Annotated in this window: 51 protein-coding genes (1 of these 51 only partly in view); 33 read left to right on the plus strand and 18 right to left on the minus strand. The window is 72.5% G+C overall.

The annotated features are described in order from the left end of the window. Window positions 1-76: the end of an NADH-quinone oxidoreductase subunit D gene (locus JK361_RS21175; protein ID WP_201820658.1), read on the plus strand. Its footprint begins 1,076 nt before the window's first position; 76 of the gene's 1,152 nt are visible here — the last part of the coding sequence; its start codon lies off the left edge, out of view; its stop codon occupies window positions 74-76. 54 nt (window positions 77-130) lie between these two features. On the opposite strand, the gene JK361_RS21180 is transcribed toward JK361_RS21175, so the two are convergent. Then, entirely contained in the window at window positions 131-1,339 is a 1,209-nt protein-coding gene (locus JK361_RS21180) for an SAM-dependent methyltransferase (RefSeq protein WP_307787292.1), read from the minus strand. A gap of 118 nt (window positions 1,340-1,457) precedes the next feature. On the opposite strand from JK361_RS21180, the gene JK361_RS21185 reads away from it, so the two are divergent. Together JK361_RS21185 and JK361_RS21190 are read left to right on the plus strand one after the other, a co-directional pair. Next, on the plus strand, window positions 1,458-2,663 hold the full coding sequence (locus JK361_RS21185) for a sensor histidine kinase (protein ID WP_201820660.1): 1,206 nt from the start codon (window positions 1,458-1,460) through the stop codon (window positions 2,661-2,663). A gap of 103 nt (window positions 2,664-2,766) precedes the next feature. After that, entirely contained in the window at window positions 2,767-3,438 is a 672-nt protein-coding gene (locus JK361_RS21190; protein ID WP_201820662.1) for a response regulator, read from the plus strand. 122 nt (window positions 3,439-3,560) lie between these two features. Here JK361_RS21190 and JK361_RS21195 read toward each other — a convergent pair whose 3' ends face one another. Next, window positions 3,561-4,667, minus strand: coding sequence for a DUF5937 family protein (locus JK361_RS21195; protein WP_201820664.1), 1,107 nt, complete (start codon window positions 4,665-4,667; stop codon window positions 3,561-3,563). Between the two features lie 194 nt (window positions 4,668-4,861). On the opposite strand from JK361_RS21195, the gene JK361_RS21200 reads away from it, so the two are divergent. Next, the gene (locus JK361_RS21200; RefSeq protein WP_201820666.1) at window positions 4,862-5,071 is read left to right on the plus strand and encodes a hypothetical protein; all 210 of its coding nucleotides are present in this window, start codon (window positions 4,862-4,864) and stop codon (window positions 5,069-5,071) included. A gap of 141 nt (window positions 5,072-5,212) precedes the next feature. Here the strand turns inward: JK361_RS21200 and JK361_RS21205 are convergent, their stop codons facing one another. Beyond that, complete coding sequence (locus JK361_RS21205) at window positions 5,213-6,421, minus strand: threonine aldolase family protein (RefSeq protein ID WP_236053288.1); 1,209 nt, start codon at window positions 6,419-6,421, stop codon at window positions 5,213-5,215. Between the two features lie 195 nt (window positions 6,422-6,616). On the opposite strand from JK361_RS21205, the gene JK361_RS21210 reads away from it, so the two are divergent. The 10 genes from JK361_RS21210 (at window position 6,617) to JK361_RS21255 (ending at window position 15,242) form a co-directional block, all read left to right on the plus strand. Next, window positions 6,617-7,651: a Rossmann-like and DUF2520 domain-containing protein gene (locus JK361_RS21210; RefSeq protein ID WP_201820668.1), complete on the plus strand. Its 1,035-nt coding sequence runs from the start codon at window positions 6,617-6,619 to the stop codon at window positions 7,649-7,651. Further along, window positions 7,648-8,640, plus strand: coding sequence for a pantoate--beta-alanine ligase (gene panC / locus JK361_RS21215; protein WP_201820670.1), 993 nt, complete (start codon window positions 7,648-7,650; stop codon window positions 8,638-8,640). The genes JK361_RS21210 and panC overlap by 4 nt, the downstream gene beginning before the upstream one ends. Next, the gene (locus JK361_RS21220; protein WP_201820672.1) at window positions 8,637-10,334 is read left to right on the plus strand and encodes an L-aspartate oxidase; all 1,698 of its coding nucleotides are present in this window, start codon (window positions 8,637-8,639) and stop codon (window positions 10,332-10,334) included. Before panC ends, JK361_RS21220 begins: the two co-directional genes overlap by 4 nt. A gap of 28 nt (window positions 10,335-10,362) precedes the next feature. Next, window positions 10,363-11,340, plus strand: coding sequence for a carboxylating nicotinate-nucleotide diphosphorylase (gene nadC, locus JK361_RS21225; protein WP_201820674.1), 978 nt, complete (start codon window positions 10,363-10,365; stop codon window positions 11,338-11,340). A gap of 5 nt (window positions 11,341-11,345) precedes the next feature. After that, entirely contained in the window at window positions 11,346-12,143 is a 798-nt protein-coding gene (locus tag JK361_RS21230; protein ID WP_201820676.1) for a type III pantothenate kinase, read from the plus strand. 158 nt (window positions 12,144-12,301) lie between these two features. Continuing rightward, window positions 12,302-12,967 (plus strand): hypothetical protein, encoded by a 666-nt coding sequence (locus tag JK361_RS21235; protein WP_201820787.1) that lies wholly within the window; start codon window positions 12,302-12,304, stop codon window positions 12,965-12,967. A 125-nt stretch (window positions 12,968-13,092) separates the two neighbouring features. Then, complete coding sequence (locus JK361_RS21240; protein ID WP_201820678.1) at window positions 13,093-13,269, plus strand: hypothetical protein; 177 nt, start codon at window positions 13,093-13,095, stop codon at window positions 13,267-13,269. A 444-nt stretch (window positions 13,270-13,713) separates the two neighbouring features. After that, window positions 13,714-14,160: a BlaI/MecI/CopY family transcriptional regulator gene (locus JK361_RS21245; protein WP_236053289.1), complete on the plus strand. Its 447-nt coding sequence runs from the start codon at window positions 13,714-13,716 to the stop codon at window positions 14,158-14,160. Between the two features lie 9 nt (window positions 14,161-14,169). Beyond that, complete coding sequence (locus tag JK361_RS21250; protein WP_201820680.1) at window positions 14,170-14,703, plus strand: amino-acid N-acetyltransferase; 534 nt, start codon at window positions 14,170-14,172, stop codon at window positions 14,701-14,703. 203 nt (window positions 14,704-14,906) lie between these two features. Next, window positions 14,907-15,242, plus strand: a complete 336-nt coding sequence (locus JK361_RS21255; protein ID WP_201820681.1) for a histone-like nucleoid-structuring protein Lsr2 — start codon at window positions 14,907-14,909, stop codon at window positions 15,240-15,242. Here the strand turns inward: JK361_RS21255 and JK361_RS21260 are convergent. Next, window positions 15,221-16,045, minus strand: a complete 825-nt coding sequence (locus tag JK361_RS21260) for an SCO3374 family protein (RefSeq protein WP_236053291.1) — start codon at window positions 16,043-16,045, stop codon at window positions 15,221-15,223. The genes JK361_RS21255 and JK361_RS21260 overlap by 22 nt on opposite strands. A 449-nt stretch (window positions 16,046-16,494) precedes the next feature. Between JK361_RS21260 and JK361_RS21265 the strand changes: the two genes are divergently transcribed. Beyond that, on the plus strand, window positions 16,495-19,020 hold the full coding sequence (locus JK361_RS21265) for an ATP-dependent Clp protease ATP-binding subunit (RefSeq protein ID WP_201820683.1): 2,526 nt from the start codon (window positions 16,495-16,497) through the stop codon (window positions 19,018-19,020). A gap of 75 nt (window positions 19,021-19,095) precedes the next feature. Here the strand turns inward: JK361_RS21265 and JK361_RS21270 are convergent, their stop codons facing one another. Together JK361_RS21270 and JK361_RS21275 are read right to left on the minus strand one after the other, a co-directional pair. After that, complete coding sequence (locus tag JK361_RS21270; RefSeq protein ID WP_201820684.1) at window positions 19,096-22,188, minus strand: NACHT domain-containing protein; 3,093 nt, start codon at window positions 22,186-22,188, stop codon at window positions 19,096-19,098. Window positions 22,189-22,256: 68 nt separating this feature from the next. Beyond that, window positions 22,257-22,895, minus strand: a complete 639-nt coding sequence (locus JK361_RS21275) for an HAD family acid phosphatase (RefSeq protein ID WP_201820686.1) — start codon at window positions 22,893-22,895, stop codon at window positions 22,257-22,259. Window positions 22,896-23,361: 466 nt separating this feature from the next. Here JK361_RS21275 and JK361_RS21280 point away from each other — a divergent pair, with 466 nt between their 5' ends. After that, the gene (locus tag JK361_RS21280; protein ID WP_201820688.1) at window positions 23,362-23,913 is read left to right on the plus strand and encodes a M23 family metallopeptidase; all 552 of its coding nucleotides are present in this window, start codon (window positions 23,362-23,364) and stop codon (window positions 23,911-23,913) included. 60 nt (window positions 23,914-23,973) lie between these two features. Here the strand turns inward: JK361_RS21280 and JK361_RS21285 are convergent, their stop codons facing one another. Continuing rightward, on the minus strand, window positions 23,974-24,573 hold the full coding sequence (locus JK361_RS21285) for a TetR/AcrR family transcriptional regulator (protein ID WP_201820690.1): 600 nt from the start codon (window positions 24,571-24,573) through the stop codon (window positions 23,974-23,976). A 125-nt stretch (window positions 24,574-24,698) separates the two neighbouring features. Here JK361_RS21285 and JK361_RS21290 point away from each other — a divergent pair, with 125 nt between their 5' ends. The 4 genes from JK361_RS21290 to JK361_RS21305 all read left to right on the plus strand — a co-directional run bounded on the left by JK361_RS21290 (window position 24,699) and on the right by JK361_RS21305 (window position 28,253). After that, window positions 24,699-26,270: an MDR family MFS transporter gene (locus tag JK361_RS21290; RefSeq protein WP_201820691.1), complete on the plus strand. Its 1,572-nt coding sequence runs from the start codon at window positions 24,699-24,701 to the stop codon at window positions 26,268-26,270. A 227-nt stretch (window positions 26,271-26,497) separates the two neighbouring features. Beyond that, window positions 26,498-26,974, plus strand: a complete 477-nt coding sequence (locus tag JK361_RS21295) for a helix-turn-helix transcriptional regulator (RefSeq protein WP_201820692.1) — start codon at window positions 26,498-26,500, stop codon at window positions 26,972-26,974. After that, on the plus strand, window positions 26,971-27,405 hold the full coding sequence (locus JK361_RS21300; RefSeq protein WP_201820693.1) for a VOC family protein: 435 nt from the start codon (window positions 26,971-26,973) through the stop codon (window positions 27,403-27,405). The genes JK361_RS21295 and JK361_RS21300 overlap by 4 nt, the downstream gene beginning before the upstream one ends. After that, on the plus strand, window positions 27,402-28,253 hold the full coding sequence (locus tag JK361_RS21305) for a class I SAM-dependent methyltransferase (RefSeq protein WP_201820694.1): 852 nt from the start codon (window positions 27,402-27,404) through the stop codon (window positions 28,251-28,253). Before JK361_RS21300 ends, JK361_RS21305 begins: the two co-directional genes overlap by 4 nt. 217 nt (window positions 28,254-28,470) lie before the next feature. On the opposite strand, the gene JK361_RS21310 is transcribed toward JK361_RS21305, so the two are convergent. Beyond that, the gene (locus JK361_RS21310) at window positions 28,471-29,223 is read right to left on the minus strand and encodes an SDR family oxidoreductase (RefSeq protein WP_201820695.1); all 753 of its coding nucleotides are present in this window, start codon (window positions 29,221-29,223) and stop codon (window positions 28,471-28,473) included. Window positions 29,224-29,420: 197 nt separating this feature from the next. Here JK361_RS21310 and JK361_RS21315 point away from each other — a divergent pair, with 197 nt between their 5' ends. Then, a complete protein-coding gene (locus JK361_RS21315; RefSeq protein WP_307787293.1) occupies window positions 29,421-30,020 on the plus strand; it encodes a TetR/AcrR family transcriptional regulator in 600 nt (199 codons plus the stop codon). Window positions 30,021-30,282: 262 nt separating this feature from the next. On the opposite strand, the gene cseC is transcribed toward JK361_RS21315, so the two are convergent. The 5 genes from cseC to JK361_RS21340 all read right to left on the minus strand — a co-directional run bounded on the left by cseC (window position 30,283) and on the right by JK361_RS21340 (window position 34,722). After that, window positions 30,283-31,635: a two-component system sensor histidine kinase CseC gene (gene cseC / locus JK361_RS21320; RefSeq protein WP_201820696.1), complete on the minus strand. Its 1,353-nt coding sequence runs from the start codon at window positions 31,633-31,635 to the stop codon at window positions 30,283-30,285. 13 nt (window positions 31,636-31,648) lie between these two features. Then, on the minus strand, window positions 31,649-32,353 hold the full coding sequence (cseB, locus tag JK361_RS21325) for a two-component system response regulator CseB (RefSeq protein WP_201820698.1): 705 nt from the start codon (window positions 32,351-32,353) through the stop codon (window positions 31,649-31,651). A gap of 33 nt (window positions 32,354-32,386) precedes the next feature. Then, on the minus strand, window positions 32,387-33,046 hold the full coding sequence (locus tag JK361_RS21330; RefSeq protein WP_236053292.1) for a hypothetical protein: 660 nt from the start codon (window positions 33,044-33,046) through the stop codon (window positions 32,387-32,389). Beyond that, window positions 33,034-33,573: a SigE family RNA polymerase sigma factor gene (locus JK361_RS21335; RefSeq protein WP_055703482.1), complete on the minus strand. Its 540-nt coding sequence runs from the start codon at window positions 33,571-33,573 to the stop codon at window positions 33,034-33,036. The genes JK361_RS21330 and JK361_RS21335 overlap by 13 nt, the downstream gene beginning before the upstream one ends. Before the next feature lie 273 nt (window positions 33,574-33,846). Continuing rightward, window positions 33,847-34,722, minus strand: coding sequence for an HhH-GPD family protein (locus JK361_RS21340; RefSeq protein WP_201820700.1), 876 nt, complete (start codon window positions 34,720-34,722; stop codon window positions 33,847-33,849). Window positions 34,723-34,902: 180 nt separating this feature from the next. Between JK361_RS21340 and JK361_RS21345 the strand changes: the two genes are divergently transcribed. Then, on the plus strand, window positions 34,903-35,727 hold the full coding sequence (locus tag JK361_RS21345; protein ID WP_201820702.1) for a hypothetical protein: 825 nt from the start codon (window positions 34,903-34,905) through the stop codon (window positions 35,725-35,727). A 113-nt stretch (window positions 35,728-35,840) separates the two neighbouring features. On the opposite strand, the gene disA is transcribed toward JK361_RS21345, so the two are convergent. Together disA and radA are read right to left on the minus strand one after the other, a co-directional pair. Then, the gene (disA, locus tag JK361_RS21350; protein WP_201820704.1) at window positions 35,841-36,965 is read right to left on the minus strand and encodes a DNA integrity scanning diadenylate cyclase DisA; all 1,125 of its coding nucleotides are present in this window, start codon (window positions 36,963-36,965) and stop codon (window positions 35,841-35,843) included. Between the two features lie 80 nt (window positions 36,966-37,045). Then, complete coding sequence (radA, locus tag JK361_RS21355; RefSeq protein ID WP_201820706.1) at window positions 37,046-38,455, minus strand: DNA repair protein RadA; 1,410 nt, start codon at window positions 38,453-38,455, stop codon at window positions 37,046-37,048. Between the two features lie 240 nt (window positions 38,456-38,695). Between radA and JK361_RS21360 the strand changes: the two genes are divergently transcribed. Next, window positions 38,696-40,555, plus strand: a complete 1,860-nt coding sequence (locus JK361_RS21360; RefSeq protein WP_307787294.1) for a BACON domain-containing protein — start codon at window positions 38,696-38,698, stop codon at window positions 40,553-40,555. Between the two features lie 118 nt (window positions 40,556-40,673). Here JK361_RS21360 and JK361_RS21365 read toward each other — a convergent pair whose 3' ends face one another. Further along, a complete protein-coding gene (locus JK361_RS21365; protein WP_201820710.1) occupies window positions 40,674-41,516 on the minus strand; it encodes a DUF3109 family protein in 843 nt (280 codons plus the stop codon). Between the two features lie 71 nt (window positions 41,517-41,587). Between JK361_RS21365 and JK361_RS21370 the strand changes: the two genes are divergently transcribed. The 4 genes from JK361_RS21370 to ilvD all read left to right on the plus strand — a co-directional run bounded on the left by JK361_RS21370 (window position 41,588) and on the right by ilvD (window position 46,113). Then, a complete protein-coding gene (locus JK361_RS21370) occupies window positions 41,588-42,520 on the plus strand; it encodes a Ppx/GppA family phosphatase (protein ID WP_201820712.1) in 933 nt (310 codons plus the stop codon). A gap of 145 nt (window positions 42,521-42,665) precedes the next feature. Continuing rightward, entirely contained in the window at window positions 42,666-43,487 is an 822-nt protein-coding gene (locus JK361_RS21375; protein WP_372448726.1) for a sugar phosphate isomerase/epimerase family protein, read from the plus strand. Beyond that, complete coding sequence (locus tag JK361_RS21380) at window positions 43,484-44,089, plus strand: TetR/AcrR family transcriptional regulator (protein WP_201820716.1); 606 nt, start codon at window positions 43,484-43,486, stop codon at window positions 44,087-44,089. The genes JK361_RS21375 and JK361_RS21380 overlap by 4 nt, the downstream gene beginning before the upstream one ends. 170 nt (window positions 44,090-44,259) lie before the next feature. Next, window positions 44,260-46,113 carry a dihydroxy-acid dehydratase gene (ilvD, locus tag JK361_RS21385; RefSeq protein WP_201820717.1) on the plus strand — a complete coding sequence of 618 codons (1,854 nt, stop codon included), beginning with the start codon at window positions 44,260-44,262 and terminating at the stop codon, window positions 46,111-46,113. A gap of 61 nt (window positions 46,114-46,174) precedes the next feature. Here the strand turns inward: ilvD and JK361_RS21390 are convergent, their stop codons facing one another. Then, window positions 46,175-48,325: a serine/threonine-protein kinase gene (locus JK361_RS21390; RefSeq protein WP_201820719.1), complete on the minus strand. Its 2,151-nt coding sequence runs from the start codon at window positions 48,323-48,325 to the stop codon at window positions 46,175-46,177. 160 nt (window positions 48,326-48,485) lie between these two features. On the opposite strand from JK361_RS21390, the gene JK361_RS21395 reads away from it, so the two are divergent. The 6 genes from JK361_RS21395 to proC all read left to right on the plus strand — a co-directional run bounded on the left by JK361_RS21395 (window position 48,486) and on the right by proC (window position 53,350). Continuing rightward, window positions 48,486-48,824, plus strand: coding sequence for an SH3 domain-containing protein (locus JK361_RS21395; protein ID WP_201820721.1), 339 nt, complete (start codon window positions 48,486-48,488; stop codon window positions 48,822-48,824). A gap of 275 nt (window positions 48,825-49,099) precedes the next feature. Next, window positions 49,100-49,642: an EamA/RhaT family transporter gene (locus JK361_RS21400; RefSeq protein WP_201820722.1), complete on the plus strand. Its 543-nt coding sequence runs from the start codon at window positions 49,100-49,102 to the stop codon at window positions 49,640-49,642. 253 nt (window positions 49,643-49,895) lie between these two features. Next, the gene (locus tag JK361_RS21405) at window positions 49,896-50,693 is read left to right on the plus strand and encodes a class I SAM-dependent methyltransferase (protein ID WP_201820723.1); all 798 of its coding nucleotides are present in this window, start codon (window positions 49,896-49,898) and stop codon (window positions 50,691-50,693) included. A 115-nt stretch (window positions 50,694-50,808) separates the two neighbouring features. After that, a complete protein-coding gene (locus JK361_RS21410) occupies window positions 50,809-51,606 on the plus strand; it encodes an ABC transporter ATP-binding protein (RefSeq protein ID WP_201820724.1) in 798 nt (265 codons plus the stop codon). After that, window positions 51,603-52,394 carry an ABC transporter permease gene (locus tag JK361_RS21415; RefSeq protein WP_201820725.1) on the plus strand — a complete coding sequence of 264 codons (792 nt, stop codon included), beginning with the start codon at window positions 51,603-51,605 and terminating at the stop codon, window positions 52,392-52,394. Before JK361_RS21410 ends, JK361_RS21415 begins: the two co-directional genes overlap by 4 nt. Window positions 52,395-52,537: 143 nt before the next feature. Next, window positions 52,538-53,350 carry a pyrroline-5-carboxylate reductase gene (gene proC / locus JK361_RS21420; RefSeq protein WP_201820727.1) on the plus strand — a complete coding sequence of 271 codons (813 nt, stop codon included), beginning with the start codon at window positions 52,538-52,540 and terminating at the stop codon, window positions 53,348-53,350. Window positions 53,351-53,425: 75 nt separating this feature from the next. Here proC and trpS read toward each other — a convergent pair whose 3' ends face one another. Then, complete coding sequence (gene trpS, locus JK361_RS21425; protein ID WP_201820729.1) at window positions 53,426-54,451, minus strand: tryptophan--tRNA ligase; 1,026 nt, start codon at window positions 54,449-54,451, stop codon at window positions 53,426-53,428. Window positions 54,452-54,930: the final 479 nt, after the last annotated feature.

The raw sequence follows: 54,930 nt of genomic DNA on the forward strand, positions 1-54,930 counted from the left end.
GCCGGGGACGCTGGTGGCGGACATGGTGGCGATCCTGGGGTCGATGTTCTTCGTCGTCGGCGACATCGACAAGTAGCGACAAGCGGCCACCCGGGGCGGACCGCCGGCGTGCGGACCGGCCGGGAGTGGTTCACCGGCCGGGCGGCTCCGGGAGGTCCGTCTCCGGGCGGCCCGTCCCCGGGTGGCCCGCATCCGGGCGGCCCGTATCCGGGAGTTCCGTATCCAGGGGGTCCTCCAGCGGGTCCGGGATGCCGACCGGCTGGAGCAGCCAGCCGAAGTCGCCGAGACCGCCCGTTGCCCTGAGTTCGGTGGCCTCCCCGGCGCTCGCCAGGGCGCGTACGTAGGCGGAGGGATCCGTGGAGGCCAGCGCCAGCGGGGGGCGTGCGCCGGTGAGGTCGAGGGCGCGCAATGCGGCGCGTTGCGTGAGCAGCCGCGCACCGGAAAGCTCGCGCGCCGATGCGCCGGCACCCTGCGCCGTGTCCGACGGCGCGCTGGAGGAAGCGCGCGCCGGAGCGGAGGGCGTACGCGACATGCCGGGGGCTGCCGCGCACGCGTCCAGTGCCACGTGTGCCGTGATGTCGCACGAGCCGTCCGGCACGGGCGCCGTCTCGCGGCCCTCCCGGAAGCCGGTGAGCGTCCCGAACGGCGGGCGCGTCTCGACGGTGTGCGCGTAGTCCACGGCCACCGCGAGCCCCCGCACCACCCGGTCCACGGCCGCCGCCCAGGCCCGGTCCCGGGGCAGCCCGATCTCCGCCCGCAGTCCCTCCTCGGCGGGCAGCGGCCACCAGTGGGCGAGCCAGCCGGCCTCCGCGCCCGTCACGGGCTCCCCGAGCCGCTCGGAGCCGTCCTCCGTGACGAGCACCAGCCGGGGCACGCCCGCGGAGTCCACCTCGACGACGTCCACGGGGACGTTGTCGAGCCACTCGTTGGCGAACAGCAGGCCGGTGACCGTGTCCGGGAGTTCGCTCAGCCAGGTGATCCGCTCGTCCAGGCCGGCCGGGCGGCCGGCGATCTCGACGGCGTACGCACGCGCGCGTGCGGCCACGTCGGACGGCAGGGCGGCGAGCACCCCGGCGACCAGCTCGCCCCGCCCGGCGCCCATGTCGACGAAGTCCAGCACCGCGGGCCGTCCGAGAGCCGCGTCGACCCGGCACAGCAGCCGGGCCACGGCCCGCGCGAACAGCGGGGAGGCGTGCACGGACGTGCGGAAGTGACCGGCCGGGCCCTCCGGGCGGCGGTAGAAGCCGCCGGGCCCGTACAGCGCCGCCTCGGCCGCCGCGCGCCAGCCCCGGGGGCCGGAATTCCCGCGGAAGTCCTCCACTGTCGTCTCACCCGTCACCGGGACAGACTAGGCGCACAGATGATCACTGCCTCCACCTTGGGGAGTACGCGCGCCGGGCGCGGATCGGCCCTTCGGTTGACCCCCGCACGCATCCCGTTTCCATACTCTGGGTTACGTGCAGCGCCTCTACGACTTCCTCCGCCGCCACCCGATGTGGGTCGACGCCTTCTGGGCCGTCGCCCTGTTCGGGGTGTCCGGGCTGAGCGTGGTCTCTCTCGACGGGGTGCGAGGTCACCATGGGACGGTCGCCGAGGGGATCGTCGTGTCCGTCGCCCTGTGCGTCGTCGTGGCGCTGCGCCGCCGTTTCCCCGAGCCGATGCTGCTGCTCGCCCTCGCGACCGGACTGGCCCAGCTGGTCCTGGACGTCGAGACGACCGCCGCCGACTTCGCCATGCTGGTGATCACCTACACGGTGGCGGCGATAGGCGCGCGCTGGTCCTCCCGGCTCGCCCTCGCCGTCAGTCTCTGCGCGGCCGCCGTGGCCCAGATCCGCTGGCCGGCCGAGCACAGCAGCTTCGCCGGGCAGATCGCGATAGCGGTCTTCCAGACGGTGCCCTTCGCCCTCGCCTGGGTGCTCGGTGACTCCATGCGCACCCGGCGCGCCTACTTCGCCCAGCTGGAGGAGCGCGCGGCCCGCCTGGAGAAGGAGCGCGAGGCGCAGTCGAAGGTCGCGGTGGCCGCCGAACGCGCCCGGATCGCTCGTGAGCTGCACGACGTCGTCGCGCACAACGTGTCGGTGATGGTGGTGCAGGCCGACGGCGCCGCCTACGTCATGGACGCCGCCCCCGACCAGGCGAAGAAGGCCCTGGAGACGATCTCCTCCACCGGCCGTCAGGCCCTCGCCGAGATGCGCCGCCTGCTGGGCGTGCTGCGCACCGGCGAGCACCAGGAGGGCGGGGAGTACGTCCCGCAGCCCGACGTCGAGCAGATCGACGATCTCGTGGAGCAGTGCCGCACCTCCGGTCTCCCGGTCGACTTCAAGGTGGAGGGCACCCCGCGTCCGCTGCCCAGCGGAGTGGAGCTGACCGCGTACCGGATCGTGCAGGAGGCGCTCACCAACACCCGCAAGCACGGGGGGCCCAACGCGGGCGCGAGCGTCCGGCTGGTCTACTTCGACGACGGTCTCGGCCTGCTGGTCGAGGACGACGGCAAGGGCGCGCCGCACGAGCTGTACGAGGAGGGCGGCGCCGACGGGCAGGGACACGGGCTGATCGGCATGCGTGAGCGGGTCGGCATGGTCGGCGGCACCCTGGACGCCGGCCCGCGCCCGGGCGGAGGATTCCGCATCAGCGCCCTGCTCCCGCTCAAGGCGGCGCACTGACCCGCGACACGCCCCCTGTTGACCCCGCACCACCCTCGCCGACGGCGGCCGGAGACGGCGCACGGCGGCGGGGACGGCAACCGAAGACACGGAAGAGGACCCGATGACGATCCGCGTGATGCTCGTCGACGACCAGGTGCTGCTGCGCACCGGATTCCGGATGGTGCTCGCCGCCCAGCCGGACATGGAGGTCGTCGCGGAGGCGGGCGACGGCGTGGAGGCCCTCCAGGTACTGCGGTCCACCGCCGTCGACGTCATCCTGATGGACGTCCGTATGCCGAAGCTGGACGGCGTGGAGACCACCCGGCGGATCTGCGCGGAGCCGGACGCGCCGAAGGTGCTCATCCTCACCACGTTCGACCTGGACGAGTACGCCTTCTCCGGGCTGAAGGCGGGCGCCTCCGGCTTCATGCTCAAGGACGTGCCGCCCGGCGAGCTGCTGACGGCGATCCGCGCCGTGCACAGCGGTGACGCGGTCGTCGCGCCCTCCACCACCCGGCGCCTGCTGGACCGTTTCGCGCCGATGCTGCCCTCCGCCGGCAAGGAGCCCCAGCACAAGGAGCTGGAGCGGCTCACCGAGCGGGAGCGCGAGGTGATGGTGCTGGTGGCGCAGGGCCTGTCCAACGGCGAGATCGCGGCCCGGCTGGTGCTGAGCGAGGCGACGGTGAAGACCCACGTGGGCCGCATCCTGACCAAGCTGGGCCTGCGCGACCGGGTGCAGGTGGTCGTGCTGGCGTACGAGACGGGACTGGTACGCGCGGGCGGCCACGGCTGAACGGTGGCGCACCACGGGCCGGCCGCGCGTCGTGGCGGGCCACGGGCCGGCCGCCGGCGTCGGCGCGCCACGGCTGACCGCGGGTGGCGGCGGATCACGGCCTGCCGCGGGCGGTGGCGCCGCTAGCGGAGGATCCCCTCCAGGAAGTCGCTGCCCAGCCGTGCGACGACGGTGACGTCCAGCTGGTGCAGCACGTACCGGCCGCGGCGGCGGGTGGAGACCAGGCCCGCCTTCTTCAGGACGCCCAGGTGCCGGGATATCTCGGGGGCCGTCATCGCGTGGAACTGCGCCAGTTCGCTGGTGGTGTAGGCGCTGCGGGCCAGGTGGCGGCAGAGCCGCATCCGCACGGGGTGGGACAGGGCGCTCATCCGCAGCGCGAGCTGTTCCACGGAGGGCGGGGCCGCCATTTCGGGTGAGCCGACCGGGTAGTGCAGCACCGGCTGCCAGCCGTACCGGTGCAGGACGCTCAGGTGCGGCCAGCCCAGGCTCGTCGGGACGAGGAGAAGGCCGCCGTCCGCCGTGGCGGAGTGGCAGCTGCCCAGCTTGTCGACCGTGATCGTGGCGGCGTCCTCGTCGAGCGTCACGGTGGGCGACACCGCCGCCAGCGCCTCGGCAAGGCCCCGGCGCAGCAGGAGGTCCGTCTTGTGGCGGGCGTCCGCCGCGAGCTGGTGCCGCAGCCACGCCCAGGCCTCCGCGAAGAACGCCTCGTCGCAGTCCTGCACGAACTGCCGCACCCAGGCCCGGATCCGTGGTGGGTCGGCCAGCAGCCGCTCGGCGAACCGCACCTGCCGGGGCCCGCGCGAGGCGGCCAGCTCCAGCGCCCGGCGGCGCACGTCGGCGTCGGAGAGCGCGGAGGGGCCCTGCGCGCCGTACGGCAGCGCGCAGGTGAACTCCATCGCGGCGTCCACGAACTGCTCGTCCGTCAGCTTGTCCAGCAGGTCCAGGTCCTCGGCGAGGGTGGCGCCGGGCAGCGTGCTGCGGCCCGCGACGCCCGCGAACGGCAGGAACAGGTCGGAGAAGGTCGAGCGCCAGAGGAAGTCCGCCTCGCACATCCGGTCGGCCAGATGCGTGTCCAGCCGGGCCGTCACGCCGGTCACCCAGCCCTGGAGGCCGGGATGATGCCCCGGCTCCGACAGCGCGTGCAGCGCCATGCCCAGCTCGGCCAGGGGCGAGGTGACGGCGGCGATCCGCTCCGGACGCAGCCCCGCGATGTCGATGCGCACGCTCATGCCCCCATGGTGCCCGCCGCCACCGACAGCCAGGTCGTCGATTGACGGCGGACGTCAATCGACGCGACGTCCGCAGGCCGGGCGGCGCACCCTGGAGCACCGGGGCAGCCGCGGAGCACGATCACTCACCGACCGGTCGCCGACAGTCGACGACCAGTCAGCGACCATTCGACGTACCGAGAAGGCGGTCCGCCATGAGCATCACCCAGCAGTACCTCCTCGACAGCCACCGCGCCCGTCTGCACGGCGAGCCGGAGCCGCCCGCGCCGGGCCGCCACGACGTGGACCTGGTCCGGGAGCTGCGCGACTACCGGCGCTTTCGTGCGGTCGTCGCGGAGCGCCCGGCGCACGGACGCCTCCGGCACGCCCTCGCACGCTGGCTGCGCCCCCGCGCACTCGGCTGAGCCGCGCCCCCAGGCCACCCGGCCGGGCCGCCCGCCCTGCGCGCGGGGCTGCGCCCGCCCCGAGCGTTCGGCCATGCCCGCCCCTGCGCCCTCGACTGTCCGTCCTGCGCGCCGGGGCTGTGCCCGCCCCGGCGCGCTCGGCTACGGCCGCTCCGGCAGCCGGTCCACGAAGTCCCGCACGGCCGCGCGGACATCGTCCGCCGTCCACTCCAGGCCGGCGGACCGGACGACGACCTCCGTGCACGCCAGGCCGGGGCCCGCGGCGTCCCAGGCGTTCGCGAAGAGCAGCACCGAGGTCTCCTCGCCCTGGCGCACGGCCGCCTCGGCCGCCACCTCGGGCTCGTACGGCAGCCAGACCTGGAACTCGTGGGTGTGCGGCGCCTCGGGATGCACGCGGGCCCAGGGCACCCCGGCCGCCGCGAAGCCCTCGCGCAGCGCCTCGGCCACCACGCGCGCGTGCCGTACGTACTCCGGCAGCCGGGGCAGCTCGCGGTCCAGGCCGACGAGCGCGGACAGCGCGGTCGGGAACTGCTGGAAGACCATGCCGCCGTACCGGTGCCGCCAGGTCTTCGCCTCCTCGATCAGCGTCCCCGGTCCGGCGAGCACGGCGCCGCCGAAGCCGCCGACGGACTTGTAGAGCGACACGTAGACGCTGTCGGCCAGGCCCGCGATCTCCTCGAGGGAGCGCCCGAAATGCTCCGTGCACTCCCACAGGCGCGCGCCGTCGAAGTGCACCACCGCGTCCCGCTCCCGCGCCGCGTCGACGGCCTCGGTCAGCTCCTCCCAGGTGGGCAGCACGAAACCGGCGTCCCGGAGCGGAAGCTCCAGCATCAGCGCCCCGAAGGGCTCCTCGAGGCCGCGTATCTCGGCCGCCGTGGGCAGCCGGTTCCCGCCGCCCACCCTGACCGGACGAAGACCACTGACCTGGCTGAACGCATTCCGCTCGTGCACCTCCGGGTGGGCCAGCGGGTGCAGGGCCACCGTCGGGTCGCCGGTGCGGGCCGCCCAGCAGCGCAGGGCCACCTGCTGGGCCATGGTGCCCGTGGGGAAGAACGCGGCGGCCTCCGTGCCGAGCAGGGCGGCGACCCGCTCCTCCAGGGCGGCCACGATCCGGTTGCCGTACACGTCGGCCGGCTCGTCCAGGTCGTACGCCTCGGGCGCCGCGTCCATCAGGTGCGTGAGCCGGTCGCGGATGGTGCTGCCCCAGTCCGCGCGGGACAGCGTGCGGCGCGCCTGCCGCTGGGCCGCCATGCGCCGGTCCCGCAACCGCTCCCGTGCCGATCGTTCCGCCTCCTGCCCGGTCTCCGGCCCGTTGTCCTGCCCGCTGTCCCGTACGGCTGTCTCAGTCATGCCGTGGATCATGCCGTGCGGGCCGGGCGGGGGCACCGGGAATTTCGGTGCGGCGGCCCGGCCCCGCAGCGGTGGGCGGACGTGGGGTAACCCACAGCCTGTGGACAACCGGTCGGCTCCGGAACGAGATAGCGTTAACATGACGAGAAATCGTCCGGTACCCAAAGCGGACTGGAACGGGAAGGCCGCCGTCGCGTGAGTACAGTCCACCAGCCAGACCTCAAGGACCGCCCCGCGCGGCTCACCGTCGGCGTCGTCGGCGCCGGCCGGGTGGGCCCCGCGCTCGCCGCGTCCCTCCAGCTCGCCGGGCACCGCCCGGTGGCCGTGTCCGGAGTCTCCGACGCCTCCCGCAGACGCGCCGAGGCCATGCTGCCGGGCGTTCCCCTGGTGCCGCCCGCCGAGGTCCTCCAGCGCGCCGACCTGGTGCTGCTCACGGTGCCCGACGACGTCCTGCCCGGCCTGGTCACCGGCCTCGCCGAGACCGGTGCGGTACGACCGGGACAGCTGCTCGTGCACACCTCCGGCCGGTACGGCGCGCGGGTCCTCGACCCGGCCCTGCGCGCGGGCGCGCTGCCGCTGGCCCTGCACCCGGCGATGACCTTCACCGGCACGCCCGTGGACGTCCAGCGCCTCGCGGGCTGCTCGTTCGGCGTCACCGCGCCCGAGGAGCTGCGGCTGGCCGCCGAGGCCCTGGTGATCGAGATGGGCGGCGAGCCGGAGTGGATCAGCGAGCAGAACCGCCCGCTGTACCACGCGGCCCTCGCCCTCGGCGCCAACCACCTGGTGACCCTGGTCGCCCAGTCCATGGAGCTGCTGCGCGCGGCCGGTGTGGGGGCCCCCGACCGGATGCTCGGCCCGCTGCTCGGCGCCGCCCTGGACAACGCGCTGCGCTCCGGCGACGCCGCCCTGACCGGGCCGGTCGCGCGCGGCGACGCCGGCACGGTCGCCGCGCACGTCACGGAGCTGCGCAAGCACGCCCCGCAGACCGTGGCGGGCTATCTGGCGATGGCCCGCGCGACCGCCGACCGCGCGCTCGCCCACGGCCTGCTGAAGCCGGAACTCGCCGAGGACCTCCTCGGGGTACTCGCCGACGGAAGCCGCGGCGGCGGAACCGGCGGCACGAGCGGCACCGGTGGCACTGACGGCACCGACGGCCGGAACGGTTCGACCGGCACCGACGGCACTGACGGCCCGAACGGTACGACCGGCACCGAGGGGAACGACCGATGACCACCGCCCTGCTGAGCACCGCCGAAGAGCTGCACGCGCGCGTGCGCCACGGCCGCCGCGCCGTCGTGATGACCATGGGTGCCCTGCACGAGGGCCACGCCACCCTCATCCGCGCCGCGCGCGAGCTCGCCGGTACGGACGGCGAGGTCGTCGTCACGATCTTCGTCAACCCCCTGCAGTTCGGCGCGGGCGAGGACCTGGACCGCTACCCGCGCACCCTGGACGCCGATCTGAAGCTCGCCGGGCAGGCGGGCGCGGACGCCGTCTTCGCGCCCTCCGTGGACGAGGTGTACCCGGGCGGCGAACCCCAGGTGCGCCTCTCCGCCGGACCCATGGGCGAGCGCCTGGAGGGCGCCTCGCGGCCCGGCCACTTCGACGGCATGCTCACCGTCGTCGCCAAGCTGCTGCACCTCACCAGCCCCGACGCCGCCCTGTTCGGGCAGAAGGACGCCCAGCAGCTGGCCCTGATCCGGCGCATGGTGCGGGACCTGAACTTCGGCGTCGAGATCGTCGCCGTGCCGACCGTGCGCGAGGAGGACGGGCTCGCCCTGTCCAGCCGCAACCGCTACCTCTCGCCCGAGGAGCGCCGGACCGCGCTCACGCTGTCCCGCGCGCTGTTCGCCGGCCGGGACCGGCACGCCGCGCAGGAGGCGCTGCGCGCCCGGGCCCGGGAAGTGCCCTCCACGCACGCGCGTGCCGAGGCGCTGAGTGCCATAGGGGAGTCCCGCGCGGCCGCCGACGCGCACGCGGTGGCCACCGCCGCGCCCGGCGGCCCGGCGGCCGTCCGCGCCGCCGCCCGCCAGGTCCTGGACGAGGCCCTCCGCCTCGACCCGCCGCTGCGGCTGGACTACCTCGCACTGGTCGACCCCGCCGACTTCACCGAGATCGGCGCCGACTTCACCGGCGAGGCCGTCCTCGCCGTCGCCGCCCGGGTCGGCGCGACCCGGCTGATCGACAATCTTCCTCTCACCTTCGGAGCCGCCTCGTGACCAGCACAGGCATACGACTGCACGCACCCGAGCCCGGGTGGAACATCTCGGCGGACGTGGTCGTCGTCGGCTCCGGAGTGGCGGGCCTGACCGCCGCGCTGCGCTGCGAGGCCGCCGGGCTGCGGACCGTCGTCGTCACCAAGGCCCGCCTCGACGACGGCTCCACGCGCTGGGCGCAGGGCGGCATCGCCGCCGCCCTCGGCGAGGGCGACACCCCCGAGCAGCACCTGGACGACACCCTGGTGGCCGGCGCCGGCCTGTGCGACGAGGAGGCCGTACGGCTCCTCGTCACCGAGGGCCCCGACGCCGTACGGCGGTTGATGTCCACCGGCGCCCACTTCGACACCGACGACGAGGGCGGTATCCAGCTCACCCGCGAGGGCGGCCACCACCGGCGCCGGATCGTGCACGCGGGCGGCGACGCGACCGGCGCGGAGGTCTCCCGGGCGCTCGTGGAGGCCGTACGCGCGCGCGGGCTGCGCACCATCGAGAACGCGCTCGTGCTGGACCTGCTCACCGACGCCGACGGCCGTACGGCCGGTGTCTCGCTGCACGTGATGGGTGAGGGCCAGCACGACGGCGTGGGTGCCGTGCACGCCCCCGCGGTGGTGCTCGCGACCGGCGGCATGGGCCAGGTGTTCTCGGCGACCACCAACCCGTCCGTGTCGACCGGCGACGGCGTGGCCCTGGCGCTGCGCGCGGGCGCCGAGGTCAGCGACCTGGAGTTCGTGCAGTTCCACCCGACCGTGCTGTTCCTCGGCGCGGACGCCGAGGGCCAGCAGCCGCTCGTCTCCGAGGCGGTGCGCGGCGAGGGCGCGTACCTGGTCGACGGGGACGGCGTGCGCTTCATGGTGGGCCAGCACGAACTGGCCGAGCTGGCGCCCCGCGACATCGTCGCCAAGGGCATCCTGCGGCGGATGCTGGAGCAGGGCGCCGAGCACATGTACCTCGACGCCCGGCACTTCGGCGCCGACATGTGGGAGCACCGGTTCCCGACCATCCTGGCCGCCTGCCGGGCCAACGGCATCGACCCGGTCACCGAGCCCATCCCGATCGCCCCGGCCGCGCACCATGCCTCCGGCGGCGTCCGCACCGACGCGCAGGGGCGTACGACGGTCCCGGGCCTGTACGCGTGCGGCGAGGTCGCCTGCACAGGTGTGCACGGCGCCAACCGGCTCGCCTCCAACTCCCTCCTCGAAGGCCTCGTCTACGCGGAGCGGATCGCCGCCGCCGTCGTCGCGGCCCGCGCGGAGGACGGCCTCCACGCGCGCGTGCCCGCACCGGTCCCGCACCCCGAGACGCCCGCGCACCCCCTGCTGGCCCCCGAGTCCCGCTTCGCCGTCCAGCGGATCATGACCGAGGGCGCCGGCGTGCTGCGCTCGGAGGAGACCCTCGCCAAGGCCGCCGAGCAGCTCCAGCGGCTGCACACCGAGGCCCGTGACGCCCTGGACGAGAACGGCAAGACCGCCGAGCCCGGCGTCGACACCTGGGAGGCCACCAACCTCCTGTGCGTGGCCCGCGTCCTGGTCGCCGCCGCCCGGCTGCGCGAGGAGACCCGCGGCTGCCACTGGCGGGAGGACCGTGCCGGTCGCGACGACGACACCTGGCGGCGCCACATCGTCGTACGGCTCAATCCGGACCGGTCGCTGGCCGTACGCACCACGGACACCGCAGACTTCCCCCCTACCCGGTAACACCCAGCGCCCAGGAGCAGTGACGAACGTGAGCACCGACGACCTTCCTCTCGCCCCCACCGGCGGCTGCGGCGACGGCTGCGCCTGCGGCGCGGAGGGTGACGAGGAGTACCTCGAGTGCGGGCTCGACCCCGCGCTCGCCGAGCTGCTGGCCGCTGCCGGACTCGACCCCGTCGAGGTCGAGGACGTCGCCAACGTCGCCATCCAGGAGGACCTGGACGGCGGCGTGGACGTGACGACGGTCTCGACCATCCCCGAGGACGCCGTCGCCACCGGTGACTTCACCGCGCGCGAGGGCGGCGTCGTGGCCGGCCTGCGGGTCGCCGAGGCCGTGCTCTCCGTGGTCTGCACGGACGAGTTCGAGGTCGAGCGGCACGTGGAGGACGGCGACCGGATCGAGGCCGGGCAGAAGCTGCTGTCGGTCACCACGCGCACGCGTGACCTGCTCACCGCCGAGCGCAGCGCGCTGAACCTCCTGTGCCGCCTGTCCGGTATCGCGTCCGCCACGCGCGCGTGGGCCGACACCCTGGAGGGCACCAAGACGAAGGTCCGCGACACCCGCAAGACGACCCCGGGTATGCGCTCGCTGGAGAAGTTCGCCGTCCGCTGCGGCGGGGGCGTCAACCACCGCATGTCGCTGTCCGACGCGGCCCTGGTGAAGGACAACCACGTGGTGGCCGCCGGCGGCGTCGCGCAGGCGTTCAAGGCCGTACGCGAGGCCTTCCCGGAGGTGCCGATCGAGGTCGAGGTCGACACCCTGCACCAGCTGCGCGAGGTCGTGGACGCCGGCGCCGACCTGATCCTGCTGGACAACTTCACGCCCGGCGAGTGCGAGGAGGCCGTCGGCATCGTCGGCGGGCGGGCGCTGCTGGAGGCGTCCGGGCGGCTGACGCTCGCCACCGCGCGCGCGTACGCGGACACGGGCGTGGACTTCCTGGCCGTCGGCGCGCTCACCCACTCCTCGCCGATCCTGGACATCGGCCTGGACCTGCGCGAGGCGGAGTAACGAACATGCTCCTCACGATCGACGTCGGCAACACGCACACCGTCCTCGGCCTGTTCGACGGCGAGGACATCGTCGAGCACTGGCGCATCTCCACGGACGCGCGGCGCACGGCCGACGAGCTGGCGGTGCTGCTCCAGGGCCTGATGGGCATGCACCCGCTGCTCGGCGAGGAGCTGGGCGACGGCATCGACGGCATCGCCATCTGCGCGACCGTCCCGTCGGTGCTGCACGAGCTGCGCGAGGTCACCCGGCGCTACTACGGCGACGTACCCGCCGTCCTCGTGGAGCCGGGCGTGAAGACGGGCGTGCCGATCCTCACCGACAACCCCAAGGAGGTCGGCGCGGACCGGATCATCAACGCGGTCGCGGCCGTCGACCTGTACGGCGGTCCGGCGATCGTCGTGGACTTCGGCACGGCGACCACGTTCGACGCGGTCTCCGCGCGCGGGGAGTACGTCGGCGGGGTGATCGCGCCCGGTATCGAGATCTCCGTGGAGGCGCTCGGCGTCAAGGGCGCGCAGCTGCGCAAGATCGAGGTGGCCCGGCCGCGCAGCGTGATCGGCAAGAACACGGTCGAGGCCATGCAGGCGGGCATCGTGTACGGCTTCGCCGGGCAGGTCGACGGGGTGGTGAGCCGGATGGCGCGGGAGCTGGCCGACGATCCGGACGACGTGACGGTGATCGCCACGGGCGGGCTGGCGCCGATGGTGCTGGGCGAGTCCTCGGTGATCGACGAGCACCAGCCGTGGCTGACGCTGGTCGGGCTGCGTCTGGTGTACGAGCGGAACGTGTCACGGCTGTGAGGCGAGGCCGGCGCCCGCGCGGGCGCCGGCCTCGCCGGTGACCCCGGACGAGGGAACCCCCGGAGCGACACGCACCGAAATAACATCCCGATCCGTCACTTTTGTCCGATTAGCGATAGCGTCGCCGCATGCCCACGCCATACGGATCCCGCGGCGGCATGGCGTTCGGCGCGGAGGAGCTGCGTGTGCTCCGCCGCGCCCTCGCCCTCGCCCTCCACCCCGGCCACGTCTCCGCCGAGGACGTGCAGGACTGCTACCGGCTCGCCGAGTCGCTCGACGAGGCGATGCGCGAGGGCGCCAGGCTGCGCGCCTTCCTGGTGGCCGACCTGGCCCGGTACCGGGCCGCCCTGCCGGGCACCGCCGCCGGTTACCTGGCCCTGCTGGAGGAGGCGCTCGGCGCCGGGCACCGGCCCGTGCCGGACGACCTCGCCGCGCTCCGGGCGCTGCGCGGGAACCCCGCGGCGGCGGCACTGCTGGACCGCTGCCGGGAGCTGGCCGAGCAGGACGTACGGGCACGGTTCGCGCAGGGGGCGCGCAAGGTGCCGGCGCCGGCCGTGCCGCCCGCGCGGACGCGCCTGCTGGCCCTTGCGGGCGGCGCGGGGGAGTTCGGGGTCCGGCAGGAGGACGGGCAGGCCGAGGAGCCGCAGAAGCCCCCGCGGAAGCCCGCGCCGAAGCCCGCGCCGGGGCCGTCGGAGCGGCCCGCGCCGGGGCCGGACGAGCCGGAGCCGGCCGAGCCGAAGCGGCCCATCCCGACGCCGGGGGAGGTCTTCCCGCGCCGCAAGCCGGCACCGCCCACGGAATCCCGCCAACTGGCCGCGGGCTGAGAGCCGCCACCCGCCACCCGCCCCCGGCCCCAGCCGCTCCACCCGCCTCGCCCGTGCGATTCGCGGGTGGGGTGGTTCGTGTACCCCGCCCCTTTCGCCCCTTCCCCCGTGGATACTCTGGAGGCATGGACTACGTCTCCGCGCTCGTGCCCCCGGTCGTCATGGCCGTGTTCTTCATCGGTGTGGTCAGGGTGATCGTGAAGACCCAGGGCGGGGCCGCCAAGGCCAGGGAGGACGCGGCCGTCGACGCCGCTCTTGCGCGCGTGGAGGGCCCTCGCAAGGCCCCCGCCGCCGACGCCTGAGCAGCCCTCTTCCGCGGCCCTGGCGAGCCCTCGGCCGCCCCCGGCCACTCCTCGGCCGTCCCGGCCGCCCAGCCCGGTCTCCAGGCCGCCCAGCCCGGACTCCAGGTCGTCCAGCCCGGTTTCCAGGCCGCCCAGCCCGGACTCCCGGGCGGTCGGAGCGGTCTGCCGGCGTCCTGTCGGCCGCCCCGCAGGCCCCCTCGGCGGTCCCGGCCGCTCTCTCGGCAGTGCACCTGAACGGTCGGTCGTCCCCGGCGGGCTCACGGGCGTCTCGGCGGCCCCTGGGGCGTCCCGGTCCCAGGTCCCCACGTACCGCCGCTTTCCGAGCCGTACGCCCTTTTTGTTCGCGTTTGAGGTTCTAGCGCACGTCCGGCACGCCATTGCCGGGATCTCCCACTATTGTTCTGAGCTGTGCCTCGCCCATTGGGAGAACTCGAAGACGCGGTCATGACGCGGGTGTGGAAGTGGAACCGCCCGGTGACCGTTCGAGAAGTCCTGGAAGACCTCCAGCAGGAACGCTCCATCGCGTACACCACCGTGATGACCGTTTTGGACAATCTCCATCAGAAGGGCTGGGTGCGCCGCGAGGCGGAAGGCCGCGCCTATCGATATGAGGCCGTGTCGACACGAGCCGCGTACGCCGCGGCCCTGATGAACGACGCCTGGTCGCAGAGCGACAACCCGGCCGCCGCTCTCGTCGCCTTCTTCGGCATGATGAGCGAGGAACAGCGCCAGGCGCTCAGGGACGCCGTACGCATCGTCCAGGGCCCGGAAGAAACCCGGGAAGCTCCGGTGGCCCGGCAACAGGAAGCCCCGGAAGTGCGCCGGCAGGAAGCTCCGGAAGCCCGGCAAGAGGAGAACCCCGGCGCGGCGCAGGAAGCGGACGGGCGATAGCGTCCGCTCATGTCAGCAGAGCGTCCCGAAGTCCCCGCAAAAGCCCTCACGGTCCGGCGGGCCCGGACCAGCGATGTCCCGGCCGTGCGCCACCTCCTCGACGCCTACGTCCGCGACCGCATCCTGCTCGACAAAGCCATGGTCACGCTTTACGAGGACATCCAGGAGTTCTGGGTCGCGGAACGCGACGACAACGCCGAGGTGGTCGGCTGCGGCGCGCTGCACGTCATGTGGGAGGACCTGGCGGAAGTCCGCACTCTGGCGGTGAAGCCCGGCCTCAAGGGCGCCGGCGTCGGCCATCAGTTGCTGGAGAAGTTGCTCCAGACCGCGCGCTGGCTCGGCGTTCGGCGGGTTTTCTGCCTGACCTTCGAAGTGGACTTCTTCGGGAAGCACGGCTTCGTGGAGATCGGGGAGACGCCGGTCGACACCGATGTGTACGCGGAGCTGTTGCGTTCCTATGACGAGGGCGTCGCGGAGTTCCTCGGTCTCGAACGAGTGAAGCCGAACACCTTGGGCAACAGCCGGATGCTTCTGCATCTGTGATCGTCATTGCCCAGGTTCCCTATGTCCGAAACGCGCATGTTTCCGGGCGCGGGTGGTCCGCTGAGTCACTCCCGAGGGTTTGTGTTTTTCCGGCAAAAGCGGTTTGCTTTCCGACGTACTGCAGTACTGCATATAACAGGGGCGGCGAAACGGCGGACGCCGCACACCCCTGGCCCTCAACGTTATCGATGAAAGGAAATGCGGTGGCACAGAAGGTTCAGGTCCTTCTTGTCGACGACCTCGACGGCGGCGAGGCGGACGAGACCGTGACGTTCGCGCTGGACGGCAAGACGTACGAGATCGATCTCACGACCGGCAATGCGGACAAGCTGCGCAGCCTTCTTGATCCCTATGTGAAGGGCGGACGTCGTACCGGCGGCCGTGCCTCTGGCGGGCGTGGAAAGGCGCGTGCCGCTTCCGGTGGTAACCAGGACACCGCGGCGATCCGCGCCTGGGCGAAGGAGAACGGTTACGAGGTCAACGACCGCGGCCGTGTTCCCGCGTCGATTCGCGAGGCTTACGAGAAGGCCAACGGCTGATTTCGCCGGTCGGTGGGATGCCCGGCGCGTGGGCGCCGCAGCCGGACCCGGTGGCACTGCGTTGCCACCGTGTCCACCACTCGTACGAGATCGGGGGCGCTCCCCTCGCGCCCCGCGCACGACCCGGCAGGCATGGCCGGCATGGCCGGCAACGAGGCCTCGGCCTCACCTCCCGGCCCGGGGGGCCGCAGCCACACAGCGGCCACGGCCCCCTGAACGGATACGGCCTCCCGAACGGACACGGCCCGCGCGGATTCGGCGCGCGGCGAGCCGGCCCGCACCGAGCCGGACGCCACGGACCCGGGCGGTACGTATCCAGGCGGCACGGACCCCGGCCATACGGACCCGGTCGGTACGCGCCCTGGCCGTACGGCGATGACCCCCGCGGGCGGCGGCGGCGCCTCCAGCGTGCCGCCCGTTCCCATGGCCCGCAGGTCCAGGGGCACCGTTCCCCACTCCAGCCAGTCCAGCAGCCCGGGCAGCTCTTCCGCGCTGCCCGGGGCCACCAGCAGCTCCATCCGGTCACCCCGAAGGATGACGGGAGAGCCCGGTGCGAGATGCCGGAGCGCTTGCGCGCCCGCCTCGGCCGGCACGTCCAGCACGTCGAACCGCACCCCTGTGAGCAGCCGCAGCGGCTGTCCGGGCACTGTCGGCCAGCCCAGATCGTTCTCGTACCAGTGCCGGGCGCGGGCGTCCGGGGCGGCGGAGGAAGCGGCGGCGGAGTGGTCACCGGTGCCGGGATCACCGGCGGCCGGTCCGCCCGGGTCGTGCGGCCGGCGAGGAAGGGGGACCGTGGAATTCATGGGGACTGAGCCAACCATGCCAAGTGCAACCGCCGGAGTGGCGTTCGGGTTACGCTGGGTGCCCTATCGGCTGCGCAGTGTGCCGGTAAAAGGGGGCGCGTGGGGGCCTTGGGAGGCGCAAGGTTGTTCGCCCATAGCGGAGTGAGCCGGTGCGCGCCGCATGGAGTGTCAGTCCCTGCGGGTAAGACATGCCTAGTGGGAGGGGGCGACACGCAGGACGGGGCGTCTCACGTTCGCCATCGGCGTACTGGCGAGTGGGGTAACTGCCTGGCCTGCGGGAACATCGTCTCGCACCATCGGGTTGGAGCAGATGTCGGCGTTCGGGGTCAGGAGGCCATCGACGGTGTCGGCAGTTGGAATGAGCGGTCCCCGCTTGCGGGACTAAGCTGCGGAAGGACAGGGAGGGGAAGTTCCCCCCACTGCCTGACCGCTCTGAGGAGCGATTAACGATGTTCGAGAGGTTCACCGACCGCGCGCGGCGGGTTGTCGTCCTGGCTCAGGAAGAAGCCCGGATGCTCAACCACAACTACATCGGCACCGAGCACATCCTCCTGGGTCTCATCCACGAGGGCGAAGGTGTCGCCGCTAAGGCCCTGGAGAGCCTCGGCATTTCGCTTGAGGCGGTCCGCCAGCAGGTGGAGGAGATCATCGGTCAGGGCCAGCAGGCCCCGTCCGGGCACATCCCCTTCACCCCCCGTGCCAAGAAGGTCCTGGAGCTGTCGCTCCGCGAGGCCCTTCAGCTGGGCCACAACTACATCGGCACGGAGCACATCCTGCTCGGCCTGATCCGTGAGGGCGAGGGCGTCGCCGCCCAGGTCCTGGTCAAGCTGGGCGCAGACCTCAACCGGGTGCGGCAGCAGGTCATCCAGCTGCTCTCCGGTTACCAGGGCAAGGAGACCGCCGCCGCCGGCGGCCCGGCCGAGGGCACCCCCTCGACCTCGCTCGTCCTGGACCAGTTCGGCCGGAACCTCACCCAGGCCGCTCGTGAGTCCAAGCTCGACCCGGTCATCGGGCGCGAGAAGGAGATCGAGCGGGTCATGCAGGTGCTCTCCCGCCGTACCAAGAACAACCCGGTGCTGATCGGTGAGCCCGGCGTCGGCAAGACCGCCGTCGTCGAGGGCCTCGCCCAGGCCATCGTCAAGGGCGAGGTGCCCGAGACCCTCAAGGACAAGCACCTCTACACCCTGGACCTCGGCGCGCTGGTCGCCGGCTCCCGCTACCGCGGTGACTTCGAGGAGCGCCTGAAGAAGGTGCTCAAGGAGATCCGCACCCGCGGCGACATCATCCTGTTCATCGACGAGCTGCACACGCTGGTCGGTGCGGGTGCCGCCGAGGGCGCCATCGACGCGGCCTCCATCCTGAAGCCGATGCTGGCCCGCGGTGAGCTGCAGACCATCGGTGCGACCACCCTGGACGAGTACCGCAAGCACCTGGAGAAGGACGCGGCCCTCGAGCGCCGCTTCCAGCCCATCCAGGTCGCCGAGCCGTCCCTGCCGCACACGATCGAGATCCTCAAGGGTCTGCGCGACCGGTACGAGGCGCACCACCGCGTCTCCATCACGGACGAGGCACTGGTCCAGGCCGCCACCCTGGCCGACCGGTACATCTCGGACCGCTTCCTGCCGGACAAGGCGATCGACCTGATCGACGAGGCCGGTTCCCGGATGCGCATCCGCCGGATGACCGCTCCGCCGGACCTGCGCGAGTTCGACGAGAAGATCGCCGCCGTCCGCCGGGACAAGGAGTCCGCGATCGACTCGCAGGACTTCGAGAAGGCCGCCTCCCTGCGCGACAAGGAGAAGCAGCTCCTGGCCGCCAAGGCCAAGCGCGAGAAGGAGTGGAAGGCCGGCGACATGGACGTCGTCGCCGAGGTCGACGGCGAGCTGATCGCCGAGGTCCTCGCCACGGCCACCGGCATCCCGGTCTTCAAGCTGACCGAGGAGGAGTCCAGCCGTCTGCTCCGCATGGAGGACGAGCTGCACAAGCGGGTCATCGGCCAGAACGACGCCGTCAAGGCGCTGTCGAAGGCGATCCGCCGTACGCGTGCCGGTCTGAAGGACCCGAAGCGTCCGGGTGGTTCGTTCATCTTCGCCGGCCCCTCCGGTGTCGGTAAGACCGAGCTGTCCAAGGCGCTCGCCGAGTTCCTCTTCGGTGACGAGGACGCGCTGATCTCCCTCGACATGTCGGAGTTCAGCGAGAAGCACACGGTGTCGCGTCTCTTCGGTTCGCCCCCCGGCTACGTGGGCTACGAAGAGGGCGGCCAGCTGACCGAGAAGGTCCGCCGCAAGCCGTTCTCCGTCGTCCTCTTCGACGAGGTCGAGAAGGCCCACCCGGACATCTTCAACTCGCTGCTCCAGATCCTGGAGGACGGTCGCCTGACCGACTCCCAGGGCCGGGTCGTGGACTTCAAGAACACGGTCATCATCATGACGACCAACCTCGGCACCCGGGACATCTCCAAGGGCTTCAACCTCGGCTTCGCCGCCGCGGGTGACACGAAGACCAACTACGAGCGCATGAAGAACAAGGTCTCGGACGAGCTGAAGCAGCACTTCCGCCCCGAGTTCCTCAACCGCGTCGACGACGTGGTCGTCTTCCCGCAGCTGACCCAGGCGGACATCCTGCGGATCGTCGACCTGATGGTCGGCAAGGTGGACGAGCGCCTGAAGGACCGGGACATGGGCATCGAGCTGTCCCAGTCCGCCAAGGAGCTGCTGGCCAAGAAGGGCTACGACCCGGTGCTGGGCGCGCGTCCGCTGCGTCGCACGATCCAGCGCGAGGTCGAGGACACGCTCTCGGAGAAGATCCTCTTCGGCGAGCTGCGTCCCGGGCACATCGTGGTCGTGGACACCGAGGGCGAGGGCGACGCCCAGACCTTCACCTTCCGGGGTGAGGAGAAGTCGGCGCTGCCGGACGTCCCGCCGATCGAGCAGGCGGCCGGCGGTGCCGGACCGAACCTGAGCAAGGACGTCTGACCGTCCGCGGATCGACCGAGTGAAGGGGCCGGTGCCTTGGGGCACCGGCCCCTTCCGGTGTCCTGAGGGCGCTTCTCAGAAGGCGTAGGGACGGGAGGGCGGGACCCGCACATCGGCGCCGGGGAACTGTGCCGCGTAGTCGGCCTCGTCCAGGGACATGATCTGCTTGGGGAAGAGCCGGACGGTCCGGGCGTTCGGGCACATCCGGGCCAGTGGCGACAGCTCCTCCCCGCCCTCCACACCCACGACGTGGAGGAGTTCGACGCCGGACAGTTCAGGGGCGCCGACGCAGTAGGCCGCCGTGTGCGCGGGGACGCTGAGCCGGGTGAGCGCGGGCAGCGCGGCGAGTTCCGACCAGTCACGGGCGTCGAGGAACGCGTCTTCGCCGCGCAGTTCCACAGAGTTCAGGGTCGTCCAGTGGCTCAGCCCGCGCAGGCCGCCTGCCCCGATGGCCCCGTCGTCCAGGCCGAGCATGGTCAACGGGGCGTTCCGCGGCAGCAACGGCAGGAGGTCGAGCGTTATCGAGCTCGTCACCGTGAGGGCGCGGAGAGTGGTCAGCTGATCGAATCCCGAGACCTCCTCGATGTCGTGCAGGGACAGTTCCTCCAGGCCCAGCCCCGCCAGCGCGGACACGTCGTCGACCCCGGGGCAGGACACCAGGGTCACGCGCCGCAGGACGGGGAAGGCGGTGAGGGGCCGTAGGTCGTCCAGGCAGGGATTCTGCACGAGCCCGAGCTTCTCCACGCCGTGCGGCAGCGCCGCGACGATGTCCGCCAGGTCGTGCGCTCCGACGATGGTCAGGTTCGGGCGGCGGCCCAGCCCGGGCAGCGCGCGCAGGGCACCGGGCGAGGACACCTGGAGGAAGAAGTCGTCCGAGTTCATCCCGGCCAGCACGTCGTCGGCGTACACGGCCTCGTCGAAACGCTCCCAGGCCCGCGCCAGCGTGATCCGCACCCGGTCCGCGGGATGCCCCGCGAACCGCGCCAGCAACGGCACCGCCGCGTCCGTGCCCACCAGCGCCGCCGTGGCCGTCACCGCCTCCGCCTCCTCGTCCGTCAGGCCCTCGGGACCCGGCAGCAGTTCCAGGACCAAGGGGCCGGCCTCGGCCAGCTCCTTGGCCTCCTCCGCCGTCCGGGGCGGCAGCAGGGCACGGGCCAGCTCCTCGACCTGCCGGCGCACCGCCGGGTCGAGTTCCGTCGCGTGTTCCAGGCAGGCCATCGCCAGCAGCTGGGCCCGCTTGCCGGACTGCGACGTCAGCAGGCCCAGCAGCTCCGCCCGCTCCCGTGGCCGGGCCTGGGCCACCGCCATGCGGATCACGTCCGCCCACTGGTCGTCGGCGGCATGCTCGGCCAGCAGTCCGAGGTCCCCCGCCTCCACGGCCGCCCGGGCGCCGAGGAAGTCCTGGAAGGTGCGGTGGACGAAGTGGAGGGTGCCCGGGGCGGGGCTGAGCAACAGGCCCGTGCGGACGAGGAAATGGTCCAGCACCGCCGCCGCGTCCCCGAGTGCCGAAGCCGCCGGCACGGCCGGGAGGACCTCCGCGACGATGCTCTCCGCCCGGTCGCGGTCCATCTCCGTACGGCCGTTGCGGATGAGCCAGTGGGCGAGCCGCTGGAGAAGCTGGAGCTGGGGCTCCTCGCTCAGCTCCGGAACCGTCATGTCACGCTCCCGGTCCCGGCGGGTGAGGAGCATGGAGAGGGCGGACTCGTACAACTCCCTGCGGCCGTGCGGCAGGTAGCCGCGCCGGTCCCGGTGCAGGGCGCAGATCAGGCCGCACATCAGCGGGTTGGTGGCGAGCCGGCCCAGGTCCGGTTTGGTGCGCACGGCTTCGAGGAGCTGGCTCTCGTACCCGGCGAGCCGGGTGTCCTCCTCGGCCGCGCCGGTCGCCGCGGCCCGGTGCCAGCGCCTGATGAACGAGGTGACGTCCGAGGGGCTCATCGCGGAGAGCGCCAGCTCCGTGAACCCGTCGTCGGCGAGCCAGTGGTCGCCGACGGCCGAGGGGCGGGAGGTGACGAGCCACCGGTTGCCGGGGAACGCCTCGGCGAGGTCGCGCAGCCAGGCGCGGGCCCGCTCGCGCTCCGGTTCCGGTACCTCGTCGAGCCCGTCGACCAGCAGGAGGCCGCGCCCGGCCGTGAGGACCCGGTACTCCCAGCCGGCCGGCTGCGCCCCGTCGAGCGGGCAGCCGACCGCGGCGAGGAATCTCGCCGGGGCCGGGAGGCGCTCACCGTGCCGGGTGAGGGTGCGCAGCGGCAGGACGAACGGCACGTGGCCGGCGAGATGCGCCATGCGGCCGGTCGGCTCCGTCGCGGCCGACACGGCGAGCCACTGGACGAGCGTGGTCTTGCCCGAGCCCGCGACGCCCCGGAGCAGTACCCGGTCGTGGCCGGCCAGGGCCTCGTCGGCGGGGGCGGCGACCGGCGGGGCCGGCGCCATCCCGGCCGTGGGATCGAGGGGCTGGCCGCCGCGCCGGACGGCTTCCAGGCTCAGATACGCGGCGTCCAGCGGCCAGCGTCCCGGCGAGTTGCTGAGGTCGATGCCGTAGATCGTGAGCTTGCCGTGCTTCTTGGCGACGTACGCCGCGTACCGGATCTCGAAATCGATGTCCTGCGTGTCCGGCCTGGGTATCCGGGCGAGCAGTTCCTCGACGTCCGCTGCGGTCCTGGCCTGCGCCCGGCTCTGTTCGACGGCGCTACGGGCGGCGAAGGTGGACCGGCGGGTGAAGAACTCCAGAATCTGCCCGCAGGCCCACTCGGTGGCACCGTCCAGGAACAGGCAGGCGTCCGCGGACAGGCCGTCGCCTTGCGGAGCGGCTTCCTTCAGCCGCCGGGCCAGAGCGCCGTCACCGAGCCGTACGGCCTGCACGATGTCCATGTCGAGGTCGCCCAGCGCGAGCAGCCTGCGGGTCAGCGCCTCGGTGACGGCTGTCCGCTCGTCCTGCGCGAAGGGCGGCTCACCCGGTGCGTCCAGGGCGGTCCGCACCCATTGCGTGGCGAGCCCCCGGATCTCCTTCTCGCCCAGGGTGCGTTTCTCACCCCGGAAGGAGACGAGTTCCCCGAGCCGCACGGGGCGTGCGACCAGCCCGGCTCCGGGGCCGTCCGCGGGGAACAGCCTCTTCAGCAGTGAGACGATCAGCCCGGACGCCAGCTTCCCGCCGATAGCCGTCGGCTCCATCCGCCACCCCCGTGGTCGTACACCGGCAGACACACGGATGGAGCCTAGCCCGGGTCCACGACCCCGTGTTACGACAACTGGCCGTTGTAGTCGGGGAGTTTGTACGTCTTCTCGGCGTGGCCGCCCGACAGGTCGGTGGCGCTGTTGCCGATGTTCGCGATGATCGTGTAGCCGTCGTTCTCGATGCCGACGCGCTGGGCGGTCTTGTAGGCGGCGACGTCCTTGAAGAGGTCGAACAGGCCGCGGACGTGGAGGCCGGAGACCTCGTAGCCGTCGTGTTCGAGGTTGTACTCGGTGGGCCAGTACAGGATGCCGGGGCGGGCGGTGACGAAGAAGAGCGAGACGCCGTGGTCCTGGGCGTAGCGCGCCACGTCCAGCACGGGCTTGTTGGCGGGCTGGGGGTAGCTGAAACCGAAGTCCGTCTCCAGCGTGGTGTTGTCGATGTCGAAGACGATCGCCTGCTTCTCGCCGGGCCCGGCGGCGGCGATGCGGTTCTTCAGGTACGGCAGGGCCTGGTCCATGACCGCCTGGCAGTCCTTCTGCCAGGTGGCGTAGTCGACCTTCGAGGACGTGCTCGCGGCCGTCGTGGCCGCGGTGGCCGCCGTGCCGTTCGCGGTCTCCGCCTGGGCCGGGGCGGCCAGTGCGGCCAGGGCGGCCACGGATACGGCGGTCACGGAAATGCGGCGCGCCCAGGGGCGTGTGGTCATCGGTGGGGGTCCTCTCACGTCCGTACGTCATGTCCGTACGCGGCCTGAATGTCAGGGGCATGATCTTTGGGGAGAGTGGCGCGAGGGGAACCGTAGGGTTACCGGACGGTAGGTGCCTAGAGGTCTGCGTCACATTTCTCGGGCTCTCGGTTTGGCCGGCCGGTGATAAGGGGCACAGGCGAAATGTCCGTTACTAGCCCTGATAGTGGGATCAGTCAGATGGGCAAATCGGGCGAAAAGCGGACCATCGTTCTGGAAGCTCACGACAGCAAAAGACGTCGTCAGGGGCGGGTCGACCGCTAGGCGCGGCTGTCAAGAATCCAGTTAGTTTTGCGGTCAGGTACTACCTGATGCCGTAGATGGGGCGTTTTGGGCTTGATGTGGTGCTCGGCTACCAAGGGATGGCCGCCCCCGACGAACGTCTGTGTGCCGGGTGGCGAACTGTCTCCGAGTACACGAGGTCACGATGTTCCGACGCTTCACGTCCCGCACCACCCGTACGTCCTCGCAGCGCAACCGCGTGGCCGTCCTGGCTGCCGGTATCGGCGCCACGGCCGTGCTGGGGACCGGGGTCGCAAGCGCCGCCACCGCGTCCGCCGCCTCCTGGGTCGACCCGGTGAAGCAGTACACGCTCTCCGCCAGCTTCATGCAGGCCGGCAGCCACTGGGTCGCCAAGCACAGCGGCCAGGACTTCGCCGTGCCGACCGGCACCGAGGTCGTCGCCGCGCACGGCGGTACCGTCGTCAAGGCCGGCCCGAACGGCGCCGGCGACGGCCCGGCGTACGGCAACGCCGTCGTCATCAAGCACGGCAACGGCACCTACTCGCAGTACGCGCACCTGTCCCGGATCGACGTCAGGGTCGGCCAGATCGTGCGGACCGGCCAGCACATCGCCCTGTCCGGCTCCACCGGCAACTCCACCGGGCCGCACCTGCACTTCGAGATCCGCACCACCCCGAACTACGGCTCCGCCGTCGACCCGGTCGCGTTCCTGCACGCCAAGGGCGTAAAGGTCTGACCTAGGCCAGGGCCTCTCGTTCGGATCACGCCGGGCTCGGCCTGAACCGAACGAAAGGCCCTAGTCCGTCTCGCGGGCGTGCTCGTGCGCCTGCTTGACCAGGTCCAGGGCGACCTCGAGAACGGCTTCGCGCTTCTTCTCGGGGTCGCCTTCCAGGTCGTGCATCACGAACATGCCGGCGTGCAGCGTGAACATCGCGCTGACCGAGCGCACCTGGTCCACGAGCTGCGCCTCGGGGTTGATGAGGATGTCGCGCAGTCCGCGCATCCGGTCCTTGAAGGTGTCGCCGATGCGCAGTTCCCGCACCGTCGCCTGGTTCTCCTGCATGAACCGGAAGAGCGGTTCCGCCCCCGCGAGCGCCTCGCTGTAGCGGCGGAGGATCTCCTGCTTGGTCTCCAGGGTGTGCGGCTGCCGCCGGCCCCACTCGATCAGGTCCTCGATCGGCTTCGTCAGGTCCTCGAAGAGGCTGACGATGATCTCTTCCTTGGTCTTGAAGTGGTAGTACAGGGCCGCTTTGGTGACGTCGAGACGCTCGGCGATCTCCCGCAGGGAGGTCTTCTCGTACCCCTGCTCGGCGAAGAGTTCGAGCGCCACGTCCTGGATGCGCTGGCGGGTGTTGCCGCGGCGCTGCTGCTTGGTGCCGTCCATGGTGACGCCCATCCTCGTACTCCTCGCGCTTCCGCGGAAACTTACTTGACGCCCGGCTAGTAACGCGTCTACCTTCCCAGTGTAGTGAGTACTAGCCGGGCGGCAAGTAAGTAAGCCGCAGGGGGAGTGGGAAGACGATGGCGGACACGGCCCGACAAGACGCGCAGGGCAAACAGCCCAGGAGCGTGCGAGTGGTGCTGCTCGCACTCATGATCGCGATGATGCTCGCGATGCTCGACAACATGATCGTGGGCACGGCGATGCCGACGATCGTGGGCGAACTGGGCGGGCTGGAGCACCTGTCCTGGGTCGTCACCGGTTACACCCTGGCCACCGCGGCCTCCACCCCGATCTGGGGCAAGGTCGGCGACATGTACGGGCGCAAGGGCGCCTTCCTCAGCTCGATCGTGATCTTCCTGATCGGTTCGGCGCTGAGCGGCATGGCCCAGGACATGGGCCAGCTGATCGGGTTCCGGGCCGTGCAGGGCCTCGGCGCCGGCGGTCTGATGGTCGGCGTCATGGCGATCATCGGTGACCTCATCCCGCCGCGGGAGCGCGGCAAGTACCAGGGCCTGATGGCCGGTGTCATGGCGCTCGCCATGATCGGCGGCCCGCTGGTCGGCGGCACCATCACCGACAACTGGGGCTGGCGCTGGGCCTTCTACATCAACCTGCCGCTCGGCGTGGTCGCCCTCGCACTGGTCACCGCCGTGCTGCACCTGCCGAAGAAGCGGTCCAAGGCGGGCATCGACTACCTCGGTGTCATCCTGCTGACCGTCGGCATCACCGCGATCGTCCTGGTCACCACCTGGGGCGGCACCGAGTACGCCTGGACCTCCGCGCGGATCATGGAGCTGATCGGCATCGGCGTGGCCTCGCTGATCGGGTTCGTGTTCTGGCAGACCCGGGCCGCCGAGCCGGTCCTGCCGCTGCACATCTTCCGCAGCCGCAACTTCACCCTGATGTCGGTCATCGGCTTCATCACCGGCTTCGTGATGTTCGGTGCCACGCTGTTCCTGCCGCTCTACCAGCAGGCCGTGCAGGGAGCCTCCGCGACCAACTCCGGTCTGCTGCTGCTGCCGATGCTCGGCGCGATGCTCGTGACCTCGATGATCGCCGGACGGGTCACCACCGGCAGCGGCCGGTACAAGCTCTTCCCGATCGTGGGCGGTGTGCTCATGATCATCGGGCTGTACCTGCTGTCCCTGATGGACACGGAGACGACCCGGCTGGCCTCCGGCCTCTACATGGCCGTGCTCGGCGCCGGCATGGGCTGCCTGATGCAGGTCACCATGCTGGTCGCGCAGAACAGCGTGGAGATGAAGGACATGGGTGTGGCGTCCTCGTCCACCACCCTGTTCCGTACGCTCGGCTCCTCCTTCGGCGTGGCGATCATGGGCGCGCTGTTCAACCACCGGGTCCAGGACGTCATGGCCGAGCGGGCCGGCACGCTGGGCAAGAGCATCACCCAGCAGTCGGCGCAGCTCGACGCGAAGAGCCTGCAGAAGCTGCCGGCGGTGGCGCGCGAGGCGTACCAGCACGCGGTGTCCTCGGGGACCCACTCCGCGTTCGTGCTCGGTGCCCTGGTCTCGGTGCCGGTGCTGATCGCGGCGCTGTTCGTCAAGGAGGTGCCGTTGAAGGGCGGCCCGCAGAAGTCCTCGGCGGACGGCTCCGACACGGCGCCGGCGGCTGTGGTCGAGGCCGTTTGATCCGTACCCCGCTCGATCCGTACCCCGCTTCCGAAGGCCCCGGCGCGTGTCCGCCCGGGGCCTTCGGCCTTCCCCGGCCCCCGACCCTCGGCCCTCAGCCCTCAGCCCTCGACTCTCGGCCCTCGGCCCGCTGCCCCGCCGTCCCCAACGGCCGGTCCGAAGCACCCGCGCAGGGGCTGTTCCCGCTGGTCCGAGCCGGTGTCGGACCCCCGTGTCACCATCGGCCCATGGACAAAATCCGCCGCCTGCGACTGGCCAAGGACGCCATGGACCGGGACTGGGCCGACCCGGGGCTCGACCTGGACGTGGTGGCGGCCCATGCCGGGTACTCGCGCTATCACTTCCTGCGCGCCTTCAAGGAGGCGTACGGCGAGACGCCCGGCCAGTACCTGACGCACCGGCGGATCGAGCGGGCCGAGGAGATGCTGCGCAGCGCCAACCTCACGGTGACCGAGATCTGCACCCTGGTCGGGTTCAGCAGCCTCGGCACCTTCTCCGCCCGCTTCAAGGCCCGGACCGGCCTCACCCCCAGCGAGTACCGCACCCGGCACGTGGGCCGCGGCGCCGCCCTCATCCCCGGCTGCTACGCCATGCTCTGGGCCGGCGGTTTCAACACCGCAACATCGAAGAAGCGCCCCGCCCCCGCTCCTGCCTACGGTGACGAGCGGGAACAGCAGCCGCACGACAGGAGAGCGGAGCCATGATCAAGGGCTTGGGCATCAGCACCGTATGGACCACCGACCAGCAGCGGACGAAGGCCTTCTTCACCGAGAAGCTGGGCTTCGAGGTGCGCAACGACCTCGCCATGGGCGACATGCGCTGGGTCACCGTCGGCGCCAAGGACCAGCCCGGCGTGGAGCTGGCGCTGATGAGCCTGGACGGCCCGGGCCTGGACCCCGAGTCCGCCGAGGCGTTGAAGAAGCTGGTCGCCAAGGGGGTGCTCGGCGCCGGTGCGTTCCGCACGGACGACTGCCGGGGTGACTACGAGACGTTCCGGGCGCGCGGGGTGGAGTTCCTCCAGGAGCCGCAGGAGCGGCCGTACGGCATCGAGGCGATCTTCCGGGACGACAACGGCAACTGGTACTCGCTGACCGAGCGCAGCGAAGAGCTGGACTTCTCCAAGGACTTCGGGTGACCGCGGGACCCGGCGTGCTGCCGGACCACACGGCCGTACGGGTGGCCCTGTGGCGGGCACTGCACGTCCAGGCCGATGCGCCGCCGCACGTCGTCGACGACGAGATCGGGCTGCGGCTGGCGGACCCCGGCGACGGCTGGCGCGCCCGCCCGGACATGGACGAGCGGGACACCCGGCTGGTGCGGGCGTCCATCGCGGCCCGCGCCCGGTTCGTCGAGGACCTCGTCGTGGAGCAGGCCGCGCGCGGGGTGGACCAGTACGTCGTCCTCGGCGCCGGGCTGGACACCTTCGCCCAGCGCCGGCCGGAGACCGCCGCGGGGCTGCGGGTGTTCGAGGCGGACCAGCCCGGTCCGCAGGAGTGGAAGCGGCGGCGGCTCGCCGAACTCGGGTACGGAGTCCCGGACTGGCTGCGTCTCGTGCCGGTCGACTTCGAGGGGGACTGGTGGGAGCGGCTGCTCGCGGCCGGCCTCGACCCGGGCCGGCCGGCGGTCGTGGCCTGCACCGGCGTCACGATGTACCTCACGCGGGACGCGATCGTGGCGAGCTTCCGGAGAGTGGCGACGCTCGCTCCGGGCTCCCTGCTGGCCACGACGTTTCTGCGGCCGGCCGAGGACGTCGAGCCCGAGCTGCGGCCGTTCCAGGAGGCGGCGGAACGGGGCGCACGCGCCGCCGGCACGCCGTTCCTCAGTCACTTCACGCCCGCGGGGATGCTGGACCTGGTCCGCGACGCCGGGTTCCGGGACGCCCGCCATGTGCCGGCCGGGGAACTCGCCCGGCGGTACTTCGCCGACCGGACCGACGGGCTGCGTCCGTCGAAGGCGGAGGAACTGGTGGTGGCGTCCACCTGAAGCGGCCGGGGTGGTCGGCGGCGGGGCCCGAGGAGGCCGAGATGGTCGTGGGCGGGCGGCCGAGGGGGTGGAAGCGGTCGCGGGCCGGGGGCCTGAAGCGATCGCAAGCGCCGGTGGCCGGCGGGGACGGGGGCGACCCGGGGCGGAGGGAGATCCGGGGCGGAGGGAGATGCGGGCGAGGTGACATGGGGCCGGGGCGGCCCGGGGAGGGCCGGTCCTAGCGGCCCGTCGCCAGGTTCGCGCCGCCCGTCGCCTCCAGGACGACGCCCGTCATGAACTCGTTCGCGGCGAGCATGTGGATGGCGCGGGCGATGTCATCGGGGCGGCCCACCCGGCCCACCGGTGTGACGGCGGCCAGGCCGTCGAAGAGGGACCGGCGCTGCTCGGCGGGTACGGAGTGCCACCAGGGCGTGTCGACGACGCCCGGGGAGACGGCGTTGACCCGGAGCGGGGCCAGCTCCACCGCGAGCGGCGGGACCATCGCCTCCAGGGCGCCGTTGATCGCGGCGAGGCCCGCGGTGCCGGGCAGGGCGGCCCGGGCGGAGGCGGCGGTCACCAGGGTCGCCGAGCCGTCGCGGCGCAGCCGGGGCAGGGCCGCCTGGAGGACGCGCACGTGCGGCCAGAACTTGCCGTCGAAGCCGGCCGCCAGCTCGTCCAGGTCCAGCTCGGCGAAGGGGCCGCTGCCCTTGTTGCCGCTGAGGGCGAGGACCAGGTGGTCGACGGGGCCGGAGCCGGCGAAGAACGCGTCCACCGCGGCGCGGTCCGCCGCGTCCAGCCGGGACGTCGACACCTTGCCGCCGATCCGGCCCGCCGCCGCGTCCAGCCGGTCCTGCGCGCGGCCGGTGATGACCACGTCGGCGCCGTCGGCGGCGAAGAGCGTGGCAGCCGCCTCGCCGATGCCGGAGCTGCCGCCCATCACGACGACGCGCTGTCCGGCGAGGGGGGTGGTGGAGGTGTGCGGAGTGCTCATGGTGTGGCTTCTCCCGAGAGGTCACCGGGCCCCGACCCATTGTCGAGAACGCCGGTCTCGTCAAATGTGTTGCCGAGACCGATAGTCTCGTCAAGGGGGTTCGGGAAGCGCCGGGCGGGGAGAGGGAAGCCCCCGGGCCGGGAGACGGAAGCGCCGGGCGGGGAGAGGGAAGGGCCGGGCCGGGAGAAGATGGGGCCGTGAGCACAGGGGAAGAGGGCGTGGACACCAAGGGACACCGCCAGCACACCGGCCGCCGCCGCAACGAGGCCGCGCGCCAGGCGATTCTGGATGCCGCGCTGGACCTGCTCGCCGACGCCGACGGCGCCCCGGTGAGTGTGGAGACCATCGCCCGCGCGGCCGGCGTCGGCAAACAGACCCTCTACCGCTGGTGGCCCTCCAAGGGCGCCGTACTGCTGGAGGCGCTCACCGACCGGGCCGCGCAGGAGGTGCCCGCGCCGGACACCGGCACCCTGCGCGGCGATCTGCGCGCGCTGGCGGTCGCCACCTTCGAGGCCGCCCAGTACCCGCCGACCGCCCCAGCCCTGCGCACCCTCGTCCGCGAGGCGGCCCGGGACCCGCATCTGGCGGAGCTGATGCGGAAGTTCACCGAGTCCCGGCGGGCCGCCGTGCACGAGATCCTCGAACGGGGCCGGCAGCGCGGCGAACTGCCCGCCGACCGGGACCCCGAGCTGCTGGTCGACCAGTTCTACGGCCTCTTCTGGTACCGCTTCCTGCTCGGACACGCCCCGCTGGACGCGGACACGGCGATCCGGTTCGCCGACTCCCTGCTGGGCTGAAACCCTTCTCGGGGCCGCCCCTCGGCCGGGCTGCACTCTCTCCGGGCCGACCCGTCGCGCGCGGAGGGCCCGCTGACCGCCACGGAGCCGGGCGGCGCGTAGAAGACGAGCCAATGGTGGGCTGGTCGGGCACCAAGGTCGCCGTGGGGCGGGCGCTGACGTACGGCGAGATGGTGTGCGTGGAGCGGCGCTGCCGGGCTGAAACCCTTCGCCGGACCCGGCCGGCTCCGGCTGAGGCCCTTCTCGAGACCGGGTCGGTCCGCTACTTGCCTCCGGACGCCGGCAGCATCGGGTAGCTGCCGGTGTTGGTCGGGGCGTGCTCCGGGAGCCACAGGACGGCCACCGCGCCCTCCGCGGGGATGTGGGGCGGCGCTCCGGCGGGCCGCACGTTGCGGAACGTCAGCCGGGCGCCGAGCACGCGCGCCTGGCCGGCCGCGATCGTCAGCCCCAGCCCATGGCCCTTCCCGGCCCGGTCCTTGCTGCCGGTGCGGAACCGGCTCGGCCCCTCGGCGAGCAACTCCTCCGGGAAGCCGGGACCGTGGTCGCGGACCCGGATGACCCGGCCCTCCACGGTCACCTCGATCGGCGGCCGGCCGTGCCGGGCGGCGTTGGCCAGCAGGTTGAACAGCACCCGCTCCAGCCGCCGCGGGTCGGTGGTGACCTCCGACTCGTGCACCACCCGTACGGCGATCTCGGGATCCTTGGCCGCCACCCGGCGCGCGACGAACTCGCCGAGCATGATGTCCTGGAGCTCCGCCCGCTCCGAGGCGCTGTCCAGCCGGGCCACCTCCAGGACGTCCTCGACCAGCGTGCGCATCGCCTTCGCCCGGTCCAGGACCAGCTCCGTGGGACGGCCGGGCGGCAGCAGTTCGGCGGCCGTCAGCAGGCCCGTCACGGGGGTGCGCAGTTCGTGCGCGATGTCGGCGGTGACCCGCCGCTCGGCCTCCAGGCGCTGCTGAAGCGCGTCCGCCATGGCGTCCACCGCCCGCGCGAGATCGTCGGTCTCGTCCCGTACGACCCCGCCGATGGCCTCCCGCACCCGGACGTCGGGCTCGCCCTTGGCGACCTGGTTCGCGGCGGCCGCCGCCTTGCGCAGCCGGCGGGACAGCTGGCCGCCGATCAGGACGCCCAGCGCGCTGCCGCCGAGCACCACCGCGACCGAGCCGATGACCAGGGCCTGGTCCAGGTCCTTCAGCATGTCGGCGCTGCGGTCCGGCAGGTGGATGTGCACGGACAGCACGTGCCCGTCCTTCACCGGTACGGCAGCCCAGATGTCCGGCTGGCGGCCGTGCTGCGAGACGTCGCTGACCCGGCGGCCCCGCTCGACGCTCTCGCGCAGCGGGCCCGGCAGGTTCGGGTCGTCGACCTTCACGTACGGGAAGACCGGCCCCCGGTTCAGTTCGTAGTTGCGCTGGGCCAGCAGGAGCCGGTCGTTGGCGAGTTCCCGCGCGTTGTCCAGCATCGAGACGCGGGCCGCGTTGTGCACGACCAGGCTCAGTACGACCGCCACCAGACCGGCCACCAGCGCGATCGCCGCGCTGAGCTTCCATCTGAGCCCGGTGCGCAGGCCCGCGCGCTCCACGCGCCGGACCGGATACCGAAGAATCCCCCGCATGCCGCCGCTCCGCTCAGGCCTTCAGCTTGTAACCGAAGCCGCGGACCGTCTCGATCCGGTCCTGGCCGATCTTCTGCCGCAGCCGCTGCACATGCACGTCCACGACCCGGGTGTCCCCGCCCCAGCCGTAGTCCCACACGCGCTCCAGGAGCTTGTCGCGGGAGAGCACGGAGCCCGGCGCGGAGGAGAACTCCAGCAGCAGCCGCATCTCGGTCGGGGTGAGCGCCACCGGCTGTCCGGCCCGGCGCACCTCCATGCCGTCCGTGTCGATCTCCAGTTCCCCGAAGGTCAGCGTGCCGGCGACCGCGGACGGGCTCTCCTCCGTGGCCTGCGCGGCCCCGCCGGCGTGCCCGAAACGGCGCAGCACCGCGCGGATCCGGGCCACCAGCACGGCACCGTCGAACGGCTTGGTCACGTAGTCGTCGGCGCCCGCCTCCAGGCCGAGGACGACGTCGATGGAGTCGGCCCGGGCCGACAGCATGATCACCGGCACGGTCGACTCGTCCCGGATCCGGCGGCACAGGCTGACCCCGTCCAGGCCCGGCACCATGACGTCCAGCAGCGCGATGTCGGGACGGTCGGCCCGGAACGCCTCCAGGCCCGACAGGCCGTCGGGCATCGCCGTGACCGCGAAGCCGTCCCGCTCCAGGGCGAGCTGGGTGGCCTCGCGGATGACGTCGTCGTCCTCGACGAACAGGACGTGGGTCTGGTCTGCCATCCCGGTGCTCTCAGTCCTCGTGGGTGTGGGGGGTCAGTTGTCCGACGTGGGCTGCGTGCCCCCGCCGGTGGCGTTGCTGTACTCGTTGCGGGTGGGCTTCCCCGCGACGAACCGCCCGCTCTTCCAGGTGTAGGGGGTCACGATGTCCCCCGAGGGGTTGGAGATCGGGTCGTCCTCCTCGTAGTACTGGCGGAAGACCGACAGGGTGCCCTTGTCGATCTCCGCGTAGACCGGGGAGTCCTCGCTCTTGAAGACGTTCGTGAACCTGCCGTTCTGGTCCTGGTACACGTACGAGGCGATACCGACCCAGTCGGCGCAGGTCATCACGTTGACGACGACGTCGTCGACCGTGGCTTCGGTCAGGTCGCCGTAGGAGACGTCGACCTGGTACTTGTCGCCGTCGCACGGCTTCAGCTCCCGTTTCACCGCCTCCGACACCTGTGGGTCGTTCTTGAGCAGTTCCACGGCGTCCACGCGGCGGTACCGCTGGGAGGGGCTGGGGGAGGGAGAGGGGGAGGTGACGGATCCCGCCACCGCCGAACCGTGCGCCGGGCCCTCGTCCCGCGCGCCCGTGCCCCCGCTGCCGCACGCGGCGACGAAAAGGGCGAGGGCGGCGAGCGCGGCCCCCACCGCGATCACCGCCTGTGTACTGCCTCGGACCCGGTCGGGCCCGGCCCCGGTCAGGCCGCGCAACGCTCCCGCTCCTCACGCTCCAGCGCGCGTGCGTCCAGATCGCGGGCCTCCAGCTCCTCACGGAGCCGGGCGAGCGCCCGGTGCAGCGTGCTCTTGACCGTACCGGCCGACATGCCGAGGGCCGCGGCCGTCTCCTCAGTGGACATCTGCTCCCAGTGTCGCAGCACCACGACACTGCGCTGCTTCGGTGCGAGCACCTTCATGACGTCCATCAGCAGAGCCCGGTCGGCGTGCTGCTCCGTGGAGTCCTCCACGGAGGCGTCCGGCAGCTGCTCGGTCGGCACCTCTTCCAGCTTGCGCGCACGCCACCACTCGGTCCGGGTGTTGATCATGACTCGGCGCAGATAGGCGTCGGCGAGCCGCTTGTCGGCGATGCCCTCCCAGCGGCCGTACGTCCGTACCAGCGCGGTCTGCAGCAGGTCCTGGGCGTCGACCGGGTCCGGGACCAGCCGGCGTGCGCTGCGCAGCAGCGCGTCCTGCCGGGTGCGGACGTACTCCTCGAATTCGAGCACCTCGCCCTGCGCCATGATCAACCGCCTCCGTTCCCCGTTGTGCTTCCGGCTCGTGCCCGAAGTCCTGCCGTCCCGTGTCCGGTGGTCCGCCGGGCACGGAGAAGAAGCTACGGAGTGGTTGTCACGGGGCTGTGCGTACCAGCCTGCGGCTGGCAATCGGCTATCCGTCGGTTGTGTAACAGAGGCGGGAACTGGGTAACGCGCAGAGGGTTTCTGTCCTAGTGTGGGGTGATTTGCCCCATCGGTTCTTTCGTAACGGACGCCCGGAGACTGTGACCTGGCTGTGCGTCAGCCCAGCGGCAGCCGATACAGACCACCGGGCAGCGGCTCCACCAGACCGTCCGCGACCAGCCCGTCGAGCGCACGGGCCCGCTGCACCGGCTCGTGCCACACCCGGTCCAGCGCCGCCTGCGGGACCGGCGTGTGCGCCTCCCGCAGTACGGCCAGCAGCTTGCCGCGCACCTGCCGGTCCGTACCGGCGTACGTCTGCCCGCGCCGCGGCGGCCCCGCGTGCTCCGGCTTGCCCGCGAGCCGCCAGGCGCACTGCGCGGCGATCGGGCAGCGCTGGCACCCCTCGTTCTTCGCCGTGCACACCAGCGCGCCCAGTTCCATCGAGGCGGCGGCCCACCGCGCGGCCGTTCCCTCGTCCTTTGGCAGCAGCTCCCGCGCCAGGCGCCGCTCGGCGGCCGTCGTCGCGTTCGGCGGGTACTGCACCCCCGCCACCGCCCGCGCGAAGACCCGGCGGACATTGGTGTCCAGCACCGCGTGCCGCTGCCCGTAGGCGAACGAGGCCACGGCGGCGGCCGTGTACTCGCCGATGCCGGGAAGTGCCAGCAGCTGCCCGTGATCCGTCGGCACGTCCCCGCCGTGCCGTTCCGTTATGGCGACCGCGGCGCCGTGCAGGCGCAGGGCGCGGCGCGGGTAGCCGAGCCGGCCCCAGGCGCGCACCGCCTCGCCCGGCGCCTCCTTCGCGAGGTCGGCTGGGCGCGGCCAGCGGGCCAGCCACTCCTCGTAGACGGGCAGTACCCGGCTCACCGGGGTCTGCTGGAGCATGAACTCGCTGACCATCACCCCCCACGGGCCCGCATCCGGGCGGCGCCAGGGGAGGTCGCGAGCGTGGGCGTCGAACCAGGCGATCACGGGGGCGTGGAGCTTCTCAGTCATGGCCTTCCGATCCTGCCACGGGTTGGCGGGCATAAAGGGTGACGGCGCGGTCACTGTGCGTGGCGAAACGTGAAGAACCGTCCCTCCCGCGGCAGTTGCCGGAATGATGATCCGGAAAAGTTGGCGCCGGCGCGGCGGGTGGCGCAAGCCAGCGCGCCGATCTCTCGTACAGTTTGCGCCGTGGGATCTCTGCGCAATCCGGTCGGGCCGCTTCCCTCCACCATCTACTGGCGTCGGAGGGTCGTACTGCTGTCCGTGTTCGCCCTGTTGGCGCTGGTGATCACGTGGATCGTCACCGCCGGCGGCGGGGGCGGCAAGAAGAGCGCCGACGGATCCAACGGCAAAAATCCCACGCACACCATCACGCCGGGGCCGACCCCGTCCGGCTCCGCGATCAGCCAACACCCGGGCGGCCGGGACGAGTCGGGCGGAACGGACACCGGTGGCAGCGGTTCCGGCTCCGGCGGGGACAGCGGCTCGGAGGGTGCGACCGACGGCTCCACCGGCTCTTCCGGGTCCGCCGGGTCCGCCGGCGGTTCGGGCGCGGCCGCCGGGGGCGGCGCGGTGGTTGCGGGTGACGCGCTCCCCGCGTCCTCCTCCCTCCCCGACTGTGCCTCCGGAGCGGTGACGTTGGGGCTGCGCAGCGTGCACAACTCCTACTCGCCGGATGAGGTGCCGACCTTCGAACTCACCGCGAAGAACGGCTCGTCGGCCGACTGCAAGGTCGATCTCGGGCCGAGGAACGCGGTGTTGACGATCACGCCGGCGGACGGTGACGACGCCTACTGGTCGTCCGACGACTGTCCCGAGGGGGCGGGGAACCTCGTGTTCCGGGTGCCCGCGGGCGAGACCATCACGTACACCGTGAAGTGGGACCGCAAGCCGAGCGCGCCCCAGTGCGCGACGCCCTCCGGGGGGTCGGCGAAGGCGGGCACGTACCTGCTGGAGGCCAAGGCGCCGGGCTTCACGAAGGCCCAGGCCTCGTTCGTGCTGTCGGCGGACTAGCCGCTGCCGGGATCGTGCCCCGAAGGGGGCACGGGGAACTGCGCGACAAGCCGGCACGGACCGCAGCCGCGGCAGGCCGTGCGCGCCCGGACGGTCGGGCGCCCGGCGCCGAATCAGACGTACCGCTCCAGGATGGACGACTCGGCCAGACGGGACAGCCCTTCCCGCACGCTCCGCGCCCGGGCCTCGCCCACGCCGTCGACGGTCTGCAGGTCGTCGACGCTCGCGGCGAGCAGCTTCTGCAGGCCCCCGAAGTGCTCCACCAGCCGGTCGATGATGGCACCCGGAAGACGCGGAACCTTGGCCAGCAGCCGGAAGCCGCGCGGCGACACCGCGGAGTCCAGCGTCTCGGGAGAACCGGTGTAGCCCAGCGCCCGCGCCACCGTGCCCATCTCGAGCAGCTCCGCGTGCGTCAGCGCGTCCAGCTCGGACAGCGCCTCGTCGACCGTGCGCGAGCGCTTCGCCGTCGGCTCGGGCACGTAGTCCCGGACGACCAGCTCGCGGTCGGGCTCGACCCCGGCGATCAACTCCTCCAGCTGGAGGGCGAGAAGGCGGCCGTCCGTACCCAGCTCGACCACGTACTCGGCGATCTCGGTGGCGATCCGGCGGACCATCTCCAGCCGCTGCGCGACCGCCGACACGTCCCGGACCGTCACCAGGTCCTCGATCTCCAGCGCCGACAGCGTGCCCGCGACCTCGTCCAGCCGCAGCTTGTACCGCTCCAGGGTCGCCAGCGCCTGGTTCGCGCGGGAGAGGATCGCCGCCGAGTCCTCCAGGACACGGCGCTGACCGTCCACGTACAGGGCGATCAGCCGCATCGACTGGGAGACCGAGACGACCGGGAAGCCGACCTGCTTGCTCACCCGGTCCGCCGTGCGGTGCCGGGTGCCCGTCTCCTCCGTGGGGATGGTCGGGTCCGGGACCAGCTGGACACCCGCGCGCAGGATCTTCGACAGGTCCGACGACAGCACGATGCCGCCGTCCAGCTTGCACAGCTCCCGCAGCCGGGTCGCGGTGAACTCGACATCCAGCACGAAGCCGCCGGTGCACATCACCTCGACCGTCTTGTCGGAGCCGAGGACGATGAGCCCGCCGGTGTTGCCGCGCAAGACCCGCTCCAGGCCGTCGCGCAGCGCCGTACCGGGTGCCACGGCGCTCAGCGAGGCGCGCATCAGGCGATCGGAACCGGCACCCGCACCGGACTTTCCGGGAGCTGCTGCCCGGTCGTTGGCTGCCACTGCACTCCTCCGGTCGCAGGTTCTGACGCGCTCCCGTTCCCGCACTCTGTTCGTACGGACGGGCGAGACCTGGGCAAAGTCTACCGGCGCTCTTCGGCCTCCCGTGGGGCCTCTCGGCGACGGGAGCGCGGCAGGACCCGGAGCGCGTCCCCCATGTCGGCGACTTCCAGGACCTTCATGCCGGGCGGCACCTTCCCCGGGTCGGTCGGCACGAGCGCGTGCGTGAAGCCCAGCCGGTGCGCCTCGGCGAGCCTGCGCTGCACCCCGGTGACCCGTCTGACCTCGCCCGCGAGCCCCACCTCGCCGATCGCCACCAGGTTCTTCGGCAGCGGGGTGTCGCTGGCGGCCGAGGCCAGCGCGAGCGCGACGGCGAGATCGGCGGCAGGCTCCGACAGCTTCACACCGCCGACCGTCGCCGAGTAGATGTCCCGCTTGCCGAGCGCGCTGATCCGGCCGCGCTGCTCCAGGACCGCCAGCATCATCGACACCCGCGAGGTCTCCAGGCCCGACGTCGTCCGCCGCGGGGAGGGGATCTGGGAGTCGACGGTCAGTGCCTGCACCTCGGCCACCAGCGGGCGGCGGCCCTCCAGGGTGACGGTCAGGCAGGTGCCCGGCACCGGCTCGGCACGGCGGGTCAGGAACAGGCCGCTGGGATCGGCGAGGCCCGTGATGCCCTCGTCGTGCAGCTCGAAGCAGCCGACCTCGTCCGTCGCCCCGTACCGGTTCTTCACGCCCCGGACCAGGCGCAGGCGCGCGTGCCGGTCGCCCTCGAAGTGCAGGACGACGTCCACCAGGTGTTCCAGCAGGCGGGGGCCGGCGATGGCGCCGTCCTTCGTGACGTGGCCCACGAGCAGCGTGGACATGCCGCGTTCCTTGGAGGCGCGGATCAGGGCACCGGCCACCTCCCGGACCTGGGCCATGCCGCCGGGCGCGCCCTCGATCTCGGGGGAGGCGACCGTCTGCACCGAGTCGAGGATCAGCAGGGACGGCTTGACCTCGTCCAGGTGCCCGAGGACGGCGGCCAGATCGGTCTCGGCGGCCAGGTACAGGTGGTCGTCGAGGGCGCCGATGCGGTCGGCACGCAGCCGCACCTGGCTCGCGGACTCCTCACCGGTCACATAGAGGGTGCGGTGCTCGGCGCTGGCCGACTTGGCGGCGACGTCCAGCAGCAGGGTGGACTTGCCGACGCCCGGCTCGCCCGCGAGCAGGACGACAGCGCCCGGCACGAGGCCGCCGCCGAGCACCCGGTCCAGCTCGGGCACGCCGGTCGTGCGGGCGGTGGCCTGCCGGCCGTCGACCTGGCCGATGGGCAGCGCGGAGGTGGTCACACGGCCCGGTGCCGTCGTACGGACCGCGGGCGCGCCGTACTCCTCGACCGTGCCCCACGCCTGGCACTCGGGGCAGCGGCCGAGCCACTTGGCCGTCTGCCAGCCGCACTCGGTGCAGCGGTAGGACGGTCGGTCCTTGGTGGTCTTGGTACGGGCAGCCATGCGGAAACCGTAGCCCGCGGCACTGACAACGGGGCCGGGGACCGGGTCGGAAGGACCGGAAGGCGCGTACCGCAGGACCGGGAGGCGCGAACGAGTGATCCGTTCTCGGCCGCCATCCACCGGGATCCAGCCGCGGAATAAAGGGTTCCTGTCCCCTTATGAGGGATCGTTTCACCCGTACGGATTAAAAGTGCTCAAGGTTCCAGAAGGGGCACTTCGTCGGCGCCTACGGTCGCACGGGTGATGAGCAGCAGTCCGGAGACGACCACCCGCACGTCCGGCGCGCACCGGGCACGCCGCGAGCCGCGGGACGCCCGACACGAGGCGCGAGAGGCGCGCGACCGCGCCGCCGCCCGTACCCTCGCCCAGCGCACGCCGGCGCGTTACGAGCCGTACCTGGACGGCCTGTTCACCTACTGCATGTCGGTGCTGTGCGACCACGACGCGGCCACCGCCGCCCTCGGCGACGTCCTGGCGCTGGCCGAGCGACGCGGCCAGCGGGTGCCCGAGGCCACCGGCGACCGCCGGGCCTGGCTGTACGCACTGGCCCGCTGGGCGTGCCTGCGCAAGCTGGCCGAGGCCAAGCAGAAACGTCAGGCCACCCACGCGGCGGGCCGTACCGGAACCGGACGGGGCGCCGGCAACGGGTCCGCGCGAGGCACCGGCACCGGGTCCGGAAAAGGGGCCGCCCAGGGGACGGGGCCCGGGGCGGGCGCCGGTGCGGGACCCGGCAAGGACCACGGCGCCGGCCCCGCCGGAGGCACCGGCGCCGCAAGGACGGTGCCGGACCCGCCGCACGCCCCGGACGTCCAGGCGCAGCGCCGCCGCGAACTCGCCCTGCTGGCCTGGCCCGAGGCGGCCGGCACCACCCCCGAGCAGCGCGAGGCCCTGGAACTGGCGGTCCGTCACCACCTGGCCGCCCAGGAGGTCGCCGCCGTCCTCGGCATGGAGCCCGCGGCCGCGCGCGAGCTGCTCGCCTCCGCCGCCTGCGAGGTCGAGCGCACCCGCGCGGCCCTCGCCGTCGTCCAGACGGGCGGCTGCCCGAGCGTGGCGCACCTCACCGGCGACAGTCAGCTGGTGCTCAGCACCGCCCTGCGCCGCGAGCTGGTCCGGCACGTCGACGACTGTCCGCGCTGCCGGCGCATCGCCGAGCGCGCCGTCTCGGGCCACTGGCCCGGCGCCACCGTCACCCCCGCCGAGCTGCCCGTCCTGGAGGCGCCGCGGGCGGCCCTGCACATGGCCCTCGCGCACCAGCCGCGCGGGCGGGGCGCCGCCGTGCCCCGCTTCGACCGGCGCGGTTTCCCGATGGACCCCAAGGACCGCGCGGCCCGCCGTGACCGCCTGCGCGCGCGTGCCGTCACGACGACGGTCGTCGCCACGGTCGTCGCGGCACCCGTCCTCGCCCTCTGGGCCGCCTACCGTGGCGGGCCGGCCGGGGAGGGCGACGGCCCCTCGGCGACCGCGCGCGAGGCGCAGGGCCCCGACGCGCTCGGCAGCGACACGGCGGGCGGCTACGAGAACGCGGGCAACGCCAGCGTGAGGCCGGGCCCGCGCATCGGCAGGGACGGCAAGGCGGACGTGTCCGTGGAGGTCGTCAGCGTCGACGGAGCGGGCGAGAGGGGCGCGGGACAGCTGACCGTCAGCGCGGCCAACGACGGCGACACGACCCTGATCACCCTCACGTCCTCCGGCACGGCCGAGGTCCGCTGGTCGGTGTCGACGCCGGCCGCCTGGCTCTACTTCAGCCAGTCCTCGGGGACCCTCGCCCCCGGCCGGACATTGACGATCAAGGTGTACGTCGACCATCTGCGCGAGCCGTCCGGCCACTGGCGGGCACGGGTGGCGGTGGCCCCGGCGGGCGCGGTGGTCTCCATCGACGGCTACGGCACGGCACCGAGCCGCCCGACCACCCCGCCGCCGTCCGCCGGCCCGACCACCCCGGCCCCGCCCAGCACACCCCCCACCGAGCCGCCCGCCAGCCAGTCACCACCCCCCACCGACCCACCCCCCACCCCAACCACCCCCCCCTCACCCACCACCCCCCCTACCCCGACCCCCACACCGACCGAAACCGCCACACCCACCCCCTCCGAGGCCTAGGGCCGCCCCCGGCGCATAGGCAGATCGGCAGGAAAGTTCCACGGCCCGGTCCGGCACCGCGCCTTCGATGCAGGTCAGGCGGGTGCGCCCGACCTGCATGGTGGAACGCCTCTGCCGATCACTCGCTGGGGTGGGGGGGTGGGTCGGCTGGGTGGGGGGAGAGTGGGGGGAGGGGGGATGAGAGGCGCTGGTCGCACAGGGTGGCCAGGCGGTCGTAGGCGGCCTTGCCCATCAGTTCCGTCAGCTCGGCCCGGTAGGAGACGTACACCGGGTCACCGGCGCCGTGTGCCGACGTCGCCGAGGTGCACCACCAGTGCAGGTCGTGGCCGCCCGGACCCCAGCCCCGGCGGTCGTACTCGCCGATGGAGACCTGGAGGACCCGCGTGTCGTCCGGCCGGTCGATCCAGTCGTACGTCCGCCGGATCGGCAGCTGCCAGCACACGTCCGGCTTGGTCTCCAGCGGCTCCCGCCCCTCCTTCAGCGCCAGGATGTGCAGCGAGCAGCCCGCGCCGCCCGCGAACCCGGGCCGGTTCTGGAAGATGCACGACCCCTGGAACGGCCGCGTCTGCCGGGAACCCTCCTCGTCCTCGGAGACCCACCCGTCCCGTGTGCCCTCGGCGTGGTGCTGCCAGATGTCCGGCGTGAGCCGGGCCACGTGCCCGGCGACCCGCTTCTCGTCGTCCTCGTCGGAGAAGTGGGCCCCCAGCGTGCAGCACCCGTCGTCCGCGCGGCCCGCCTGAATGCCCTGGCAGCCACTGCCGAAGATGCAGTTCCAGCGAGAGGTCAGCCATGTCAGATCGCAGCGGAAGACCTGCTCGTCGTCCGCCGGATCCGGAAACTCCACCCAGGCGCGGGCGAAGTCGAGCCCCTTCTCGTCGCCCATCTTCGCCCCCTTGGAGGTTTTGGCGGCCTTACGACCTTTGCCCGCCTTGTCGACCTTTGCCTTGTTCGTCTTTGGCACTCGTCCAGAGTAAGCGGCCGAGGACCGCTCCGGGGACCGAGGACGGACGATCTGGCAGTAGCGTTCCGCATATGAGACTCGGTGTCCTGGACGTGGGTTCGAACACGGTGCATCTGCTGGTGGTGGACGCTCACCCCGGCGCGCGCCCGCTGCCCGCGCATTCACACAAGGCCGAACTTCGGCTCGCCCAACTCCTCGACGACAGCGGTGCCATCGGCGACGACGGCATCGAGAAGCTGGTCGAGGTCGTGCGGGACGCGCTCCAGGCCGCCGAGGACAAGGGCGTCGAGGACCTGCTGCCGTTCGCGACCTCCGCCGTCCGCGAGGCCACCAACGCCGACGACGTCCTCGCGCGCGTGGCCGACGAGACCGGCGTACGGCTCCAGGTCCTCACCGGCGCCGAGGAGGCCCGGCTCACCTTCCTCGCCGTGCGCCGCTGGTTCGGCTGGTCCGCCGGAAAGCTGCTGGTCCTGGACATCGGCGGCGGCTCCCTGGAGATCGCCTTCGGTATAGACGAGGAGCCGGACGCCGCCGTCTCCCTGCCGCTCGGCGCCGGCCGCCTCACCGCCGGCTGGCTGCCCGGCGACCCGCCCGCCCCGGAGGACGTCCGCGCCCTGCGCCGGCACGCCCGTGCGGAGATCGCCCGCACGGTCGGTGAATTCAGCCGCTTCGGTGCCCCCGATCACGTGGTCGCCACCTCCAAGACCTTCAAGCAGCTCGCCCGCATCGCCGGCGCCGCCCGCAGCACCGAGGGCCTCTACGTCCAGCGGGAACTCAAGCGCGAGTCCCTGGAGGCGTGGGTCCCCCGCCTGGCGGGCATGACCGCGGACCAGCGCGCCGAACTCCCCGGAGTCTCCGAGGGCAGGGCCAACCAGCTCCTCGCCGGCGCCCTGGTGGCCGAGGGCGCGATGGACCTGTTCGGCGTGGAGAGCCTGGAGATATGTCCGTGGGCCCTGAGGGAAGGCGTGATCCTGCGCCGCCTCGACCACATGGGTTCCGACTAGCGCCCCGAAAGGGAGGGCGCGGAGGTAGCGGCATGCGGCTCCGTCGTGGGGGCGCGAGGAGCGGCCACGCACCCGCACCCACGTAAATGGCGAAAGTCACAACGGCGAAGAGGCACCCAACACCCGGGCCACCCCACGCCGTAAGGTGACGGACGTGGCTGAACCAACGGACGTGCGCATCGCGCTGTCGACCGCCTCCGTCTACCCGGAGTCGACGGCGACGGCCTTCGAGATCGCCGCGCGCCTCGGTTACGACGGCGTCGAGGTCATGGTGTGGACCGACCCGGTCAGCCAGGACATCGAGGCGCTGCGCCGCCTGTCGGACTACCACGGCATCCCCGTCCTGGCCGTCCACGCCCCCTGCCTGCTGATCACCCAGCGGGTCTGGTCCACCGACCCCTGGGTGAAGCTCCAGCGGGCCCGGTCGGCGGCGGAGAAGCTGGGGGCCTCCACCGTCGTCGTGCACCCGCCGTTCCGCTGGCAGCGGCAGTACGCCCGGGACTTCGTCGACGGGATCTGGCGGATGGCGAACGAGACCGACGTGCGGTTCGCCGTCGAGAACATGTACCCGTGGCGCTACCGCGACCGCGAGATGCTCGCCTACGCGCCCGACTGGGACGTCACCAACGACGACTACCGGCACTTCACGATCGATCTCAGCCACACGGCGACGGCCCGTGCCGAAGCCCTGGACATGGTCGGCCGCATGGGGGACCGGCTCGGGCACGTCCACCTCGCCGACGGGCGGGGCTCGGCCAAGGACGAGCACCTGGTGCCCGGCCGCGGCACCCAGCCCTGCGCCGAGCTGCTCGAGCACCTGGTGCACACGGGCTTCGACGGCCATGTCGTGATCGAGGTCAACACCCGGCGGGCGATGTCCGGCGCCGAGCGCGAGGCCGACCTCGCCGAGGCCCTGGCGTTCACCCGCAAGCACCTGGCCTCGGCGGTGCGGGTGCCCCGGCGATGAGCGAGACCACCCCCCGCCGCCGCGGCCGCCCGCCGCGCACCGAGTCCGCCGACACCCGCGACCGCATCCTCACCGCCGCCCGCGAGGAGTTCTCCGCGCGCGGGTACGAGAAGACGTCCGTACGCGGCATCGCCAAGGCGGCCGGCGTGGACTCCGCGCTCGTCCACCACTACTTCGGCACCAAGGAGCAGGTCTTCGAGGCGGCCATCGAGATCGCCTTCGCCCCCGCCCTGCACGCGCCGGTCGCGGTGGCCGACGGGCCGGTGGCGGAGGTCGGGGAGCGGCTGACCCGCTTCGTCTTCGGGGTCTGGGACAACCCCACGACCCGTGCGCCCCTCCTCGCGATCTTCCGGTCCGCCGTCAACAACGAGACCGCCGCCGCCGTCTTCCGCCGGCTCGTCGCCACGCAGCTGCTGCGCCGCGTCGCCGCCCAGCTGGACCTGCCGGACGCGGAGCTGCGCGCCGAGCTGGCCGCCGCGCAGATCGTGGGCACGGCGCTGATGCGCTACGTGATCAAGCTGGAGCCGCTGGCCTCGGCGGACCTGGAGCAGATCATCGCGCGGGTGGCGCCGGTGGTGCAGATCCATCTGACGCAGCCCTGACAGCGACGCCGATTCGGATGAAACGCGCATCCCGCAGCCCTGACAGCGCCGATTCGTGAAACGCGCATCCCGCATTCCGGACAACTGTGTCCAGCCCTTGGAGCACCGGCGTACGCTCGACCGTACAGTCAGAACTTCCTGGCATTAGGTCTGAGAAGGAGCGAGCGACGATGCCCGAGCTGAGGTCCCGCACAGTCACCCACGGCCGCAACATGGCGGGCGCCCGCGCCCTTATGCGTGCCTCCGGTGTACCGGGTGCGGACATCGGCCGGAAGCCGATCATCGCCGTCGCGAACTCCTTCACCGAGTTCGTGCCGGGCCACACCCACCTCCAGCCGGTCGGCCGGATCGTCAGCGAGGCGATCAAGGAGGCCGGCGGCATCCCGCGCGAGTTCAACACCATCGCGGTCGACGACGGCATCGCCATGGGTCACGGCGGCATGCTGTACTCCCTGCCCTCCCGCGACCTGATCGCGGACTCGGTCGAGTACATGGTCGAGGCCCACTGCGCCGACGCCCTCGTCTGCATCTCCAACTGCGACAAGATCACCCCGGGCATGCTGATGGCGGCCCTGCGCCTGAACATCCCGACGGTGTTCGTCTCCGGCGGCCCCATGGAGTCCGGCCGCGCCACCCTGGTCGACGGCACGGTCCGCACGCTCGACCTGGTCGACGCGATCTCCGACGCCGTCAACGACAAGATCTCCGACGAGGACATCCTCCGCATCGAGGAGAACGCCTGCCCCACCTGCGGCAGCTGTTCCGGCATGTTCACCGCCAACTCGATGAACTGCCTGACCGAGGCCATCGGCCTCTCCCTGCCCGGCAACGGCTCGGTCCTCGCCACCCACACCGCGCGCCGCGCCCTGTACGAGAACGCGGCCCGCACGGTCATGGACCTCACCCGCCGCTACTACGAGCAGGACGACGACACGGTCCTGCCCCTCAACATCGCCACCTTCCAGGCCTTCGAGAACGCCATGGCCCTGGACATCGCGATGGGCGGCTCCACCAACACCATCCTGCACCTGCTGGCCGCCGCCCAGGAGGCCGGCGTCCCGTTCGGCCTGGACGAGATCGACGCCGTCTCGCGCCGCGTGCCCTGCCTGGCGAAGGTGGCGCCGAACGTCGCCAAGAACCGCACGTACTACATGGAGGACGTGCACCGCGCCGGCGGCATCCCGGCCCTCCTCGGCGAACTGCACCGCGCCGGCCTGCTCAACGAGGACGTCCACGCGGTCCACAGCCCCTCCCTCTCGGACTGGATGAAGACCTGGGACGTCCGCGGCGGCTCCCCGTCCGCGGAGGCCGTGGAGCTGTGGCACGCGGCGCCCGGCTGCGTCCGCTCCGCCGAGGCCTTCTCCCAGTCCGAGCGCTGGGAGTCCCTCGACGACGACGCCGAGAACGGCTGCATCCGCTCCGCCGAGCACGCCTACTCCAAGGACGGCGGCCTGGCGGTCCTGAGGGGCAACCTCGCCGTCGACGGCTGCGTGGTCAAGACGGCCGGCGTGGACGAGTCGATCTGGACCTTCGAGGGCCCGGCGGTCGTCTGCGAGTCCCAGGAGGAGGCCGTCCAGCGCATCCTCACCCAGGAGGTCAAGGACGGCGACGTCGTCGTCATCCGCTACGAGGGCCCCAAGGGCGGCCCCGGCATGCAGGAGATGCTGTACCCGACCTCGTACCTGAAGGGCCGCGGCCTCGGCAAGACCTGCGCCCTGATCACCGACGGCCGCTTCTCCGGCGGCACCTCGGGCCTGTCCATCGGCCACGCCTCCCCCGAGGCGGCCTCCGGCGGCACGATCGCCCTGGTCCAGGACGGCGACCGCATCCGCATCGACATCCCGGGCCGCTCGATCGAGCTGCTGGTCGACGAGGCCGAGCTGGCCCGCCGCGAGCAGGCCCTGAACGGCGTCTACGCCCCGAAGAACCGCGAACGCAAGGTCTCCGCCGCCCTCCGCGCCTACGCGGCGATGGCGACGAGCGCCGACAAGGGCGCGGTCCGTGACGTGTCCCGGCTGGGCTGACCGGTCGTGACAGGGGCCGCCTCCCGGTGGAGGCGGCCCCTTCGCGTTCTCCCGCCCCGGGTCACCAGGTCCCCGGCGAGCGCCCGTCCACGGCGAAGACCGTGCCGTCGGGCGCGGTGGCGCAGACCCGGTCGCCGAGGGGCACCGGGGCGGGCGGAGTGCTCATGACCCGGGCCGAGCCGGCGCCCAGCCGCACCGGCGTCTGCCCGACGAGCCGCCCCCTGCGGGCGTCGACGGCGAGCAGCCGGCCGTCGCTCGCCGTGAAGTACACCCGCTCGCCCCGCGCCACCGGCAGCGAACTGCGGCTCACCGACGTCTCCAGGTGCCACAGGCGCTTGCCCGACGCCATGTCCACGGCGTCCAGGGAGCCACCGGTGGCCAGGACGTAGACGACGTCCCCCCGCACGGTGGCGTGCGCCCCGTCCAGTACGGCGGGCAGCGCGACACGCCGGGCGGCACCGGACCCGGGGGTGTAGCGGACGACCTCCTTCGCGCCGTAGCCGCTGTCGACGGCCAGGAAGAACACCGAACCGTCGCCCCGGGCCGCGAACGGCTTGAGCCAGCCCCGCAGCCGGACGTCCCACCGCACCCGGCCGGTCCGCGTATCCACCGCGCTCACCTGGGTGCTCGCCCCGTCGGCCGACGTACGCGTCGCGTACGCGGTCTTTTCCGCCGCACCCGGGAACGTCACCAACGACGGCACGCCCTGGCCGGGGACGGCCCGCCGCCACCGGGTGGCGCCGGTCGCGCCGTCCACGCCGGTGACCGTGCCGTCGGCGCCGGTGAGCAGAGCCGTACTCCCGGCGTACCGCACGGTCGTTCCCGCGGGCAGCCGGCGCCGCCACACGTCCTTGCCCGTGGCCGGGTCGAGGCCCGCGAGCCGGGAGCCGCCGTCCGTGTACGGCTGCACCACTCCGCCGGAGACGACCGGGGGCCCGCTCGCCGACCGCGTGTCGACCGAGCGCCGCCACAGCAGCCCGCCGTCGGACGCAGAGAGCGCGAAGACGACACCCGGCCGCGCACAGAACAACTTCCCGGCACCGGACGCGCATTGCGGCATGCCCGAGCCGCCGACCGCCGGCCGGGCCGTCCAGCTGCCCGAAGCCGCCGTCAGCGCCGGCGCGCCCTCCTTCTCCGGCGCGTGCCCGTCCCCGCCGAGCAACCCGGACAGCCCCGACACCCCGCTCAGCGCGGCCGAGGCGAGGGCGCCGGTCAGCGCCAGCCCGAGGGCTCCGGCCCCCAGCACCGCCCGTCTGCGCAGCAGGCGCCGCACGGACCGCAGCCCGGAGGCCCGCCCGGTCGGCGCGGCACGGCCGGGGACCGCCGGCGCGGGCCCGTCCTCGCTCCTGCGCTGCGCCGGTATGAACGCCTGGGTGTCGTACGACGCCGCCACCGAGCGCAGTTCCCGCATCAGCTCGTCCGGCGTGGGCCGGTCCGCGGGCTCCTTGGCGAGGCACCGCCGCACCAACGGCGCGAGACCCTCCGGCACACCGCCCAGATCGGGTTCGTCGTGGACCACCTGGTAGGCGACCACGTACGGGCTGTCGGAGTCGAACGGGCCGCGCCCGGTGGCCGCGTGCACCATGACCGAGCCGAGCGCGAAGATGTCGGCCGCCGGACCCACCTCGCGGGGCCGCCGGAACTGCTCCGGCGCCATGAACGGCGGTGTGCCGATCAACTTGCCCGTCTCCGTGCGCAGTTCGCTGTCCTTCGGCCGGGAGATACCGAAGTCGATCACCTTCGGACCGTCCTCGGCGAGCAGCACGTTGCTGGGCTTCAGATCGCGGTGCACCACACCGACCCGGTGGATGTCGCGCAGCGCCTCGGCCAGCCCGGCCATCAGCCGGCGCAGCTGCTCGGGCGCCATGGGCCCCTTCCGCTTCACCTGCTCGGAGAGGGTCGGACCGGGAATGAACAGCGTGGCCATCCAGGGCCGTTCGGCCTCCGGATCGGCGTCCACGACGGGCGCCGTGAAGGCCCCGCTGACCCTGCGGGCGGCGGCCACCTCCTGCCGGAAACGGCCCCTGAACTCGGGATCGCGGGCGAACTCGGCGTGTACGACCTTCACCGCGAGCTTCATCCCCGAGGTGCTCCGGGCGAGGTGTACGACCCCCATGCCACCGGATCCCAGACAGGACTCCAACCGGTAGTGACCGGCGTACTCGGGAAGTTCCGCTTCCGCGCCCGCTCCAGTGTTGCGCTGTGGCGCCATGGACCACCCCCGTGCTGTTCGTCCGCGCGCGCGACGCACGGAGCCTAGTCGATGACTCGTGCGAGACAGAGGCGGCTTGCTAGCGTCTGCGGGCGAGTCGTGCGCACGTTGCGCGCCGCGCTCGCCGAGTTCCAGGAAACGACGGGGGAGGACCACGATCATGTCCGTTGACCGTGCACAAGAGGCCGAGGCCATCGACAACGGCGCCGACGGCGGCGACGGCGCGACGACGCAGGCGGCGGCAGCAGCCGTACGCACCTACGCCGTCGCCCCCGGCGTCCGGCTGAACGTCCGCAGCGGCCCGGGCACCGGGTACAACCTGGTCCGCATCCTGCCGGAGGGCGTCCGGGTGCCGATCTACTGCCAGACGCCCGGCACGACGGTGGCCGGCGCCTACGGCACGACGAACATCTGGGATCTCATCGACAACGGTGAGTACGTCTCGGACGCCTATGTGCACACGGGCAGCGACGGCTACATCGCGGCCCGCTGCGGCTGATCCGGACCCACGACACGGCCTCGCCCGAAGCCGCCGGTCCGCCGGATCCGGCGCTGCCGGGAGCCGCCGATCCGCCGGACCGCCGGGAGCCGCCGATCCGACGGACGCGGCGATGCCGGGAGCCACCGCTCCGTCGGGGCCTGGCGGCGGCGGACGTCACTGGTTCGGCCGGGGAGGTCCGCCCCGGCCGGAGTCGTCGCCCCGGCCGGGGGCCCGCCCGGCCGGGTGTCCGACCCGCTCGGGAGCCCGCTCGGAGCCGGAGCCATAATCGTCCCGTGAGCGACGAAACCGGCACCCCGGACACCTCGGCGGGCCCCACCGGCGGAACGGCCCAGGGCGACGACGCGGCCCGGGTCGGCGGCCCCCGCCCCGAGCCCCTGCGCTTCTTCGGCACGTCCTGGGTGGCCCACGACAACGGCTACGCGGCCCGCCGTGCCGGCGTGGCCGTCGGCTCCCTCGTCGCCGCCGCGGCCTCCTGCCTGGTACTCCGCTTCGCCTTCGACGGCATCCGGATCGCCGACACCGGCTCCTTCGTGATGCTGCTGATCGTCGCCATGTTCGCGATCTGCAGCGCGCTCGCCTTCCGTAACACCTGGGAGGGCTTCGGCAAGCGCCAGGACCCGCAGCGCCAGGCATCCCTGCGCGGCCTGCTCGCCATCGGCTTCGTCGGCTCCCTCCTCGCCTGCTTCTTCCGCTCCCTCACCGAGGCGCCGGGCGAGAAGCTGCACCGTGGGGAGTACGAGAAGGCACGCGAGGAATACGAGCGCCGCACCGCCAAGCGCACCGGCAACCCGTCGAAGAGGAAGCGCCGCCGCTGAGCACCGGCACCACGCCGACGAACCGGCCGCCCGGCACCGCAGGGAGCGCCCCCGGCAGCCGCTGAAGCAGTCGCACCCGCCGGTGAAGCAGGCGCCCGGAGAACGGGGACCGGGCTCGGCCCCGCCCTCTGCACCGGCGTTCCCACACGGCGCCGTACGTCGCCCCTGTGAGCCCGGGCGCCTGGCCGAAAAGCGTCGCCCCGGTCCACGTATCCGCCGTCATTCCCCGCCCCGTTCCGCGCACCATGGCGGCATGACCACGACCTCGGCCTCACCGGAGCCGTCCGCGCCGCAACCCTCCCTCCGCGCCCACTCCTTCAACGCCGCCGCGGCCCAGTACGCCGCGAACCGTCCCTCCTACCCGCCCGCCCTCCTGGACGCCGTCGAGGAACTGGCCGGCCGCCCCCTCGCCGGTGCCCGAGTCGTGGACGTCGGCGCCGGGACCGGAATCGCCACCGCGCTGCTGAGGGCCCGGGGCGCCGACGTCCTCGCGGTCGAACCCGGTGAGGGCATGGCCACCGAGTTCCGCCGCGCCCTGCCCCACAGCCCGATCGTGCGCGGCGACGGCAACGCCCTCCCCGTGGCCGACGCCCACGCCGACCTCGTCACCTACGCCCAGGCGTGGCACTGGACCGACCCCGCGCACTCGGTGCCCGAGGCGCTGCGCGTGCTGCGGCCGGGCGGCGCGCTGGCCCTGTGGTGGAACACCGAAGCGCTCGACGTCCAGTGGATCGCCGAAGCCGCCGACCGCATCAGCCGCTTCTTCGGCCTCGCCACCGCCACCGAGAAGCGCGAGGCCGCGGACCGCACGGGCCTGGCCGACCCCACCGGCCGCCTCCGGTTCACCCGCCGCGAGGTCCGCTGGAGCCGCCGCGTCCCACTCGACACCCATCTCGCCAACATCGGCAGCCACTCGGTCTTCCTGATCACACCCGAGGAGCGGAGGAACGCCTTCCTGGAGGCGGAGCGCGGCCATCTGCTGAAGGTCTTCCCGGAAGGCGTCGTCGAGGAGACCTACGACGTCCTCCTGCTCGTCGCGACCAAGAGCTGACCACCCCGCACCTCCCCCGACGGCGGCCCGGTTCATCCCGGGCCGCCGTTCTCGTGCGCGGCACAGCAACCACCGCCACTTGACGGCGCCGACCGAGGGGCAGATTATTCATCGCATGATGAATTATGTGTCCGAGCCATCCCGGCCCCCGGCACCCGACGCCGTCCACGCCGAGAACGTCACCGTCGCCCGCGGCCCCCGCACCGTCCTCCACCACCTCGGGTTCACCGTCCCCCGCGGCCAGATCACCGGCCTTCTCGGCCCCTCCGGATGCGGCAAATCCACCCTGATGCGCTCCATCGTCGGCACCCAGGCCAAGGTCACCGGCACCCTCGAAGTCCTCGGCCGCCCCGCCGGCCACCCCACTCTGCGCAGCCGGATCGGCTACGTCACCCAGGCCCCTTCCGTCTACGACGACCTGACCGTCCGCCAGAACCTCGACTACTTCGCCGCGATCCTCGACCCCGGACGCGCCACCGCCGAACGCCGCCAGGACGTCGAGCGGGCCCTCACCGACGTCGACCTCACCAGCCGCGCCGACGCCCTCGCCGGCAACCTCTCCGGCGGCCAGCGCAGCCGCGTCTCCCTCGCCGTCGCCCTCCTCGGCACCCCCGAACTCCTCGTCCTCGACGAACCGACCGTCGGCCTCGACCCCGTCCTCCGCCGCGACCTGTGGAACCTCTTCCACGACCTCGCGGCCACCCGGGGCGCCACCCTCCTCGTCTCCTCCCACGTCATGGACGAGGCCGAGCGCTGCCACCGCCTCCTCCTCATGCGCGACGGCCGGATCCTCGCCGACGGCACCCCCAAGGCCCTGCGCACCCGCACCGGCACCGACACCGTCGAGGCCGCATTCCTCCGCCTCGTGGACGAGGCCACCGCCGAGGACCGCACCAAGGAGACGACCCGATGAGCACCACGACACACCCCGCCCGCACCACCGGCACCGCACCCGCGAGCGCCCTGAACGTCTCCCGCACCGCCGCCACCGCCGCCCGGGTCCTGCGCCAGCTCCGCCACGACCCGCGCACCATCGCGCTGATGATCCTCATCCCGTGCCTGATGCTGATCCTGCTGCGCTACGTCTTCGACGCCAGCCCCCGCACCTTCGACAGCATCGGCGCCTCGCTGCTCGGCGCCTTCCCGCTGATCACGATGTTCCTGGTCACCTCCATCGCCACCCTGCGCGAACGCACCTCGGGAACCCTCGAACGCCTCCTCTCCATGCCCCTCGGCAAGGCCGACCTCATCGCCGGCTACGCCCTCGCCTTCGGCGCCATCGCAGTCGTCCAGTCCGCCCTCGCCACCGGACTCGCCGTCTGGCTCCTCGGCCTGGACGTCACCGGCTCCCCCTGGCTGCTCCTCCTCGTCGCCCTCCTCGACGCCCTGCTCGGCACGGCCCTCGGCCTCTTCGTCTCGGCCTTCGCGGCCTCGGAATTCCAGGCGGTCCAGTTCATGCCGGCGGTGATCTTCCCCCAGCTCCTCCTCTGCGGCCTGTTCACTCCTCGCTCCGACATGCACCCCGTCCTGGAGGCCGTCTCCGACGCCCTGCCCATGTCGTACGCCGTCGACGGCATGAACGAGGTCCTCCACCACACGGACATGACGGCGACCTTCGTCCGCGACGTCCTGATCGTGGCGGGGTGCGCGCTGCTGGTGCTGGGTCTCGGCGCGGCGACGCTGCGGCGGCGCACCGAGTGACCACGCCGTGGCGACGCACCGAGTGACCACGCCGTGGCGGAGCACCGCGTAGCCGGCGGGCGGGCGACGACCCGCCCCCAGCCGCCGTTCCGCCCACCGGACAGCCACCCCGCACACCCCACCCCGGTGCGAAACTGATCCGCATGAGCCAGAAAGTCGCAGTCCTCGGCACCGGCAAGATCGGCGAAGCCCTGCTCAGCGGAATGATCCGGGCCGGCTGGGCCCCCGCCGACCTCCTGGTCACCGCCCGCCGCCCCGAACGCGCCGAGGAACTCCGCACCCGCTACGGAGTCAGCCCGGTCTCCAACACCGAGGCCGCCAAGACCGCCGACACCCTGATCCTCACGGTCAAGCCGCAGGACATGGGCACCCTCCTGGACGAGCTCACCCCGCACATCCCCGCCGACCGCCTGGTCATCAGCGGGGCGGCCGGTATCCCCACCTCCTTCTTCGAGGAGCGCCTCGCCGCGGGCACCCCCGTCGTCCGTGTCATGACCAACACCCCCGCGCTCGTCGACGAGGCCATGTCGGTCATCTCCGCCGGCAGCCACGCCACCGAGCGGCACCTCGCGCACGCCGAGGAGATCTTCGGTGGCGTCGGCAAGACCCTCCGGGTCCCCGAGAGCCAGCAGGACGCCTGCACCGCGCTGTCCGGCTCCGGCCCCGCGTACTTCTTCTACCTGGTCGAAGCCATGACCGACGCCGGCATCCTGCTCGGCCTGCCGCGCGACAAGGCCCACGACCTCATCGTCCAGTCCGCGATCGGCGCCGCCGTGATGCTCCGCGACAGCGGCGAGCACCCCGTGAAGCTCCGGGAGAACGTGACCTCCCCCGCGGGCACCACGATCAACGCCATCCGCGAGCTGGAGAACCACGGCGTACGAGCCGCCCTCATCGCCGCCCTCGAAGCCGCCCGCGACCGCAGCCGCGAACTGGCCTCCGGCAAGAAGGACTGACCGTCCGAACGGCGCCACCCCGCGGGCGGTGGCCGACCCACCGCCCGCAGAGCACCGCAGGTGCGGCCCGGCCGGCTAACGAGCGGCGCTCAGCGCAGGCTCCGGCACGGGCGGCAGCAGCCCGATCGCCCTGTAGGCCGTATCCACCATCGGCCGGGCCAGCGCCCGCGCCTTCTCCGCACCATCCCGCAGCACCCCCTCCACATAGGCCGGATCGGCGCACAGCTCCCGGTGCCTGGCCTGGAGCGGCCGCAACACCTCCACCACCGCCTCCGCGGTGTCCTTCTTCAAAGAGCCGTACGAGTCGTAAACGTCCGCCAGTGACTCAGGGTTCCCGCCCGTGCACGCGGCGAGAACATCGAGCAGGTTCGCGACCCCTGGCCGGCCCTCCCTGTCGTACGCGACCTCCCGGCCGCTGTCGGTGACCGCCCGCATCACCTTCTTCCGGACCGTGTCCGGCTCGTCCAGCAGATAGACGACCCCCGCGCCCGAGTCCTCCGACTTCCCCATCTTCCTCGTCGGGTCCTGGAGGTTCATCACCCGCGCCGCCACCTGCGGCAGCGTCGTCCTCGGCACGACGAACGTGTGCCCGTAACGCTGGTTGAACCGCACCGCCAGGTCCCGGGTCAGCTCCACGTGCTGCGCCTGGTCCTCGCCGACCGGAACCTCGTCCGCGCCGTACGCCAGGATGTCGGCCGCCATCAGCACCGGATACGTCAGCAGCGACAGCCGAACGCTGCCACCGCGTTCCCGCTCCTTCGCGGCCTTCTCCTTGTACTGGATCATCCGCCGCATCTCGCCGTCGGTCGCCACGCACTCCAGCAGGTACGACAGCCGGCTGTGCTCGTCGACATGGCTCTGCAGGAAGACGGTGCACACGTCGGGATCGAGACCGGCCGCCAGCAACAGCGTCGCCGTCTGCCGGCTGAGCCTGCGCACCCGCGCCGGATCGTGCTCCACGGTCAGCGCGTGCAGATCCACCACACAGAACAGGGAATCCGCCCGGTGCTGGTCCACCTCGGCCCAGCGCCGCATGGCTCCCAGGTAGTTGCCCAGGGTCAGGTGCCCGGTCGGCTGGATCCCACTGAAGACCCGAGTCATCTCCACTCCACCTTCTGGTCGGGACCGCCGCTCCAGCGGCCGGCCCCCTTCAGTCGGAGGGAGATACGAGAACGGCCGCCGAAGCGGCGGCCGTTGAGTGCATACGTGAGTCGGCCGCCGTCAGGCGGCCCACCAGAACTGGGTGCACGTACGCGTCATCACGTCCTCCACAGTACGCCTCCGGAGTGGCCCCTGGGGGGCGAGTTGACACACCCCGTGTCGATCCGTAGTGTTCTCCGAGTTGTCCGACGTGAGCGCCGACCTCGGTCGGTCCCCGGACAGCCATTCCGCAAGAACCACTCACTCATTCGATGCCTCGGTGTCGACTGCTTTGGCGTGCGTATTTGCGAAATGAGGAATCCGCGTTCGAAAGGGCGCCGGCCCCCGATTAGCTCGGGAGCCAGGAATCCGCTAAAGTCTCACTCGTCGGAACGGCCCAACGGCCGGGAGGACAAGCCCCGCTGACTGGGGGTCAGACG

The sequence above is a fragment of the Streptomyces musisoli genome (assembly GCF_016741855.1).
GTDB classification, from domain to species: domain Bacteria; phylum Actinomycetota; class Actinomycetes; order Streptomycetales; family Streptomycetaceae; genus Streptomyces; species Streptomyces musisoli.

What these genes read in the sequence shown, in the direction of transcription:
- cseC (WP_201820696.1), bottom strand. Translation starts at nt 31,635, where the DNA reads ATGCGGGGGATTCTTCGGTATCCGGTCCGGCGCGTGGAGCGCGCGGGC.
- JK361_RS21290 (WP_201820691.1), top strand. Translation starts at nt 24,699, where the DNA reads ATGGCGGACACGGCCCGACAAGACGCGCAGGGCAAACAGCCCAGGAGC.
- trpS (WP_201820729.1), bottom strand. Translation starts at nt 54,451, where the DNA reads ATGACTCGGGTCTTCAGTGGGATCCAGCCGACCGGGCACCTGACCCTG.
- JK361_RS21395 (WP_201820721.1), top strand. Translation starts at nt 48,486, where the DNA reads ATGTCCGTTGACCGTGCACAAGAGGCCGAGGCCATCGACAACGGCGCC.
- radA (WP_201820706.1), bottom strand. Translation starts at nt 38,455, where the DNA reads ATGGCTGCCCGTACCAAGACCACCAAGGACCGACCGTCCTACCGCTGC.
- JK361_RS21335 (WP_055703482.1), bottom strand. Translation starts at nt 33,573, where the DNA reads ATGGCGCAGGGCGAGGTGCTCGAATTCGAGGAGTACGTCCGCACCCGG.
- JK361_RS21285 (WP_201820690.1), bottom strand. Translation starts at nt 24,573, where the DNA reads ATGGGCGTCACCATGGACGGCACCAAGCAGCAGCGCCGCGGCAACACC.
- JK361_RS21245 (WP_236053289.1), top strand. Translation starts at nt 13,714, where the DNA reads ATGACGCGGGTGTGGAAGTGGAACCGCCCGGTGACCGTTCGAGAAGTC.
- JK361_RS21280 (WP_201820688.1), top strand. Translation starts at nt 23,362, where the DNA reads ATGTTCCGACGCTTCACGTCCCGCACCACCCGTACGTCCTCGCAGCGC.
- JK361_RS21300 (WP_201820693.1), top strand. Translation starts at nt 26,971, where the DNA reads ATGATCAAGGGCTTGGGCATCAGCACCGTATGGACCACCGACCAGCAG.
- JK361_RS21390 (WP_201820719.1), bottom strand. Translation starts at nt 48,325, where the DNA reads ATGGCGCCACAGCGCAACACTGGAGCGGGCGCGGAAGCGGAACTTCCC.
- JK361_RS21195 (WP_201820664.1), bottom strand. Translation starts at nt 4,667, where the DNA reads ATGAGCGTGCGCATCGACATCGCGGGGCTGCGTCCGGAGCGGATCGCC.
- panC (WP_201820670.1), top strand. Translation starts at nt 7,648, where the DNA reads ATGACCACCGCCCTGCTGAGCACCGCCGAAGAGCTGCACGCGCGCGTG.
- JK361_RS21240 (WP_201820678.1), top strand. Translation starts at nt 13,093, where the DNA reads ATGGACTACGTCTCCGCGCTCGTGCCCCCGGTCGTCATGGCCGTGTTC.
- JK361_RS21340 (WP_201820700.1), bottom strand. Translation starts at nt 34,722, where the DNA reads ATGACTGAGAAGCTCCACGCCCCCGTGATCGCCTGGTTCGACGCCCAC.
- JK361_RS21370 (WP_201820712.1), top strand. Translation starts at nt 41,588, where the DNA reads ATGAGACTCGGTGTCCTGGACGTGGGTTCGAACACGGTGCATCTGCTG.
- ilvD (WP_201820717.1), top strand. Translation starts at nt 44,260, where the DNA reads ATGCCCGAGCTGAGGTCCCGCACAGTCACCCACGGCCGCAACATGGCG.
- JK361_RS21415 (WP_201820725.1), top strand. Translation starts at nt 51,603, where the DNA reads ATGAGCACCACGACACACCCCGCCCGCACCACCGGCACCGCACCCGCG.
- JK361_RS21265 (WP_201820683.1), top strand. Translation starts at nt 16,495, where the DNA reads ATGTTCGAGAGGTTCACCGACCGCGCGCGGCGGGTTGTCGTCCTGGCT.
- JK361_RS21250 (WP_201820680.1), top strand. Translation starts at nt 14,170, where the DNA reads ATGTCAGCAGAGCGTCCCGAAGTCCCCGCAAAAGCCCTCACGGTCCGG.
- cseB (WP_201820698.1), bottom strand. Translation starts at nt 32,353, where the DNA reads ATGGCAGACCAGACCCACGTCCTGTTCGTCGAGGACGACGACGTCATC.
- JK361_RS21260 (WP_236053291.1), bottom strand. Translation starts at nt 16,045, where the DNA reads ATGAATTCCACGGTCCCCCTTCCTCGCCGGCCGCACGACCCGGGCGGA.
- JK361_RS21230 (WP_201820676.1), top strand. Translation starts at nt 11,346, where the DNA reads ATGCTCCTCACGATCGACGTCGGCAACACGCACACCGTCCTCGGCCTG.
- JK361_RS21235 (WP_201820787.1), top strand. Translation starts at nt 12,302, where the DNA reads ATGGCGTTCGGCGCGGAGGAGCTGCGTGTGCTCCGCCGCGCCCTCGCC.
- JK361_RS21295 (WP_201820692.1), top strand. Translation starts at nt 26,498, where the DNA reads ATGGACAAAATCCGCCGCCTGCGACTGGCCAAGGACGCCATGGACCGG.
- JK361_RS21310 (WP_201820695.1), bottom strand. Translation starts at nt 29,223, where the DNA reads ATGAGCACTCCGCACACCTCCACCACCCCCCTCGCCGGACAGCGCGTC.
- proC (WP_201820727.1), top strand. Translation starts at nt 52,538, where the DNA reads ATGAGCCAGAAAGTCGCAGTCCTCGGCACCGGCAAGATCGGCGAAGCC.
- JK361_RS21205 (WP_236053288.1), bottom strand. Translation starts at nt 6,421, where the DNA reads ATGACTGAGACAGCCGTACGGGACAGCGGGCAGGACAACGGGCCGGAG.
- JK361_RS21200 (WP_201820666.1), top strand. Translation starts at nt 4,862, where the DNA reads ATGAGCATCACCCAGCAGTACCTCCTCGACAGCCACCGCGCCCGTCTG.
- JK361_RS21380 (WP_201820716.1), top strand. Translation starts at nt 43,484, where the DNA reads ATGAGCGAGACCACCCCCCGCCGCCGCGGCCGCCCGCCGCGCACCGAG.
- JK361_RS21410 (WP_201820724.1), top strand. Translation starts at nt 50,809, where the DNA reads ATGATGAATTATGTGTCCGAGCCATCCCGGCCCCCGGCACCCGACGCC.
- JK361_RS21270 (WP_201820684.1), bottom strand. Translation starts at nt 22,188, where the DNA reads ATGGAGCCGACGGCTATCGGCGGGAAGCTGGCGTCCGGGCTGATCGTC.
- JK361_RS21405 (WP_201820723.1), top strand. Translation starts at nt 49,896, where the DNA reads ATGACCACGACCTCGGCCTCACCGGAGCCGTCCGCGCCGCAACCCTCC.
- JK361_RS21190 (WP_201820662.1), top strand. Translation starts at nt 2,767, where the DNA reads ATGACGATCCGCGTGATGCTCGTCGACGACCAGGTGCTGCTGCGCACC.
- JK361_RS21275 (WP_201820686.1), bottom strand. Translation starts at nt 22,895, where the DNA reads ATGACCACACGCCCCTGGGCGCGCCGCATTTCCGTGACCGCCGTATCC.